Source organism: Phycisphaerae bacterium (assembly GCA_024102815.1).
Lineage (GTDB): Bacteria > Planctomycetota > Phycisphaerae > UBA1845 > UBA1845 > JAGFJJ01.
Genome location: JAGFJJ010000015.1, coordinates 1 through 56,780, shown reverse-complemented (window position 1 = coordinate 56,780; position 56,780 = coordinate 1). Strand labels below are relative to the sequence as shown.

Genomic DNA, 56,780 nt, shown 5'->3' with positions numbered 1-56,780 from the left:
GAGGCCAGCCGGCTCGCGGACGTCGTGCCCGCCAGCGGCGACTCCGCCGGCTCGATCTTCGAGCCGCGCACCAGCCGCTGCGGACCGTCCAGCAGACGCGAGACCGCAATGCCGTTGTCCGCTGCCGACCGCTCCTCCGGGCCGCCCGAGGTGGGCAGGGCATACGTGATCTTGCCCGCCTGCTGGCCCAGACCCACCAGCGACATGCCCGCGGAATCGCGTTTGACGATGCCGTCGGCATCCACACCCGGCGAAGGCCGGTGGAAGGTGAGCTGCTTGGCGGCCACGCCCAGCAGCGGCGAGTCCACCGAGACCGCGTCTTCCAGGAACGGATCACACACGATCGGGCTGGCGATGGCGTCGATCCGCGCCTTGCCCTTGTTGGTCTGCAGGTACTGCCGCAGCATGTGGTTGGGGGCGTCGTAGAGGCTGATCAGCTCCTGGTCCCAGTCGCAGATGCAGCGGTGCGTACCCGAGAACTTGACCTCGTTCATGTTCCAGATGGTGAATGTGGCCTTGGTGCACGTGCACTGCGAAGGCGGACGAACACACACCTCGGCATTGCAACCTGACTCGTCACTGATCCGCCCACCGTCCGGAGGATTGTCCGGCAGGCAGGGCTGATTCGGGTTGCCAGGCTCGAAGCCGTAATCCGGCAACCCGCTGACGTCGGCCTGGTTGCTGAAGCACTCTCCGTCGGCTTCCTGGTCGCCCGCAAGGCAGGCAGCGAGCTCGCTACCGGTCTTGCCCGCCTCGCGACAGGCGAAGTTCCTCCATGCATCGGCGTCGTCAAAGACGAGCGTGCACTCGGCCGTCGCCGACCCACCAACCGGCAGGGACGCGACTTCCTTGCAACGATCGACGTTGTCGAATTCGCATGCGCCGATGGTCAACATCGCGCCGTCAGCCAGTGCGCCGTCCGCGGCGTCAATGATGCCCTGGTCGCAGATCTTGACGTCAACCAGGGGCACCTCGCTCGAACTGGCCGGGTTCCTCGCCAGCACGCGGTACGTCAGCGTGATCGGATAGCTGGAATCCTTGGACTCGATGTCAACAAAGTCCGAGGGACCGTACACGTTGCCGTCGGCGTCCATCGCCTCGGCTTCCTTTTCAACACAATCGATGTCGGCCACTTTCACGTCCACCGTGGCATTGTCCTGATCCATGCAGTCCGGTGGCGTCGTGATCGGCGTATTGCCATCGACGTATCCATCGACCTCGATCGTATTCACGCAGTCCGGTTCGACGTTCACCGTTGAGTAGTTCGCCGGCACGGTAACGTTGAACGTGCAGACGAGCATGTCGCCCAGCATCAACGGCGGGTTCACTTCGGTGCAGGTCCGCGCTCCGCTCACCGGCGGCGCCGGATACGGATCGCTGCCACCGCCCGCCCGCATGATCGTGCACGTCATCGGTGTGGGAGACCAGGTGCTTCGGCACGAGAGCGTATCCCGCAGGCAGAGCTTCTCCACCGGCACCCCCGCGCTCATCACCGTGAAGCGGAAGGTCAACTCCTCGCCGGGCAGCGCCACCTTCGACGGGAAATACCCGCTGTCCGGATCGTCCGCACACTTGACCTCTTTCACTACGGTCAGATCGCAACCGGCGCAGATCTCCGCACATTCCGTGCATGCATCCGTCCGGTTGCAGTCCGCGACCACACCATCGGCGACGATCGAGACCTGGGAGCGGTTTCGATAGCAACTCGCCGACGTCGGCTGCGACGGGCATTCACCCGTGTGTCCCGCGCAAGTCGCAGGCTCATTGGCAGGCGGATTGCGACCGTCGTCCTTGGCCAGGAACTCTACCAAGGCCGCCGGTGTGTTAAACGTCAGCCGGCAGCTCGCGCTGAGTGAACCGCCCGGAACGACATTCCCGCTCTTCCCCGGCGGCGACGGGCAAACGTCGCACGGACCGACGACAAGCCCCGGAATTCCCTGAACATCAGAGCACAGCAGATCGTCTCGGATGGTCACCATCTCCGTGAGTTCGCCGTTGTTCATCGCGGCGTAGTTGAACGTCGCACGGATCGGATAGGAGCCGTCATCAACGACCGGCAGGTTCGATTTGTCGATCGTGCCTCCGGCCGCACTAAGCGTTGTCACCGTCTTGCTGTACGTCACATTCCGCGCCAGCACATCGATCGCGGCGTTATCCTCGTCATCGCAATCCGGCGGCGCCGTCGGGCTCGTCCCGGCATCCAGATACCCTTCAATGAACACTTCGTTCGTGCAATCCGGCGAGGGCGTAGGCGCCGCAAACGACGCATCGCCCGGCACCTGCACGTCAAAGGTGACCGTCAGCGTCTCACCGCTACCCAGGCATCCCAACGAAGAAACATCGTAGCACGTCCGCCCGCCGCTGAACGAGAATCCCGGCAGAGGCACCGAACGGTTGCCCGGATCGATCCGCCCGCTCAAGGTTCCGGCCTTGAGCCACGAGCCGCAGCTCAGCGTGTCGCTGATGCAAACCTGGCAGACCGGCGTGCCGGTGTTCATCGCCCGAATGCGGTATCGCAGGTCCTGACCCGGCAGCGTGTCCTCAATGTCGTTGTACTGATCGACCATGCCGTCCGGGCCAATACACCCGACGTCCTTGGTTACGACCAGATTGCAGCCCGAGCACACCGTCTCGCACGCCCGGTACACATCTTCCTGATTGCAGCCCTCGGGCAGATTCGCGCCCTCGACGCGAAGTTCCGCCCGGTTGGTGTAGCACAGCGGGTCGCCCGTTCCGCCGGTGCACTCCTGCGGATCGCCCTGCAGCGGGCTTCGTCCATCGTCAGCCGCCAGGAATGCTTGCGCGCCGGCGACCGAGGTGAACTGAATCGAGCACATTGTCGAGAACGTGCCGCCGCTGGCCGCCACGTTGGTGGTCACGCCGCTGGCCGGTGTCACGCAGATCGGGCACGAGGTGGCCACGCCCGGGGCCGCGAAGTCCACACCCGCGATGGCTACCACATCCGCACACAAGTTGGCGTCGCGAATCGTGGCCGATTCCACCAATTCGCCGTCGTTGCGAACGCTATAGGTGTACGTCAGCGTGAACGGCACGGTCGTCGGCAGCGTGGATACGTTGGCCATTTTGTCGAAGCTGACGTCACGGCAAAGCAGATTCACCGGCACGCTGTCAGTGGCTTCAATCTCATCGCCATCGATGGTGGGCGGGTCGGTCGCGTCCGGATCTCCGATCGCCGTCACCGTGTTGACCACGTCGTTGACCTGGCCCAAAGCCGAGCACGCCGGGCAATTGTCCGGAACGGCCGCCCTGAACGTGATGACAATCCGATCGCCCACCGTCGGGTTCGCCGGGTCGTCACATACGTTGAAGCCCTTCAGTACGCCAAGAAACGTCGGTGTTCCGTCGAGATTGGTGAGGAAGCCCTGTTCGCCGGGCAGCAGCGGATCGTCGAAGAAATCGGGGTTCAACGGCGGCACGAAAGATCCAGCATTATCAAAATTGACCGCTTGGCCGATCGCGTCACCCGGACGGAAAAGGGTCGCCGCCAACGAGCCCGCAACGGGTTCAACGCCACAAAGCTGCGAACTCAGCACGTCTTCCAGGGTGATGCCCAGATCCGTATTGCCCAGATTCTCGACTTCAATCCGATATTCGAGCGTCGCACCCGGAAGCGCCTCGGCGCTGTCCCGCCACACAGTCTCGCCCTCGCAGCGAACCTGCTTGGTCACGCGAAGTTCGGGAAGACCCAGGTTCACGAGAATGAACATCGTGTCTTCGTTCGAGAGGTCGCCGGAAGCATCGCTGCTGAGCAGAAGTCCGAGTCGGGCCAGACGGAACCGCGTCACCGTCGCAAAGTCCTCCCCGGGGAAGGCGAGGCTGAACTTGCTGTCCACCTTCGGAATCAAAAACTCGAAGTCGTCGTCACTGATTCCATTGAGACCACGGGCCGCGATGGAAGCCGTCGTCGATCCGTTTGCGGGGGCCGCGGACATCGGAAAGTTCGTCGCCACGGGACCCACATCGATGCCGTTGCGAAGGATCTGAAGATTCGTAGGGCCGGCAAAGATCTGCTCATAGAAAATCGAGATCTCCGGCTGCCCGATCTGGAAATCATTGACCGATTCCGCACACGTCAGGAAGAACATATTCAATGCATCGTTGCGCTCGCCGAAACCGGCGACCGGCTCGGACGGCGCCCAACGGCTTTGGGCGCCGGTGCCAATGGTCCCCGGATTTCCGTTTCCATCAGCGTCGAAGGGAACCATGATGATCCCCGGCAGATCGGGCGGCGTCACAAGCTTGATCGAATCGCCTTGGAGAACCACGTCTCCGTCGCCGTTCGCGATGTTGATGCCCAATGCCAGCCAGCTGTCGTCGTCGGCAAACATCGGCGCCGTCCCGATGTTTCCGTCCGAGTCCGGCTTATAGATGAGGTACGCATTGCCCATGTTGACTGGGGAGTGCATGAATCGCCCTTGGGGCGTCGCGGTATCTTGCAACGGCTCATCCTGGAAACCATCCGAGCCGGGCATGGGCCCGCTCTCGAGCTGGTCGACCTGATTGATTGCGAATGCAGGGAGTCCGTTGTTGATGATGTCCGTCACCGAATTGGCGATGTCCGTGAGGTTTCCATCAACGGTGGGCTGGGTCTGTGCGAAACTCGCACCCGATCCGACGGTGAATGCAAGCAATGCCAGGAGTACGACACAAGAACGGCTACGACGAATAACGAACATGACTTTCACCCTCTCAACTTTGGCCAATCGGCGTCAATCACCCCACCCCTGGAAGCGCTCACAGGCTGGAAGTACTGATCCTTCTGTTCCCCTGCTCATTTGCGCGGCACCGGCCGCACAAATATCCTGCCCGATAATCTGGAACGAATATCGGACGGAAAATAGGTTATCAGACATGCGCGGGCAGGTCAACGATTAAAGCGAGAATAGCCAGGAGGCGGGTTGCCAACGAAGGAAGGATGATTCCGGCGGAACGATCTTACTGGGACCGATAATAACACCGGTACGCCCCGTCAACTGCGGCGTACCGGTGCGTTCCTTTACTCGATCTCCAGCAGCGCGATAGGCTGGCGAATTCGACTGGCCTGCTAACGGCCAAGATCCGTCGTTGAAAAGAGATCGTGGAAGGCACTCGCCCAGATTACCGCGCCGTTGGCGCGAACGCCCGTCCCAATCACTCCCCCCACAGTATTCGTGTTTGATATTGAAACCAGGCTGTACGGCGAATAAGGATCAACAACGTCAAACACGTACAACTCAAATGGCCAGAGACTTGCGTACGCGAACGCCATGTGCAGCGTGCTATCGCCCAGGACGATACCGCTCGGCTGCCTTCCCGCAAATGCTCGACCGTCGATGGTCGCGGTGGGACGCACATCTGCGGGGCTGACAACCTGAAACAGATTGACGCCCAGTGCTGTGACGCAGGCCACCAGCCCGGTCTCATTGGCCGTAATGCGATCCACAACAGCGCTGGCCATGACCGTGCTCGAAACGAAGATCGGTCCCGCTTGCGGGAACGCCGGATTGAACCGCGATACATCCACGACGTGAACACCGCCGACTTCGTCCGCAACGAAGGCGACTCCTCCGCCCAGCGCCAGCCAGCGGGCCGTGTGACCATTGGGAATCACCGCCTGTCCCAGCAGACGCGGTGCCGTCGGCAGCGAAACGTCGAGGACCTTGAGCCCCGCCGGTCCGGCCGCCAGGAACGCGAGCTTTCCGATCGCTTTCACGTCGTAGACCTGCTGACCGTCCAGGGCATTCGTGTCATAGGTGAACACGCTGCGAAGGACGGGATTCAACGGATTGGTATATATGTCAAGTCCCGCAGGTCCGCGAGCGACCAGGACGCGCTGCTCCGCCGCAGCCACATTCCATCCGCTCGACGCCGGAAAAACGCCACCCACGATGTAGCGCAGGTTCGAAGGGTCGCTTACGTCAATCGCCGCAAGCTCATCCGTCATGCGAATCACCCACGCGATGTTCCCGTCGACCGCCATCGAACGCGTTTGCCGTGCAACCGTGGGGAGGAAGTCCAGCACCTCGACGCCATCAGCCACGTATACTGTCTTCGTCACCGCGTCCGATTCACTCGCATCCGCGTTGTACACTGTCAGGGAGACCCCGACCGATGTCGGACCGCTATATGTTCGCGCTTCGCTCGAACTCGTGCTGATAAGCTTGCCGTCTTCACGCCACCGATAGTAAGCCGCGCCGGCGCTCGTCGACGCCAGCACCACGCGCTCGCCGTATCCGATTGGGTCATCTTCGGACAAGCCCACCGGCTCCCACGTTTCCTCGCCGGTATGGGGATCCACTTCCGCAAGCCGCAACACCTGAAAGTTGGCCACCAGTCCCTGGGCGGCAGCAGGCGCCACGTCAATCAGCCTGGACGTGCTTCCGACGCGGGTCTTGGTCAGCCCGACCAGAAGTGTCACTTCCCAATATCCGGGTTCATTGAAGGCGAAACTGACGTTCCGACCCTCGTCCGTATGCACCACATCGCACGGACCTTCCGTCGTTGCGCAACGAGCGAATTCCCACCGGTGCATTCCCGACCGGGCCAATCCGACATCCGCTGCAAAGCTCACCTGCTCACCGACGCTCGGGTTACTCGGAATGAAATCGAATTCGATCTTGAACGGGTCACCCCGGCCGCCATCGGCTCGATCGGGCAATCCCAGCGTGGCTCCCAGCAGAACCAGACCCACGGACCCGAACCGCGGCAGCCAGCCGCACGCCGTCGCGTGTCGGCCCGCTTCGGGCCTCTTGGCTGGACGCAGCTCAATGGACGACTCGATTCCCGAACCCAACTGCAGCGTAGTCGAACGCACGGGCGTTCCCCTGTCGCTGGAGGAGGCTCGAAGACATGCGATTTCGCCGGCTCCGAACAGCGCGCAGGCGAACTCGTCCGGCTCGACGCCGGGCGTCTCAGGGGGGAAAGCCACCGATGTGCCATTCCCGGGTACCGGCACGGCCCCAGCCGCGCCAGGAACTGCCCATACCCCGGTGATGATGGCAAGGATGCACCCTATCCACCGGAATTTGCGCAGATTACCCAGAATGTCTATATATGCAGCTTCCAATTCGGGATCGCCTCTCGCAACTTTGACCGGCGTCCGTTGCCGGCTTTCGTTTGCCCAACGTATTTAAGGAGAGCGCAAATGTCCGGAAAAGTCAAGTGGCGGCTTGATTATCGGACACAATCCGCGGCAGGCGTGATTCGGGCGGGGTCCTTCTGCCGCACATCGGGGCGCCATGGCCCGCGGCGCAAAAAGCAGGCCGGGCCGAAGCGGAAATCCGCTTCGACCCGACCTTATCCGTCAACAAAGACCCGTCATCGCAATGGAGTCGTGTAAGGCCCTGCTACCGTTGGCACGTTTCGGAGCCGCACGATACGAACCTCCGCTGTTTCCTCCAAGGCGGTAGTTCGTGGTCCTGCTAGCGTGACAAACGGTCGACACCACCGCGATCAACCTTGACCTCCGACAGGCCATCGGTGCCGCGCTCCTGATTCGGATTTGACGTCACGTCCGCATAAATCGTCGCGCTCTCGACGCCCAAACCAACGAGGTTCGAGCCGGCCTGAGCATAATCGACGCCCGCGTCAAAGCGCAGGTACTTCATCGACACGCCGAGCAGGGCCGTAGCCTTGCTCACGATGCCGTTCTCGGGATCATCGCAGACAACCGCGCTGCGGATACCGTCGATGCGGGCCTTACCCTTGTTCGTCTGCAGGTTCTGCAGGAGGAAGTGGTTCGGAGCATCGTAGAAACGCAGGAGCGTCTGATCCCAGCAGGTGATGCAACGCTCGGTACCCGAGAACTTGAACTCGTTCATGTTCCAGATGGTGAAGAAGGCCTTGGTCGTCGTCGGGCCTTCATTCTCCTGGCGCAGATCGATGTCCATGGGCATGAGCGTCAGGTCCGTGTCGACCTCGACCGTGCGGCCGGCGCCCGAGAAGGCGGTCGAACCGACGGCATAGAAGTCGAGCAGCAGCTCGGCGAACACGGCCTCATACTCCTGGCCGTCGAGCAGAAGCTCGCCGGTTCCCGGAATGAGCCCGCCGTTGGTCTCCGGCACCAGGGCGCCGAACGCATAGGCATTGTACTCCCACGCCGAACCGTTCATGTAGTTGACCAGGAGGGCATCGCCCTTCAGGTGGTTCCAGCGGATTTCCTCGCCCACGTTGTTGACCGCCCAGGCGATCACGAAGCCGCGCAGGACGCGGTTGCCCGAGCCATCCGGATCGGGACGTCCCGGCGGATAGCCAGGATCGAGAATCGTGAACGGGGAGACGCCCTTCGGCAGACCGGTGTAGGCCGACCAGTAGGTCGGCTCATTGCCGGTCAGCTCGATCTTGACGTCGACCCAGTTCCAGCCGAGGTGAGGACGCTCGCACACGCGGCAATTCTCGTTGCCGACGCCGAGGCTCGCCTCGCAGTTGTGATCGTAATAGCAATCATAATCCAGCGCTTCGTCGCCGTTGACGAAGTGCATCTGAACAAACACGTCTTCCGGGAAGTCGTTGGTGATGTCGATGAACGTGTCCTGAATCACGTTACCGGCAGCATCCCAACGGATTTCCACCTTGGGGTAAAGAAGAATCGAACCCTTCTCGGTGGCGCTGACGCGATCCTGCGCCAGGGCCGGCGAGACCGCCACGGCGGCCAGAAGGCCGCAAGCCATCACTGCACAAAAAATCTTCTTCATCTGTTCCCTACTCCTTCGTTCGATTAACGAATCCACTAAAACGCTTCTTTCCTTCCGTCCGTTACTCACCGTTGTCACGGTACAAGAACCACTTCGAACTCGCATTACGACCGGCCTCTCGATAAACCCTCCTTTCTCACGTGCTTCGGGTCCGGCGGGGGTCGTTGCCAAGCCGCAAGTCGGAATTGCCGCTCGACCGCTCATCGGCAACCGGACCAAGAGCCATTTCGCCTCGGTCCGCGCCATTCCCCGCTAACCCGACAACGTCCGAATCCATACGTCGCAGTCAATCCTGGATTCGCGCCGTGCTTGTCCTCTCGTGACGCCGGCACGGCACCAAGTGAACCGCGCTTCACACGTCCGAGATTACCTAAACGTCCTGATAGCCTAAGAAAATATGGGACTCTTTGCAAGGCTAATCCAAAAAATCGGCTCCGAGCGGCAGAGTCCGGTATTATCCGCACCGAGTCCGAGCGCAGTTATAGGACCTCTAACCCGGGAAGGAACCCGATGCCCGATAAGATCGGCGACGGCGCCCTCCTGACGCAGTACTGACACTGAGTTCAGCTCCCAGGAGGTTTCACCGCCGTGACCGTTTCCCCAGGTCAACGGCGTGCATGTCAATCCGGGAAACTCAATCCCGCCCTGCGTTTCCGCCAAATCAAAGGGCTCATGAGAGGCCGAGATCTCGACGCGCCTGGACGAAATCCCGCCGCTCAGCCGTCAGGCAGCAAATTCCCCCGGACGGTGGCTGCTGAGTGCCATGATCATGGCACTACTCGGATGCTCCTGGAAGCAACACGAAAACTCGTCGGAAATTCCCAGCGGCGGGAGGCCGAGTCCGACGCTGATCCCCCGCCGGAATCGTCTGAAAAATCGCCGTTTTCCGCTTGCCGCCAATCGGCGGAACCGCGCCGCGAAATTCGGCGAACAGAATTGTTGCACATTGGGGTGTGGCGTCAAGTGTGGAGGCTCTCCTCGATTCCTCGAGGATGCATCCGTCGCCGTATATGCCATCCGACACGCCGAAGCGACATCTTCTGACAACAGCGCAGGCGGATAGCGGCAGCGTGAGGCGCTCCGCCTGCCAGCCCAGCGAAACTGGCCGTGTTCAGTGCTACTTGCAGGTAGAATCAGGCAACGCCGGCAGCGGATCGGGATCCGTGACGCAGGCACGGGGATCTGTGTACGTTACTTCCGCTTTCCAATCACCGGTCTTGCCGATGCTGCCCCCCACCCGCGCCAACTCGCCAGGATTGAGTTCGATGCAGGTCCGCAACGTGTCTTTGGCCCGAATGAACTCGTTCTTGCGTACTTCGAAACTGTATTGCGAATCAAATTTGTCGACCGATTCGTCGCCGCCGGTGTACCAGATGTCTACGGCGAAATACTGGGCGTACCAACCATGAGCCTCTGTGAAATAGAGCCACATCCGGTTCTTTCCGGTGGAAGTATCCACTTCAACGCGAACGGAAACATCCGGTTCCCCCGGGGCGCGCTCACAGTCCACCTGCCGCTTCCAAAGCTCCTCACCCCTGATACGGGCATCCCTGATCTCCGGGTCGGTTTCTTCCTCCGGAGGGACTTGAGGCTTCAACTCGGGCACCGTCGACTCCGGCTTGGCGCTGGAGACTTTCCATGCCCAATAGCCGGCGATCCCGATGGCGAGAACGACAAGAATGATCAGTCGGGGTTTCATGTCTGTTGATTCCGGTAAGAAATGGAAACTGGGCGACCTTCAGGTTCGGCCCAAGAGATAAAACACGCCCGTTACAAGTACGTCCCGAGAACACGCTCCGTTCTTCCGAAGCGGAATCCAAGTCCGGGCGACGACAGTGTACCGCTTATTGGACGCCCGAAAAGTCCGTCGGTTCCCCAAGTTGCGGAGCTCCGGGTCGAAATCCAGCCAAGCCGCGAACGGGCCGATTGACGCACTGCGATCCGATCCGTAGCATCAACCGCTTCCACCCGAATCGGGCGGAATTGGCCGGCCGAGCTCCCCGGCGGGAGAAGGTGCGGAGAGTCAGAAGGAGCGTCTCGCGAGTTGAAATTCCATGAAGGCTGAACGTCGCCACGAATTAAAAGAGAATGACCTGTCGCACGCGCTCTCGGTGGCACAGGAGTACTTGTCCGAGCACGGGAGGCAGATCGGCCTGGCGGTGGGCGCGGTCGTCGTGATCGTCATTGTCCTGACCGTGGCGATGCGTTCCCGGGCCAACGCCCTGGAAACGGCCTGGAAGCGGAAGGGCGCCCTGACGTTTACCGATCCGACATCGGGTCGAGAGGCGCTATCGACGCTGAAGACGCTGGCAGACGGCTCGAGCGACCCGACCTTCGTGCTCTCCAGCCTTTTGGACATCGGGGCGAATGCCCTGCGGCTGGCGCAGCAGGTCGAGGCGCCTCCGGATGCGGAACTCAATCTTCAGGCTCAAGCCGCGTACGAGAAGATGCTCAGCCGATTTCCATCCAACCCGATCGCCGTCGGCGCGGCGCATGTGGGGCTGGCAACCGTCGCCGAGAACCAATTCGCCATCGACGGAGACATGGACCACAAAGAAGATGCGCGCCAGCATCTCCAGGCGGTGATCGACGCCAAGAATCTCGCGTCAACGCCTTATCAACTGGTGGCGTCGGATCGACTGGCGGCGCTCGATCGCACATTCACGAGGGTTCGCTGGGCCGAACCCAAACCGGCAGAAGAGGAAACGGCATCTGCCCCGACAGCCCCGCCGGCAGATGAGACGATCAAGCCCAAGCAGATCTCTTTTGAGGACCTGCCCGAAGATTTGCGGAAGCACATTCAGGAGCTGCAGGAGCAGGAAAAGCAAGGTGCGGCCCCCGCCGCGAAGCCGGAAACGAATCCGCAACCCGCAGGCTCCCCGAACCAGAACAGTCCGAGCGGCGGATGACGGGAGCTTCTCCTGGTCCCTAAACGGGGCTTCCCGGAACAGGGCGGACGGGGCCAGAATCCATCGGCGGAGGACAAGGGTGCTCCGATGCCGAGGACAGCATTGAATCTCATTCCACGCTTCCCAAGGATGCCCCTTCCGCCGTTTCAGTCCCAGCGGCTCGCAGCCGCGCTGTTGCCGGTACTCATTCTTGTACTTCCCGGCTGCCGGACCGGCCCACATCTCGAAGCAGAGACACCAGTTGTTCGCCTGGCAGCCGGAATCGACCTGGATTCACTTTCGCGAACGGTCCTTCTTTCGAACCACGCGGCAATCGGCGAGACAATCTCCTTCGTCGTTGCGGTGGAGATTGAGCGCGGAGCACTCGTCACGCCGTCGCTTCGAAGCGAGGCGCTTTGTTACGGTGGCGAGCGCATCCCGACTTCCGCGCTGAGCATCTACCGCCTCCAAGGCGTCCGCGCCGGGCCCAATCCGGGGTGGTATCTTCGTGCCTTTGGAGCCCCTCCCGGTGACCGCGAGATCCTTGATGTGCTTGTACCCATCGAGGCTCCAGTAGATGGAATGCCGGAACGCATGTTGCCCGGCCACCAATATGCCTTTTGGATCGACCTCGCCGTCCCCAGGGGAACCCCGGCCGGCAATTACACCGGAAACCTGTCGGTCGTCAGCTCTGGAAAATCCGTTGCGGAACTCGGGCTCGAAGTCGAAGTCTGGCCCTTCGTTCTTCCCGATGCCAATGAAGTGACACTCCTCGGGGGAGTGGATCATCGAGCGCTCGTCGCGACCCACATCCAATGGAAGGGTCGCCCCGTGCAACTTCGCGCGGATCCGGCCGCTGATCACGCCCAGATGCCGAGAATCCGCACACTGCTGGACCGAACCGGCGCACTGCTTCGCAGCCATCGCGTCGAACCCACATTGGACTTTCTGCAGCCGCAGGTTCGCGTCGGTGGCGACGGCCGACCGCGGCTGGATTGGTCCGGATACGATACGTTCGCGCAATCGCTCTGGAGCGCTTCGACGCCGCCGCCTTCAGACGACATCCCCTGGCTCGCACTTCCCAATGATGTCGAGCGATTCTCGCCTTCGGTCACGCGGGAGGCGCAATCGGAGCGCTGGCGCCGAGCCTTCGTGGACGAGTGTCGCGACCACTTTTCGTCGCAAGGATGGCTGGAACAGGCTCATGCGGAGCTCTCCGATTCCGCCGATCACGACCCGCGGAGAACTCGCGAGGTGGAGCAGCTACGGCTCGACGCGTTTCGTGGGGCCGATTGTCCTATGCCCGTGCTGTCACACTTGTTCACCCAGAACCTGGCCTACGCGGGATGGCCCGGCAATGGCGTTTTTGTGCCGGGGGACGGCGTGACCATCTGGAGCCCCCGGGCGCAGTTCTTTGATCCGGCCGCCATGAGCGCGGAACGTGAGGCCGGTCGGCGTACCTGGTTTTGCCTGGATCGACCTCCGTATAGCGGCTCGACCGCGCTCAGCGCACCCGCCGCTTTTCAACGGGTCGTCCCCTGGCAAGGTCTGGCATTGGGGGCGGAGCTCATTGAGCTCGGACAGGTGTTTGCCCCCCCGACGGAGAACACCGCTGATTCTCGGGCCACGCTATCCCCTGGAGGTTTCCCCCTGGTCTACCCGGGCACTCCCTATGGACTCGACGCGCCGATTCCGTCCGTTCGACTGAAATACTTGCGCCGCGGGCAGCAGGATCTGGCCTTGCTTGCGTTGCTTCGCGAAAACGGACTCAGCCACGTCGGTGAAGCGCTGCAAGATGCGTTGGTCGCTTACGCGGGAACGGGGGCCGCGCGAGCTTATTACGCGGATCCCAAGCCTGTCGGATGGGCCATGCGCAACGGGCCCTTTGAGGATGCCCGCCTGGTCGCATGTCGCATGCTTGCCCAGCGGGCTCGGGGTGGGACGCAGCCGGCGTTGGAGCGCGATCTTGCGACCGACGCCGCCTGGCGCAGGCTCATGAGCGAATCTCGTGCGGTGATTCTACATGTCGATGGCGTGCGTTTCCGCAGCCGCGGCGATTGGAGAGAGGGGCTGCTCGAGGCGAATGTCTCCATGTTGCTTACCAATCGAAGTCGGGTGCCGGTATCCGGAATGGCGAAATTCGCAGTGTTTCCCCCGGGGTGGTCGGCGGCGGATGCGGCGCGGCCCGTTACCGATCTGCCGCCGAACCGCTCGGCTCGTGTCCAGTTGACGGCGCTTGTCGATCTTGCCCGCCTGATGGAATGGCGCGGTCGACCGATAACGGTCGAATTTCAAGACGGTAACGGCGAGAAAACGCTCGAAACCGCAACGCCCTCCATGGTCATGCCGCTCTCGGTGTCCAGTCCGATCACGATCGACGGTGACCTGAGCGACTGGCCTCCGGGAGACATCAACGTCATGCGGGGATTCTCCCTTGTCGCATCGGGCGGCGCGTTTGAGGCCATGACCCCGGATCGAGGGGCCCGTTTCGACACGACGGTCTTTCTCATGCGCGATGAGGAGTCTCTTTACGTCGGTGTCAACTGCATGACCAGCGGAACCGAGATGAACCAGGCTGCCGATACCAACCAGATCACCTATGACGACCTGATCCCGGTCGGAGAAGAGCTCGTCGAGATCCTCATCGATCCACTCAACGCCGGGACACGAACACCGGACGACCTGTTCCACTTCGCGATCAAGTCCTCAGGCGCCGTGCTGGTGGAGCGAGGCGTGACCACGAATCCTCCGATAACCGCGCCGTCATCCTGGTCGGCCAAGGTGCGCGGAGCCACGAGGAAGGAACCGCCGCGGTGGACGGCCGAACTGAGAATCCCGCTTTCGGCGTTCGGATCGCCGGCCGTGAGAACAATCTGGGGTATTAATGTGACGCGCATGCACGGAGCCGCGGAGGAATTCAGCTCCTGGGCGCCCGCATCCGGTAACGCGTACGACCCGCTGACGCTGGGTAACATGCTGCTGCCTTGATGGCCGGGCGACAGAATCGGACATGCGATTCTGGAAGCGCGAAGAGTCGATGGTAAGATTGGAAAAGGAGACGGGGTAACGACTCCGTTTTCCCCGTAACCCGAGAATTCACTTATCTCCAGGGATTGCCGGCATGCCTTCCCGCTTCCAGCCGATCACCCCGCAGCGCGCCTTTACGCTTATCGAGCTCCTCGTCGTTATTTCTATCATCTCCCTCCTGATCTCGATACTGCTTCCTTCGCTGAGCCGAGCGCGCGAGCAGGGCAAGAGCGTCCACTGTCTCGCCCGGCTCAAGGAATTCGGCAACGCGATTGCGGCTTACGAAAACGTCAGCGGAGGTGTACTCCCTCCCGCTCGGTGGCGGCCTGACGACGAGGATCGCCTTCCGGGCGGAACGCACCATTCCCAGCCGGACGTCACCTGTCCCGAACCCTGCGAGTACGGCTGGACGGAATTGCTTTTCAGCTTTGTGTACAGCGAGCCCGTGCAGGTTCCCGAGCGTTACCCAGTCCAACGAAACGTCGAGCCTTCGCGATGGCAGCAGTACTTCGTCTGCCGCTCGGTGGGCGACATCGGCCCGAACAGTGGCAGTTACCGCGTGTATCTGCCGTCATGGGGCGCCGGAACATACGCGCTCGATGCCGACGGTGTATATGGTCTGGACACGCGGGCTGATCCGGATCGACCCGCCCATCGTGATCGCATTCGCCCCAAGATGCCTCTGATCGGGGACGCCAACGAGCTTTCGGAGCGGGGGGACGGGATCGGAGAGGACGATTGCAGCTACATCGATGCCGGTGAGGCCAACTACGCAGGTAGTAGCGGAAACGGGCGCGGCAACCGCTTCTCCGACCGGCACTACGGTGGGACAAATTTCCTTTTTCAGGACCTGCACGCCGAGTGGTCGACGCGGATGCGTGGTGATCTTGCCAAGGACTTCGACCTCAACGGCATCGACGACGTCGCCCGTGTGCCGTAAGCCGTATCGTCGAACAGCTTGTTGAGAAGACCTCCAGGGCGATCGTGCCCAGCCTCGTCGACAATCATGCTCGAGGTGGACGATTTCGTCACGGTTCCGGGATACAATCCCGCTGATGTCCCCCGCATCGGACGAACAGCTTCTGCGCGAATTTGTCGCGGGCCGGGCCGCAAGCTTCGAGCTGCTTGTGCGCCGATATGCACAGGAGCTATATCAATTCGTTTATCGCTTTACATCAGACGGCGCAGCTACCGACGACGTCATCCAGGAAACGTTTCTCCAGGTACACCACTCTGCCGCCGGGTTTGACCCGGATCGGCGGTTCAAGCCGTGGCTGTTTACTATTGCTGCAAATAAGGCCCGCGATCATCTTCGCCGCCGGGGTCGCCTCCGTGAATTACCCATCGAGGCACGGGTCAACGAAGGCGGAGAGTCGGCACGCCGCTTCGTCGAGTTGTTCGCGAACAGCGATCTCGAGGCGGACGAGTCGTTGTCCGTGGACGAGCGCCGCCGCGCCGTCCGAAAGGCCGTCGAACAGATGCCGGAACGGCTCCGCGAAGTGTTGATCCTGGCGTATTACGCAAATCTTCCATATCGGGACATCGCCGAGGTGGCAAACATCCCCGTGGGGACGGTCAAGAGCCGTTTGCACGCGGCGGTGCAATCTTTCCGGACCGCCTACGAGAGGCTGGTGCGGGCGGCGAATTCACCCGATCAGCAGGAGGAGCCCTGAACTAGGTAAGCTTGTCGATCGTAGAATCGGAAGAAACCCGGGCGGTCACGTAGTTTGCCCGGGATTGCAACAATCCGGGGCAGAAGGCAAGACACGGAATCGGCGATGGATAGGCGAAACAAGGAGGATCTGCTTCTTGCCTGGCACCTGAAGAGTGCCACCGATGAGGAGCGCCAATGGGTGGAAGCCGAACTTTTGCGCGATCCGGAATTTCGGGCGCGAAGCGATCGCATCCGGGAGATTCTCCGACCTCTCGATCACTGGTCCATTCCTACGCCTCCTGCGGGTCTGCCGGAGCGAATCCTTGCTCGAATCGAATCTTCGCGCGGCCAGACGCAGCATTGGCAGTCCACCCAGACACCAGATGCTCCAGCCACGACGGGCGAACGTGCTCGCATCCTGCGCTTCCCGGCCATGCGGGAATGGGTCGCTGTCGCCGCCTGCATCACCATCCTGGTGGGAATCGTGGTTCCGGCCATTTCTCTCACGCGCGACCGAGCCCGCGAGGCGCTTTGCGCCGCGAATCTCGGTTCGGTATTCCAGGGGCTGGCACTCTATCGCTCTGCGTTTGACGGGGCGTTGCCCTACGCCGGCGGCGGTGCGGCTACGGCATGGCTGCCCGCTGGCCCGCAAGACGCCCCCTACGCCTCCAACAGTCGACATGCGTTCCTGTTGGCCAAGTTGAATTTTGGCCCCACCACGGAGGACTTCGTCTGTCCTTCGCGGGGCAGCGACTTTCCCATGCCACGGTCCGAAGTTGCGGATCGAGGTGACTTCACCTCGGCACGAAATATCAGCTACGCCACCCTGGGTCTTTCCGGCCGGAACCCCATGTTGCGACCGGCCGCGCAGGTCATCTACGCAAGTGACGTGAATCCCCTGTTTGTCGGCGGGCGCTTCAACGCGGGAATCGACCCGCAGTCCAACTCCCCTGCGCATCGCGGGAGGGGGCAGAACGTCCTGGCGCTGGACGGCAGCGTAGAGCATCGATCCACACCGGAATACGGCCCGCGGAACGACAACATCTGGCTGGCCGGCAATCTGCGTCGGTACCGGGGTGTCGAAGCTCCCGCCGACGAAAGTGACTCCTTCCTGATTCAGGGATTCCCCATCACGGACTTGACCGATTCTGACCAGCGGTCCCGGTAGATTGCATCGGGCAGCCTGTCCGGCCGGCGTTGCTCCATAGGCAGGACAATTCAAAGACAGTAGGATGACAGCGGTGACAGGTTCACCCTTGCGCGGTGTTTTCGCCCGGCGTTTGAGGATGCCAGAGAAACCGGAGAATCTCCATGGCCCGATGGATCGCGGGACTTGCCGGCTGTCTATTGCTGCTGAATTCGGGATGCGACGCGTTGATCGGCATTCTCGAGCCGAACAACATTTCGGTCACGCTGGTCAACTCGACATCGTTCGACGTGGATGTCGAGCTCTATTACTCGGATGTGCAGGAGATTCCCGAACTCCTCCTCACCACGGTCGGCACCAAGATGGAACTGACGCTCGCCCCGGGGGATCGAATTTCCTTCTCTCGCGATTGTGACGAGCTCCAGGCATTGATTATCGACCGGGCGGAATTGCAGACGATCGGCGGCGGCGACGACCAAACCGGCGTGCTTCGCGACGGGGACGAATTCGATTGCGGCGATCGGATCACGTTTACGTTTCGCAGCATTCTTCTGACCGACCTGCGTATCGAAACAAATGTCTCCGTTGTGCCATTTTAGGCGACGCTACCATGGCGAAATCGAAGGCGGCGCTGAAAACAGGCCAAACCGTTCGCGACCCATCCCGCACGGGCAAACCAGTGCGTCGCCGAGAAGACGCAGGGCAGGCGCGCAATGTGTCCGTTCACGTTCGGTCGCTTGTCGCGGACGACTGGGCCGAGGTCGAACGGCTGTTTGGTCCGCGCGGGGCTTGCGGCGGATGCTGGTGCATGTATTGGCGGCTGCCGCGCGGCGGCAAGCTCTGGGACGAGAACAAGGGCGAGCCGAATCGGCGGGCCTTCGAGAAACTGGTTCGAGGCGGCGGCGTGTACGGTTGCCTGGCGTTTGTCGGCGAGAAACCGGTCGGCTGGTGCTGCGTCGGCCCTCGGAGGGATTTCCCGCGCCTGGAGCGCAGCCGGGTGCTCGAAACCGACTGGTCCGCGGGGACGTGGTCGGTGGTGTGCTTTTACATTGCGGCTGGATACCGGCATCGCGGTGTCGGCTCGAAATTGCTGCGGGGAGCGATTGCGGTGGCCAAGGCACACGGCGCACGCGAGATCGAGGGCTATCCGGTTCGTCCGAAGCACGGGTCGGGCGCCGAGATTCCCGCGGCGTTCGCGTGGACCGGCGTTGAGGCGATGTTCGAATCCCAAGGCTTCACGCCACTGAAAGGATCCTCCGATTCCCGCGCCGTGTATCGAAAGCGGTTCCGTACGCCCGCCAAGCGTTGACGCCCCGTTCGCCGACCGGTAGTTTCTGGCACACGCGAGAATTGGCCGCGACGCATCGCGCTGCGAATCAGGATCCCACCGAAGTCATGCGATACCCCAGGATAACCAATCGACATCGGGCATGGATGGCTGTGGCAGGTTTTGCACTCGTGTTGCCGCCGCTGGGCTGCAAGGACCGAGAGCCTCCGCCACCGGTCTACCGCGACCTGGCCACAACGGACAGCGAGTTGCTCCTCCCCACGAGCGGGGCCTGGAAGTCGCAGTCTATCCAGAGCGGTCAGGCGGAGTGGGTTCCGTTCCGCGAACCGAATGCTGAAGCCCCGCCGGAGGAAACGCCGGCGGACAGCGACGCGCAAGCTGATCAGGGCGAGGGTGAGAACGCGGCAATCGAGGGGGAAATTCGCGACTTGATTGCCGAATACAATAACGTCTCCAAGGAACGCAATCTCGACGAGCTGCTCGAATACCACGTGGAGGAGCAGCGTCCGGCCATGAGGGCGGTGCTGGAGCTCTCCTACGGCTTCCTCGATAAACTGCACCAGCTTGCCGACATTCTTCGGGAGAAGCTGCCCGACGAAGTATCGCGCATCAATAGCGTATTTGCCGATCTGGATCAGATGGCCGATGAGAGTCTGAAGGTAACCGCGCTGGACGTAAAGGGGCCAGAGGAAGTTGTTGGCAACCTCCCCCCCGGCGGTCTAACTTCCGAGGTACGTTTCGTTCTCGTGGATGGGGATTGGTATGTGGATTATCCGGGGATGCCCACGGAAGATCAGATCCGTGGTATGATGCAGCTCGCCATGGGGCCCTTCGACACCGCATTGCAGGGGTTGTCATCGGGACAAGTCCCCGCCGATCAGGTCCTGAACATGCTCGAGCAGCAGATGCAGATGATGAAGCAGATGCAGGGGTCGGCCGCAGATGAGGCGCCGGCGGATCAGGATGATTCCGGCGGATGACCGGCCCACCTATCGCAGCACGAATTCGGCACGCGACCTTCGATTGAGCGTCAACTCAACCGAGCCTCGGGGTACTCGGCATGTCCGTACGTCTGGCCGTCCACAGCCGAGAGGAAGCCCGTCTCTACCTGGCGGTGACGCCGTGCGCCCGATGCAATCAGGGCCCGCACGAAGTTGTCGAGTTGGAGCCGCCCCCGCCGCTTTCGGAAGGGGATGAGTTCGACCTCTACCTGATCTGTGCCCATTGCGGCGCGGATCGGCGGGAAGTGTTTGTGCTCCGCAGCGGCCCGGGAACGGCCGCTACGGCGGATTCTCCGACCTCGATCAATCCCAGCGACGAACCCTCAAATGTCATTGACGCCCCCGGCTGGCTCACGCTCTATGGCGTGTACATCGATGCTTCGGCGGCGGAGACCATGGCCAGAAGACGGCGCAGCCTGCTGATTCGGGCGGGCGAGTGTCTTGCCGAAGCGCTGAAGTTCTACGGCGACGGCGAGCAACCGCCGGCGGCGGCGGCGTTTGACACCCGCTCCCGGCAGGCCATGGAACGGAACCCTGCCGCGTTTGCTCGGCGACGGCTGATCGAACTCCGGGCAAAGCTGCCGCACGCCATGGGCGATGGGCGGGGTTCGTAGCCCTTGACCTCCCATGCGAAGATCACGAATTGGAATCCGTAACCTTGGCGCTGTGCAGGAACTCCTGAATCTTGGGCTCCCATTTGGCCATCGTAGCCTGATCGCCCACGATGCGGACGAAGTGCGGGCCCTTGGGATGGTCGATGATGGCGACGATCATCCGCTGATTCGGCAGGCCGCCGTGCGGATCGTTCGGGCTGCCTCCCATGCTTGACGCCACGGAACCGTTCAGCTCTACGACCTTCAGCCGGACCATCCCGAGTGTCTCTTCCTGGATCTTGGCGTCCGAGACGGTCGAGGGCTGGCCGTTGGGCTGCCTCACCTGCCGGACCCAGCGGGCGATGTTGGCGTCATCCATGCCCTTCATGTTGGGGAAATGCGTAATGCGAACTTCGGGATCAGATTGGTCGCCCTCGACATGGGGGATTTCGTAGAGCGCCACCGGGCCCATCGGACGGTTCCCGGCGACCGGCTTCGACTTCCAACCGGCGGGAACGGTAAGCGTCAGGCCATCCAGTTTCAGCGTTTCGGGCTTGTCCGCCGACTCTCGGTCTTTGGACTTGTCCTTGTCTGCCGAATTCGCCTCGGACTTGCCATGACCGGCCGGTGCCTGTGCGAATGCGCCGTTGATCAGAACAACCGTCGTCAGAAGAATCGACGCCGCGGAGACCATCTTCTTGCATCCCGTGCTGAATCCCGGGAGTGTCCCGTTTACTTGGATCATGCCGTATCTCCTATCGATCTCGCTTGAGTAGTTGCGCCTGCGACGCAGACCGCGGGCAACGAAAATGGGGTTGGCCCCGATGGAAGCTCGCGATCCTAACGCATTGCGGCGGGACTCGCCAACAGGCCCCGCGCGGGCCCTGTCATGTTAATCCCACGTTACACGGTCGCGGGCTGACGCACGGCTCGCAGATTCGTTGCGACCTCTTCGCAGCGGTCTATACTGTAGAGGGATTCCCTGTAGTGAGATTCCATGGCGCCCAAACGCGACTATTACGAAGTACTCGGCGTACCGAAATCCGCCTCCAAGGAAGCGATCAAGCGGTCCTATCGCGAGCTCGCCAAGAAGTATCATCCCGATCGTAACCCGAACGATCCGTCGGCTGAAGAGAAGTTCAAAGAGGTCCAGCAGGCCTACAGCGTGCTCAGCGACGCGAAGAAACGCGAGGAGTACGACCGCTTCGGCGAAGTCGGTGTGGGCCAGTGGCAGACCAAGCCCGGCGGCCAACGCGTGTACCAGTGGGGCCCCGGGCATGAGGTCCGCCAGGAGGACTTAGAGGATCTGTTTTCCGCAATTGGCGGCACGGGATCGGGTCCGTCGAGCATCTTCGAAGAGCTCTTCGGGACCCGACGGCGCGGAGGCCGCACACGGACCCGCATTCGCCGGCCTGCACCGCGCGGGCCCGACATCGAACAGGGCGTCACGTTGACGTTCGATCAAGCCGTGCACGGCGCCACCCTGACACTACGGCTCCAAAGGCCGGACAACGGTCGCGCGGAGACAATTGACGTACGCGTTCCGGCGGGCGTTGAGGACGGCCAGAAGATACGAGTACGCGGGCACGGAGGATCATCCGGGGGAGAATCCGGCGACCTGATGCTGGTTTGCCATGTTCAGCCGCATCCGTTTTTCGACCGGCGAGGCACAGATATCCACCTGGAAACGCCAATCTCGTTCGCGGAGGCGGCGCTGGGCGCCAAGATCGAAGTTCCCACCATCGACGGGCCGACGACGGTGACCATTCCGCCCGGCACCTCCGGCGGAACGAAGCTGCGACTCAAAGGGAGAGGCGTCCCAAGGAAGACGGGCGAGCGTGGTGATCAGTACCTCTCGATTCGTATCGTCGCACCGTCCTCTTCGGATCCCGAGATCCGGAAGCTCATGCAGAAACTGAAAGAACATGACCGATCCGATCCGAGAGCGGGGAAGGGGTGGAAGTAACGTGGCGGTGGGTCTGGAAGCGGCCGAGCCCGCAGAACAGTGGCGGGCCCGATTCGGCCTGCTCTTCCTGGTTCTCGGCGTCGGCCTGCTCGTCATCGCCTGGGCAAGCTGGGCATACCGCATTTCGGATCGGGACGAGACCGAAATCGTGGCCGGGCAGCCGTCCATTCCGTCGGAGCCCTCGCCGCGCCAAGTCACCACGATTCAGGCGGCCCAATGGCTCCTCATGTGGTCGGCCTTGCTGCTATTGGCCGTCATTGTGGGAACCTACGCGGTCGTCCGGGGGGCCCGGCGTTTTCGGCAATTGGCGGATCACAAACGGGCTCCGCCCACGCCGCTGGAGGACATCTGGTCGCAGCACAGGGCGCCGAGATTGGACGACGAGGACGAGACCTAATCTGCTTGGCGGGGAGTGTTGTCCGATTGAATCCAGCAGGCAAGACAGCCTTGGTAACCGGATCCGGACGCCGCGTCGGCAGGGCCATCGCATTGGAACTGGCGCGATCCGGCTGCGATGTGCTCGTTCATTATCATCGCTCAGCGAGCGAGGCGCAAGGGACAGCGGCTGATGTGCGGGCCTTGGGACGCCGCGCCGAAGCAGTTTGCGCGGACCTTTCCAAGCCCGACGAATGGGATCCGCTCGTCCACCAAGCCGTCGGACTCACCGGCCGGCTCGATGTTCTGGTCAACAACGCCAGCATCTTTCCTACGGATTTCCCTGACACACTTGAATCGATGAACGTCGGCTTCTGGGAGCAGATGCTTCGCGTGAATCTGCTTGCACCCGTCGGACTGGTCCGAGCAGCCGTACCGCACCTCAAGGCCTCCGGTGGCGGTGTTGTCATCAACCTCCTGGACATCAGCACGGCCAAACCCTGGTCGAATCATCTGGCCTATTGCGTATCCAAGGGCGGCTTGGAGACGGCCACCCGGGCCCTGGCGCGGGCGCTGGCTCCGGATGTACGAGTCAATGGGATCGCACCTGGCATTGCCGTTTTTCCAGAAAGCTATGGTGCCGACCTCCGCGAGCGGCTTGCCGCGCGGGTCCCGATCGGCCGGACGGGGACGCCCGAGGACATCTCCCGGGCGGCACGGTTTCTCGTGGAAAGCGGGGACTTTGTCACCGGGCAGGTCCTTCGGATTGACGGGGGGCGATCCGTGGCCTAAGAATTCACGCGGGATGCCCACCCCGGGCCGGGCGGAATCCGCGACTGCTGATCCATCAGACCTTGGCGCCCGAAGTCGCACACCGCGGCGTTAGAAGCCGCGTACGGCTCACCATTCAACCCTGAGAGGTTGGGTATTGAAGGAAGATTCATCCAGCCTGGAAGCCCTTGCCTCCGCCACCAGCGGTGAGCCGGAACCCGCGAAGCCGGCGGACGCTCCCGACGGCAACGGGGCGGTGGGCGAGGCTACGGCGGCTGGTTTGCGGCCCGATTCGCGGATTGACCGCTACTTTCGGGCGATGACCAAGCACAAGGCGTCGGACCTTCACCTCAAAGCGGAGACCCCCGCCAAATTCCGTATCCAAGGCGTGATACGAAACGTCGACGCCAAGTCCCTCGCCAGCGCGGATATCGAATCATTGGTCTTTGAGATCATGGACGAGGCGCAAGTCGAGCTGTTCAGAAAGAAAGGCTCCCTGGATTTTGCCTACCAGCTTACCGGTGGCGATCGCTTCCGGATTAACATCTTCCGGCAGCGGGGGAAGACGTCACTGGCCGCCCGCCGGGTCCCCAAGGACATCCTCAGCGTGAAGGAGTTGAACCTCCCGGAGTCGCTGCTCGAGCTGGCCCAGCTTCACCAGGGGCTGATTTTGTTCGCCGGAATCACGGGCAGCGGCAAAAGCACGAGCATCGCGGCCATCATCGAGCAGATCAACCGGACCCGGGCCTGCCACATCATGACCATCGAGGATCCCATCGAGTTCCTCTACAACGACAAGAAGGCATTCGTGAACCAACGCGAGGTCGGGCTGGACGTTCCGGATTTCCATGACGCCCTCAAAGACATGATGCGGGAGGACCCCGACGTCATTCTGATCGGCGAAATGCGGGACGAGGAAACCGTGGGAGCGGCTTTGGCCGCGGCGGAAACCGGCCACCTGGTCATGGGAACGATTCACTCCTCCAGTACCGGTGCGACCATCAGCCGCATTCTGGACCTGTTTCCCGAGGAGTCCCGTTCCCAGGTCCGCACATCGCTGGTGTTCAACCTCCAGGCGATCGTGTGCCTGAAGCTGCTGCCCGGCTTGCGTGCGGACATCCCGCGCGTACCCTGCTGTGAAATCATGCTGATGAACGGTACGATCCGCAAGCTGATCGCGGAGGAGCGGGAGAACGAAATTGGCGCCGTGATCCGCAACTCGTACCATGAAGGTATGATCGACTTTACGGAGTCGTTGCGTCGCCTGACGGAGGCCGAGTTGATTTCGGCCAAGACGGCGTACACCGCCGCTCCCAACCCGGACGAACTGAAGATGCGCTTCAAGGGCATCTCGGTGATCGGGGGAGGCATTATCGGCTAGGCGCGGCCGATGGCGCGCTTTCCTGCCAGCGCCACGAAGATATAAAGGCCCTGACCACGCCATGCACATGAATCACCTTGCGACACTGGCTGCCGTCGATACGACCATCTACGTCAACCCCATCAAGATCGCCATCGTCATGATCCTGGTGGTTCTCTGGGGCATGGCGGTGCAGTGGGTGGATCGTGACACCGACGTGGTCAAGACGCGTCGCGAACACTGGAACCTGATTGTCATCTCCGGCGGTTTCGTGGGGTTCATCGTGCTCCTCGTACCGCCCTGGCGAGGATGGCTGTTTCTTGGTGGGCTGTTCTCCTGGCTGCTGATCGCCGGGGGGGCGCTCATGGCGTATGTCATCCACCGCAACGGCCGTGTAGTGCCGGCGGCGCGCGTGCTGACTGCGGCGCACGTCAAGCGGCTCATGGGCGGTGAGCGGAAGAAGGCGGCGGCCAGCACGAAGGGCATGCGCATCCAGATTTCCGACAGCAGCGGGAAATTCGTGGGAATGCCGGAAGACGCCGAGACCGGTGCCGTCTTCGACAAGGTGCAGGACCTTCTTTACGAAGTGCTCTGGCGCCGGGCGTCGATGGTCGATCTCATCCCCGGCAAGGAAAAATATCGGCTGGTCTACAAGGTGGACGGGGTCGTCTCCGAAAAGCCGGACGGCATACCGTCGGGCGACGCGGAGCAGATCATTCGTTACCTGAAGCAAATTGCGGGACTGAACGCCGAGGAGATCCGCAGGCCGCAGAGCGGCACGATCGAGGCTGCGCTGTTGAGCCACGAAGGGGACGTGGGCAAGACGGAGGTGAAGACGTCGGGCACCACCGTCGGAGAGCGAATGCAGCTGCGCGTCCAGTCGCACGAGAAGCTTCTTCGCCTTCACGAACTGGGTCTGGCGGCTGCTCGGCTGGAGTCCATTCGGAAGGACATACTGGCCAAGCCGACGGGTTTGTTCATCGTCGCTGCGCCGCCGGAACATGGCATGACCATGACGCAGTACGCCGTGCTCCGCAGCCACGACGCCTACATGCACAATATCCACACGCTCGAACGACGTCCCCTGCTCGAATTGGACAATATCACGCAACAGAGATTCGACGGGGCGAATACCGACGTGAACTACGCCCGCATGCTCCAGACGATCCTCCGTCGCGAACCGGACATCATCCTGGTGGGCGAATGCGAGGACCGGGAGACGGCCATGCTCGCCGCGCGGGCCGCCGCGGAAGATCGCAAGGTCTACATGGGCCTGTCCGCCAAGGACACGGGCGACGCCTTGGAGAAGCTCATCAAGTTCGTGGAGAACCCGGGTCTGGTGGCCAAGGCACTGAAGGGTGTAATCGCCGAGCGTCTGGTTCGTACGCTCTGCACGGAATGCCGGGAAGCATTCCAGCCCGACGAGGCGACGCTGAAGAAGCTCAACCTGCCCGCGGAGAAAATCGAGCGCTTCTACCGCCCTCCCACGGAGCCCAAGGTCGATCGAAAGGGCGTCGAGATCGTCTGCCAGAACTGCCAGGGGACGGGCTATCGCGGGCGGACCGGCATTTTCGAGTTGATGATCGTTGACGACGCCGTGGCAGGTCTCATCGCCCAGGGTGCACCGATCAATAAGATCAAGGCCCAGTGCCGCAAGAACAAGATGTACTACCTGCAGGAGGAAGGCCTGCTCAAGGTCATCGACGGCACAACGAGCATGAACGAAATCCTCCGCGTCCTGCGGAGCGCGGACAAGTAGAGCGGGTTCAGTCATGATTTTTTCAGCCATCATTGTCGTCCTGATCTTCGCCGTAACGCTGTTCCAGGCGAATCAGGGAATGTTCAGCGCGCTGCTGATGGCCGTATTCGCCATTTGCTCCGCGGCGCTCTCGCTGGGCACGTACGAGTGGGTCGCCCAGCATTGGGTGGCGCCCTATCTGCTGCCAGACTACGCCTACGCGATCTCGGCTGCGCTGCTCTTCGGAGTCCCGCTGAGCATCCTCCACACGGTTGCGGCGCAGCTCATCCGCCGCTCGCCGCTGCTGCTTGGCATGATCGATCGAATTGGTGGAGGTATCTGCGGGTTGGTCACCGGACTCATCGTGACAGGCATGCTCGCGTTCTGCCTCCAGAACCTGCCCTTTGACGGGTCGATCATCGGTTTCGAGCGCATTCCACTCCCCAGCAAGGAGAAAGCCGAGGGAGGGCCTGAACCGAAGCCTCCAGCAGTCACCGCCCAATCGGAAATCTGGTTAACGCCTGATCGATTTGCGGTCGGCGTCGGCGCGTTGATGTCCGCAGGTGTCTTCAGCGGCGATCGCTTGCTGGCGGTCGATGAGCCCGACCTCGTTACTGCGAGCGGGTGGGTCAATGCCGCGCATCGCGAGGTGTCCCGCTACGCCCCACCAGGGTCGATTTCCATTGTGCGCAACGAGCCCGTCTCGTTCGTCTACGACTACACGCCACCGCAGCGGGTAGGCCGCACGGAGGAACCCGCCAAGTTCGAAGCGAAGCCCCCGGAACCGGGTCACGAGTTCCACGCGATCCGCGTCCGCCTGTCGAATGAAGCCCGGGACCAGCGCAGGTCGCACGTTTTTACGCTTCGTCAGTTCCGCCTTGTCGGAACCGATACGAGTACGGACACGCCTGTGCAGTACTTCCCGATCGGCATTCAGCAGGAAGATGCGTCGCAGACAATGAATCGGCACATTCGCACGCGCCAGACGCGCTGGGGCATGTGGACGGTGGTCAACGATCCCATGGAACCCCGTAACGATGTTCCGAACGAGGTCGAGGTCCTATTCGAGGTTCCTGCAGGGTTCCGACCGACGTTTCTCGAATACAAGCGCGGGGCGCGGGCTCCGGTGTCTTTCTCCAAGGCTTCAAGCGGTCCCAAACCCGGAGTAGAAACGGCTCCTGAAGCGCCGACCGGTTCAGCCGCACCATCGGAGGGTGCCAGCTCCGCGGGCGACACCGGCACTCCGGAAGGTGATTCGCGTCGCCGCCGGCGCACAACGGATGCGAGCGAAAGCAGTACGACCGGTGGACGGGTGCGCGGCGCAACCGCGATCGAAGCCGCCGCGTTTTTCTCAGAGGATCTGCCGTTCCCCATCAAGTCCTACCGATCGGTCAAGGACCTTGATGTTTCCCGAGGAAAGCTGGTCCAGGGAGTCGTCTTCGGCGACGTAGCAGCGCAGGAATCGGGCAACGATCGGGAGATCAGCCGGTTCAACGTGCCGAGTGATAAGCGCCTGCTGCAATTGCCCACGGAGCGGCTGCGCGCCCGCAGCGGATTGGGGCGGGCTCTCGAATCAGTCACGTCCACCGTCCAGAACTTCACCGTCGAGGACGATCGAGGCAATCGTTACGAAATGGTCGGCAAGTATGCCATCGCCGATGTCAACGGAAAGCGGTACTTTGAGATTCAGTACTTCCCGGAAGTCCGAGGGTCGATTGGCGGTATCGGCCCGTTCCAGGAGATTCAGGACAGTCACCTGACCGGCGACTATCAGCTCGTATTGCTGTTCCTCGTCGATCCCGGCGTCAAGATCACGGCCTTCAGCACGGGAGGCTCGGCTTCGCGGCGAGAGGACCTCTCCGGCGAGAACATTGTCGCGCCCGAATAGTCCGGCCGGCCCTCTATACGAAGATTCGCCTGTTGTAGACCACCCATTCCAACAGGATGAGCAGCAGCAAACCGAGCAGCAAATACCGCCAAGCCGGGCGGTTGACGACGACCTCTGACGCGCTCGCTGACAGTCGCCCCGCTCCGATGGTCACGCTTGGCGCCGGGCTGATGTCACTCTCGATCTCGTTGAACAGATTAACTGCGAACTGATCGGCCCCGGGCAAACCCGGCTCCATCTGATAGATGCCGGCGCTGCGCGTCCGCGCATAATAGACCATTCCGTAGCTGCCCGCCGGAATCGGATCAATCGTCCTGTCCGGCCGGAGGATTCGCACCTCGTCCGTTCGAGGCGGCACGGGAAGACTCGCGGGCTGGCCTGGGCGCAGGCTGCGGTCGGCGGTGGCGACTAGCGCCCCGGAAAGCTGGCTGACGGCATTATACATGAAGACGACAAAGTCGGTCGTCGCCCCCCAGTAGGTGTTGTACACCGGCCGGCCCGTCTCATCTTCGGCGATCAGGCTGAACGCACTGATCAGGAACTGGCTGCCCTCGCGCGTGAAGTAGCTCAATACGGGGGTGGAGGGCCCCTCGATCAGATTCAGGGTCTCCGGCGGAAGCTTTAGGCGCGTCCACTCTCCCACCTCCAGCGAATCGACCGCTACGTGGCGCAGCATGGGATGCGTTTCATCCCAATTGAAAATATACTCATCGGTGACCTTGCCCTCAGCCCGTACGCCCTCAATAATCGGGATCCCGCCCCAGAAGAAGTAATTGCCGCGGGGCAAGCGCGCCGTGGAGTGTCGATCCATCACGACGAGATCAAAGCGGCTGCGATCACCATCGGCCAGCGTTTCCCCCGGCGCCGACTCGTATTCGTCCGGCGTCATCTCCGCAAAGCGGATATTGAGCACGCGCAAGGCGCGGGCGAGCATTTCGTTGCCGTCGTCGACCAACAGCACGGACGCGCGGCGCGGAGGATCGACCACCGCCCAGGCACGATCATCTACGGCCAGACCGTCATCCACGCGGAGCTGGACCTCAACGACGCCGCCCCCTTCGTACTCAAGATCGTCGAAAGCGACGACGGCGACACTGCGGTCCATTCCCTCGTCGGCGGTGGATTCTCCTACTCCCACCGACCCGTCCACCGTGCGGGCGGACTCCAACTGCAAGGACTTCACGTCCACGTTCTGACCGTCGATGTACAAGTCGGCGTCCACGGTAACCGACTTCGGGCCGAAGTTCTTCACGGAAGCGGCAACTTCGAGAATCTGCGGAGACTCATAGTTCCGCCGGGCGTTCATCGACATGATTCCCACGTTGTCCTGGCGCTCGGCGACGTTCGTCACACGCAACTTGGACAAGTCGAATTGCTGGAGCGTCACGTCGCCGGCGTCCTCGACGCGCCCGTCGGTGAAAAGGAACACCGTCGCGGGTGACTCCATCCGCTCCGGCGGAATGTCCGTCCCCGACTCCGTTCCTCCGATGATGATGTTCTGGGCATAGGCCTCCGCCAGGCTGATCGCCTCGCTCAGCCGCGTGCCGCTGTCGGTCTGCTCGATGGAGTCGATATGTCGCTTGAGTGCTGCGCGGTCGTTGTCGAACGGCGCCACAACGATGGCGCGATCGCAGAAGGCAATCACCATCGCCCGGCCGTTGCGACCGAGATTGTCGATGCAGCGCTTCGCCTGCTCCTTGGCGCGGTCCAGCCGCGTTCGTCCGTCCGATTCCATCACGTTCATCGACGCCGACTGGTCGACCAGGAGAATAAGCGTTTCGTCATGACGCTCGGCCGTCTGAAACATTGGCTGCCCCAGCGCCAGCGCCGCCAGGGCCAGCGCCAGCAACTGGAGAAAAAGCAGCAGACTCGCCCGCAGCCGCTGAAACGGCGCGTTGACGTGCAGGTCCTCGATCGCCTTCTTCCAGAGCAGCGTTGTAGGCACCAGCCGCGCCTGCCGACGCAGCTTGAGAAAGTACAGCGCAACCAACGGGGGCACCGTAAGACCGGCGGCGATGGCGATGGCCCAGGGGTTCAGAAAACTCACCGGATCAGCCCTCGCGTACGGAAGTACGAAAGCACGACCTGATCGAACGGCACCTTCGTCTCCGAGAACATGTATGTGATACCCCGCGCAGCACAATACTCGCGCAGCTCGCCACAGTACGCCTCGAGATTTCGCTTGTAGCGATTTAGCAGCGCCCGGGTGACGGTCACCTCGGCCTCGTCACCGTCCTCCACGTCGGTCAGCTTGAGATCGCCCACCAGCGGCGGATCGACCTCCTCCGGGCTGAGCACCTGCAAAGCGTAGATGTCGTATTTGCGAGCCAGCAGGAAGCGGAGACCTTCCTCGTATCCGCCCTTCTCGAAGAAATCGCTGACCAGCAGGACGATCCCCGGCCGAGGGTTTCGTATCGCGAATTGCCGACCCGCCGCAGCCAGTTGACTCGATCCCTCGTACTCGACGCGTTGGAGAAAATCGGCAACCTTGGCGATCATTCGCCGCCCGCGAATACCGCCCAATTCGTACATGAGACCCTCGGAGTACCCGTACAGGCTGACCCGGTCGAAGTTCACCAACCCGATATAGGCGACGGCCGCCGCAACTCGGCGGGCGTACAACCCCTTGTGTGGATCGCCCCAGTCCATGCTCCGCGACATGTCGAAGAGGATGCTGACGTGCAAATCCTCTTCCTCCAGAAACAGCTTGATGAACAGTCTTTCGAGGCGGGCGTAAATGTTCCAGTCGAGAAAACGCAGGTCGTCGCCGACGACATAGTTGCGGTGGTCGGCGAACTCCACGGACTGCCCGCGACGCTTGGTCAGCCGCTCCCCGCGCATCTTTCCCGCGAGAATCTTCCGGCTGACCAGGGCGAGCTGATCCAGCCGGGTGAGAAACTCAGGCGAAAGAAGCTCATGCTGTACCGTGCCGGGCATTGTCTTATCTTAGACGCTCACCAGACCCCACGCATTAGCGCGCCATCACGATTTCGCCGCCGCCAGCGCCCGCCCGGCGACAAATCCCGTCGACCACGCCCACTGGAAGTTGTACCCCCCGATTCGCCCGTCCACGTCGAGGATTTCCCCAACGAGATACAGACCCTGACATTTCCGCGATTCCATCATCGCCGGGCTGACCTCACTCAACGAGACACCGCCCGCCGTGACCTCCGCGTGTCCGTAGCCGCGAGTCCCCTGCATCGGCATGGGCCATTCCACCAGCCCGTGGACCAGGCGCCGCCGGTGTTCACGCGAAAGATGGGCCATCGGCGTGGTCCCGTCGAGCCCCAGCTGTCCCAGCAACGAATCGACGAATCGACCTGGCAGTATCGGCGCCAGCGCGTTCCGCAAATGGACGCGCGGCTGATCCCGCACGGTCGCGAGTAACATGCGCTCAGCCGACTCGAACGTATCGTCCGGCAGGTTGTTCACCGTCAGCCGCACGGCCGCGCTCTCCTCGACCGCGCGGTGCCAGATTCGGGACACGTTCATCGCGGCCGGTCCACTCACCCCAAAGTGGGTCCAAAGCATCGCCCCGCGGATGCGGACCGGCCTGCGCTCCCCAATGTGCGCCGTAATCTCCACCTCCTGCGATACGCCGGAAAGTCCGCCGTGGAAATCGCCCTCCAGGATAAGCGGTGCCAGCGCCGGCGTTGTCGGAACGATCGTGTGTCCAAGCCGCCGGGCGAGCTCCAGCCCCCACCCATCACTACCGGTCCTGGGCAATGAGAGTCCGCCCGTGCCAAGCACCACGCACGGCGTGCGAAATGTCTCATCAACAGTCGCAACGACGAACCCGTCCGGTTCACGTTGGACGTCGACCACACGCCGCTCGCACAGAACTTGCCCGCCCAACCGCTCGACTTCACCAAGCAACGCAGCCAGCACCGTTCTTGCAGAGTTGGAATCGGGGAACAGCTTGCCGTGCTCTTCCTCGTGGAGAGGGACGCCGAGTTCGGAGAAGAAGGCAGCCGCTCGCTCCGCAGGAAATTCCGCGAGGACCCGCCCGATGAACTTGGCGCTCCCGCCGAAAAAGTCACCCGGACCGACAACGCGGTTTGTGACGTTGCACCGCCCCCCGCCGCTGACCAGGATCTTCGCCCCCGGTTTTCGGGCACCCTCCAGCAAGACAATCCGCAGCGCAGAATTGGCCCGGGCGGCGAAGATCGCCGTCGCCAACCCGGCCGCCCCCGCACCGATGATGATGACGTTAGCCGGAGGAATCACATCGTGCCGCTCACTTTTGAAACCACTCAATGCCGGAAATGCCGCGTGCCGGTGAAGATCATGCTCGCGCCGCGTTCGTTGCACAGAGCGATGGTCTCATCGTCGCGTTTCGAGCCGCCGGGTTGAATCAGCGCCGTGACGCCCGCGTCGAGCAGAATTCGGGGGCCGTCGGCGAAGGGGAAGAATGCGTCGGACGCCGCCACGGAGCCGGCGAGGCGTCCGCTGTGGCTGTTCTCGTGGGCAAGCCACGTGGCGATGCGGCAGCTCATCACCCGCGACATCTGCCCCGCCCCGTTGCCCAGGAGCATTCCGTCACGACACAGGCCGACGGCGTTGCTGCGCGTTTGCTTGCAGACCAGCCAGGCGAGTCGGAGGTCGCGCCGCTCGGAGTCTGACGGCGGCCGCTTTGTAACGACTTTCCAGTCCACCTCATTCAGCCCGAGTTCGTCGCGCTCTTGCACGAGCATTCCGCCCGCGATGCACCGCAGGTCGAAAGAGCTGTGGGTGGATGTCGCATTCATGCCGCCCACGGACAGCAATCGGACCCTCTGTCCCCATGGCTTGGCTGAACGGATTTCCGCGACGGCTGCATCGTCAAAGCGCGGCGCGATCCATACTTCGACGAAGAATCCCCCGGCGCCCGCAGACTTGCCCCACCGTGCATAGGTGTCCATCACGCCAGCCGCGAAGGCCTCGTCAACATCGAAGCTACACGCCAGAACGCCGCCCATCGCTGCGTTGGGATCGCCAAGGTATGCCCGCTCATACGCATCGATCGCCCCCTCGGCCACGCCCGCGCCGCAGGCGTTGTTGTGCTTGATGAAGCAGCAAACCGCGCTCCCGCCAATGTTCTCCGCCTGGTTGAGGTCCCGGCAGAGTGACAGCGCCGCGTGTGCGTCGAGGTAGTTGTTGAACGACATGCCCTCGACCGCTGGGAGACCGGCGGCTTGTGCCGATTCAGTCCCAGCTTGGCGATACAAACCGCCGCGCTGGTGGGGATTCTCCGCGTAGCGAAGTTCAAGCGATTCACGGCGGAGATGCAGCGCGAGGCGGCTCGGCATGGGCTCCACGGACTGCTGCCGCTCCAGCCAGTGCATAACCGCGGCATCATAGCGCGACGTTTCCGCGAATGTCGCCGCCGCCGTATCGGGCGACGCCTCTGCCACGCCGCCGCCCCGGCGCAGCGCGTCGAGAAAGTGTGCGTAATCTTCCGGCCGACGCAGGATGGCCACGTGGCGATGATTCTTCGCTGCTGCCCGCAGAAGGCAAGGCCCACCGATATCAATCATCTCGATCGCCTCGGCGAATGTACAACCATCCCTTCCGACGGTCTTCTCAAAGGGGTACAGGTTGACCACAACCAGATCGATGGGCTTGATGCCCGCCGCGGCGAGTTGCTGCATGTGGGCGGGATTGTCCCGGTCGGCCAGAATCGCCCCATGAATCGCAGGGTGCAGCGTTTTTACCCGCCCGTCGAGCATCTCGGGCGATCCCGTGACGTCTTCGACGAGGGTCACGGGAATTGCATTCGTTCGGAGCAAGTCGGCCGTGCCTCCGGTGGAGACGAGCTCGACGCCGAATTCGCCGACCAGCACGCGGGCCAGATCTACGAGCCCCGTCTTGTCGTGCGCGCTAACCAGCGCCCGCTGAATGCGTTGACCGGCCATGTCCGCTCCCGGCGCCGCGGGCGCCTTCCGCGACGCAGATTAGCGATCTCGCCGACTTCGGAATGGATCCTCTGTTGGCGCTGCTTGCTCCGGTTTCTCCACGTCGGCTATCACAGGAGCCTCCACTGCGCCGACGGACGGCCGGTTGAGTTGTTGCCGGGCCTGGCGCGTGTCCGCCGGACGCAAGTAAGGTACGTCGCTGGATCGTGCACAGAGCAGCCGACCGTCTGCCGCCGCCATGTAGACAAAATCGTCAGCCACGTTACTCACTACCGTGTTTACGCCGCGAAGACTCGAAGAACCTTCCCGCTTGCCATCCTTTCGCCCAAGCGCGTCGAGCCGTGGACCCTCGCAAAACACGAATATGCGATCCCCCGAGCGGCCCACGACTGTCTGACTATCCTTGCGGCGCCAAAGCTCATGCCCGTTATCCACGTCCACGGCAGCCAATCCCTCGTCTCCCAACGATTGGAACACGACGCCGCCCGACGGCATGGGCGCGTCCAGAAGTGCTACGTTCGTGCGGTACCGCCAGATGGGCGCCCCGTTGTCCCGATCCAGCTTGTACAGGGACCGGTCCAGACTGGCGACATAAACTCCTTCGGCGTCGACGGCGGGATTGGCCACGACACTGTCTTCCGCCCGAAAGGCCCAGTTCAAGGACTTGTCCAACAACTGCATGGAAAAAACAAGTCCCCTCTTGGTCGCAACGATGAGAGAACCATCTCCGTAGAGGGCGGGTTTCGCCCGGACCGGGCCCGAGTCGAGTTCCCATCGGGGGACGAAGCCTCGCTTGCCCCCGCTCAGGATAAACGCATGCAGAAAACCGTCGGCGCCGCCCCCGACAAGCAGGCGTTCGACGCCGACGACAGACGTACTCGGCGCAAACGAGGGGCGTTCTGCGAGTATGGTCTGTCCGTTGTACCGGTCACGAACTTGGATGGACGTTGCCGTAACGAAAACTACCGGACCGGATCCTTGCGGGTTGAGAACGTGCACGGGCGGAAAGAGATACACATTGGGTTCCGCGACCTGCTCGACCCAGCGTACGATTCCAACGGCCGGATCCAGGGCAAACACCACCCCGTTGTCCGTGGCGACGTACAGGGCGTCATCGAGTCGCCAAGCAGAACGTACCGAGTCGCCGTCGGTAACGGGGAGTTGCAGATCCCAGTAGCGCTTGAGCCCAACGTCACGAAGCGCGTCGTCGGTGACCAGCGGCTGCGCCAGAACTCTCCCCACACAGGCCAGACTCACCAGCATGACGGCGAGCAACGTCCCACGCGCAACTCGTGCTGCTCGGTTAACGCTCATGTTCATTTTCATCACCCAAAGGAAGGTCACCCGCGATCCGGCCGTGCCGGCTCTCCCATTCGCGCATGTCAGCGATCAACTTCAAATGACTCTCGATCGTTCGCCGCATATCCTGCGAGGAGGGCACCGTATCAAACACATGCGCGCGTCCCTCGGCCCTCGCCCGCAGATCATATTCGAAATCGTCCCAGCTTCCCTCGTACAGCGTGTCCCGGATGCGCAAGAGCATGCGGTGCTCAAGTGTCAATGCCAACGACGCCTCTTCTCCGGACACGCTCAAGCTCACTCCGCCTAGTTCCCCTGCATGATCTCCCGGAAGTACAGACGCATGTGCTCCCACGACCGCGCATCGGCCTTGGCGTTGTATTGTGCACCCGGAATCGAGCCGTCCGCCGCTGGATTGGTAAAGCTGTGCATGGCGCCGCCGTAGTAGATCATCTGCCAGTCGACGCCTGCCTCGCGCAGGCCCTTCTGCGTCTCCAATACCTTCTCCTGCGATACGAAGGGATCATCCGCGCCGTGCAGGATCAGAAATTTCGCCTTGATCTGGTCGTAATCGCTCGACTTCGGCGCCGTGAGCCCTCCATGAAAGCTGACCACGCCGCGCACGGGAGCACCGCTGTATGCCAGTTCCAGAACCGTTGTTCCGCCGAAGCAGTATCCTATGGCCGCCATGCGATCCACATCGACGAACGGCAAATTGGCCAGCACGTCCAGCCCCGCCCGGGCCCGTGAACGGATCAGGGGGCTGCCGTACAGCTCTCCAGACCATTTCGCAGCCTGGTCACGCTGATCGGTAACCTTGCCTGCGCCGTACATGTCCGCGGCAAATGCGGCATAGCCGAGTTCGGCGAGCATCCGCGCTCGTCGCTTCGCATAGTCGTTCAGGCCCCACCACTCGTGGATAATGAGCACCCCGGGCAGCTTTCCCTTCGAGGGAAGCTCGCTGTCGTACGCGAGGTATCCCTTCAGCTTGACGCCCTCATGCTCGTACTCGATGTCCCTGGTCAAGATCTCGGCCGACACGTTTCCGCCAGCCACGATTCCCGCCAACGCCGGCAAGATCCACCAGCCGCTTCGCTTCCGCATCTCGCACCTCGGCTTTCCAAATCGCGCTTGCCGATACCGAAAGGCAGAAGATACCGGACTTGCGGTGCCATGACGAGCCCCGCGTTCCCAGTCCTTCAATCCGGGAAATTCGCTCCGACCCCATGGGTGCCAATCTTGGCATGATGCTTCGGGAATGATAACCTATCGATTGTGCCTTGGTTGTGACCCGAACGGCGTCCCGGCAGATCAGGAGGTTCGCCCGAATCACCCTGGCCACGTCGAGCAGCAGGAAACGGCCAATTCGTCGCAGACGGGTCAGGCACATCGCGTCGAGGGAGCGACACGAAGGGGGATTCCAATGAACGATACACCTGTTGAGCGCACCCCACGCCCGATGGAGAGCGGACGCGCTGCCCAACCAACCTCCGAAAATCATCTCGGAACCGGCGTGACGGGATCCGACGCCGGACAGGGCGTCGAATCGCCAGAGCAGCTTCGAAGAAAGCTCACCGAGGCACACTCCGCCTTTGCCATCGCCTTGATTCTCCTCGTGGCGGTCATCACCGGGGCGGCCATCGGTTACGCTGCGGTCGTCCGGCATTTTCAGGAGCGCATCGCGGAACAGCATGCTGCGGCCCAAGAGGCTGCAACCGAGGCGGACACACGATGGCAGTCGGCCCAGGCGGAGATCGAAGGACTGCGGATCGCCGCGGGCCGGATGGAGTCGGATTTCAAGAGCACCCAGCAGACACTCGAAGCGCTTCGGGATCGACTCGGGGAAATCGAAGACCGCTTTGCAGCCTACCGAGCCGAATCACAGTCGCAGATTCAATCACTGCGCGAGGAAAAGGCCGCGCTGGATGGGAGCGTGGCCGAACTCACAGGCAAGAACAAGTCGCTTGATGAGCGACTGAATGCCATGGGAATCAGCAACACGGCACTGAACGCCCAAGTAGCAAAACTGACGAGCGAAAACGCCTCTCTGCAGGGCGAACTGTTGACAGCAGACGAATCGATCAGCACGCTTCGCCAGGATCTTCAGACCGAAGTCGCGCTCAAGCAATCCATCAAGACCCGATTGGAGCAGGAGGTAGCCTCTCTCAACTTCCAGGTTCATCGTTTGCGCGGCAACCTGCTCATGGCGCACCAGCGCAACGATCGAGAGCAACGCGCCCTGCGGCGGCGCCTGGCCGCGGCCGAGGACCAGCGCAAGCATCTGCATCTGGAGCTTGAACAGGTGGACGCGGCCCTGAAGGAGCTTTACGGCAAGGCTGCAGGTATTTCCCAGTCACTCGCCGTGCTGCTTGAGGAATCGAGCAAGAGCGACGCCAACACTCCTGCGGTGGAGCTCACGCAAACCCACCCTGACAAGGACCACCACACGGAACCCGGCGGATCGTAATCGGCTTCAGCGGCCCACCGGCACCGTACAAGCCCAATCCGTGGAAATTCCGCCGTCACGAATTCCGGAATCCAGCTCGCTTCGTAACGACGTGCGGTCCGCTCTACGGATAGGTCGTCCAGCGGTCGACACCGCTGCCGGCATCATCCGACGGCGGCAGCACACCGACTCTCTCCAGCTCACGGATGACGGCTGCAGCGTAGCGCTCCGCGCCTTGGGGATTGGGGTGGGCGACCGAAGCATACAGGCAGGCTACAAGGTCCCCCAGAGCACCGGGATCAAAACAGGCCTCGGCCCGCAGATTCTGGAGCGGGTCTTCGGGAAACAGCAACAGGTCGAGTTCGATGTCGCCGAAAATATCCGTCTTTCCGGTCAGCCCCCAGAGGAGGGAATTGGGTGAGAAGACGGCATTTTCCTCGCCGAACTCGGGATCGGCGAAGGCAACCCGCGGCATGGCCAGCATCGCGTTGACACGATCAATCGCCGTTTGTATGCCCAAATTCGCATTCTCCGCAAAAACGGTCGAATTGTGCACGAGCTTCGCCAGGATCTCCTCCTTGCCGTCGACCGGCTGCCCTTGTGAGTCCGCCCACTGCTGGATGCCGAACAGATCGCTTTGCGGACCGACGATCTGGTAGTAGCCCGTCGCGACAATCTCGGCTTGCGGCACGCGCTGCGTAACTTCAGACAACAGCGTGCCAAATGCTCCATCGCAGTACTTGGCCGTCTGCGCCACAAGTTCGTCTTCGGCAATCTCCGTGTCCAGAATCGCGTCACCCACATCAACGATGCAACCGTCCATCAAGACTAGGTCCACGCGTTCCGGCTGCTCAATGAGTTCAACCTGAAGAGTGATCGATGTTTCGACCTTGGGAACTTCTCCAACACAATTGTACTCGCATACGCCGTCGGCTGCCGTTGGCAGAATCGGCGCCCCGGACTGCGCGTAGCGCTGAATAATGGCGCGCCGGCCGGTGCGTCGCTCGATCGTGGCGGCAACACGGGAGGAGATCTTGTCAGATTCGTGCAGACCGTTTCCCCACTGGATGGAATCACCGATCACGGCCATGTAATAGAAATCGCGTGCGAGCTGAACTTCCGCCGCGCCGAGGGCCGTTCCTCCCGCCGTCTCACTGGTGAAGAATTCCAGGCGAGAGAACGCGGTCAGAACATCCGTCGGCAGCAGGACGCCCACACGCTGCGAGCCCGGAGCGTCCCCCGGCGCCGACTCCCCCACCCAGAAAACGCCGATTTCGTTCTGCAAGCGCTCTCGAACGGCGTCATTGAAGGGCCGCGCCGTCTCCGCGAGTCCCTTCTCCGTCGTGCTCTGTGGCGGCTGCACACGCCGCAATACGCCGATGACACCCGTGTCTCGATCGACCAGCCGGACCCTCAGCGCATCACTGTCGACCATCGCCAGCAGAACGAAGAACCCCACGCCATCCAGTTTTCGCGCGGAATCGCCCGAAATCGCGAATTGATTGGCGGCCTTGTAGACCTTGTCGTGTCCGTAAATGGGCGGCTCGAGCAGATCCGTCCCCATAAGGAACACCCGGGAGTACGCCTTGGCGGCGTCATCCGCGGGCGTGCCGAGACCGCATCCACTTCCGGCGGCCGCAAGGGCAGCGACGCAAATCCCGAGGCTCACCGTCTTCATGGACTCCCCAAACGGCGTCATTCGCAAATACTCCACAGATTCACCATTGGTCAGGACAGCAAATCGGCCAAGGCTCCCACGAATTGTGACCGGGCAAGAACGTCATCCGCCCCGGCCTCAAGTGCCGCATCTCGTAACGAAGTCTGCACGTGGGCATAAAACGCCACCACCCGCGCCCCCGGCCAATGTGCCTTAGTGTAACGAATTGCGGACACCGATTCGATACCCTCCGCGTTCATATCGACCAAGACCAGATCCGGCACCGCGCCCGGTGCGGCCTGTTCCAATGCCGCTTGGTCTCGAATCTGGCGGAACTCCCATCCGGCGTCCAGGACCGCGCCCCGAATCCGAGTCGCGAAAATCAGGTCGGTGACCACGGTCAGGCAGCTTTTCACAGTTCCCTCCCCAACGATTGATCATCGCCCCCGCACTTCAGCCAGGAGGCTCGATAAATGGACCGCCCCTCCCGGCGATACTTGATCTCGAAGTTCGTTCTCAGCGATTCCGGCACATCGTCGGAACGTACGACCGGCCCGTCTCCGATCTGACGCATCCCGTCCTGTCGTCGCAGGACGTCCACGATCCACGCGAAATACTCCTCGTGATCCGTCTGTACGTGCAATCGTCCCTCGGGAACCAGCACGCGCCACACCGCGTCAACGAACTCCGGCTGAAACAGCCGCCGCTTGTGATGACGCTTCTTGGGCCAGGGATCGGGGTGGTACACGTGCATCACGCTCACGCTCGTGTCCACCAACTGCCGGCGCACGAGCACTGCGGCGTCCGTCCGCATGATCCGTACATTCGTTACATTCCAGCGAGCCATGCGGTCGGCCGCAAATTTGTAATATTTGTTGGCCCATTCCACACCGAGAAAGAGCACATCGGGGCGCGACCGCGCCTGCTCCAAGAGAAAGCCGCCCTTTCCGCAGCCAATCTCTATTTCCACACTCGAGAGGGACGTATCCCACATGCGCGCATCGAGGATTTCTCCCTCCGCAGGCGGAGCCACCATCACGTCTTGTGTAACCAGCGTCATGTTCCGGCCGTACCTCGCCCTTCGCTCCTCCGAGCCATCAAGCTCCGCATTCCTGCTTCACGGCGATTGACTCGCGTTAATTTAACAAGCCACGTTCTCATGGGGAAACTGTCGGGGCGAAGGTGTCGCTGGAGCAATTGCCATCGGGTGGTTGATCGTCCCACCGCAGGGTATACTCTGCCTGACTCGGATCAGGAGGAGAACGCCCCGCGGCACTACCCCGCCGCGTCGCGAATCGAAACCGCAACCCCATGCTTCACCGACTACGGGACAATCTCGCTCGGGTTCGGGAGCGTATCAACGCCGCTTGCCTCCGTGTCGGACGCGATCCGGCCGAGATTCGCCTTATCGCCGTTACCAAGTATGTCAGCATCGAAGCCATCCACGGGATGCTGGAGCTTGGCGTTCGAGATATCGGCGAAAGCCGCGCCCAGGAATTGGTCCGGCGCGCCCAGGCCATCCACGAAGCCTTCGGAGGCAATACCGGCAAGGACGAACCGCGTCAGCCCCGGTGGCACATGATCGGCAGCCTTCAGCGCAATAAAGTCAAGTCTCTCCTCCCATTCGTGGATCTTATTCACTCCGTGGATAGCCTGCGTCTTGCAGAGGAAATCGATGCCCACGCCACGAAACTCGGCCGGCCAATTCCAATCCTGCTCCAAATCAACGCCTCGGGCGAGTCCAGCAAGCACGGTGTCGCGGTGGGAGCTGCATCGCACCTCGCAGAGCAGCTTACGACGCTCAAGCACCTCGAGCTCCGCGGTCTGATGACCATGGCCCCCTTGACCGACAACCAGTCCGCGGTTCGCCGGACCTTCGAGCGAACCCGGGAGCTCTTCGAGGAGATCGTGGCGGAGCGGATGGGTGGCCCGGCCTTCCGCGAGCTTTCCATGGGCATGAGCAGCGACTTCGAGGCAGCCATTCTCGAAGGATCGACCTGCGTGCGAATCGGCTCAGCCTTGTTTGAGGGGCTGGAAAATGAGGCCGTTCACCCCCCTGACGGGGTCGAGGAACAAGCCGCCCACGACGGATGATGCGCGCGTACAATCAACACGGGCGCGTCCGCAGAGCCGAATGTCCGAACCCAACGGAGTCCCGGCCATGATCAGACGAACTCAAGACGATCATTCGCATGATTACTCCGCCAGTCCTGGAGCAAGTTGCATCCCCTGTCCGGTGCGAATCCGGTTTCACGCCGTTGTCGCACTCAGCCTGCCGCTCATCTGGTTGGCTGGGACGGCTTCTGCGCAAGACCGGCGGGCTCCAGGCAGGCCGGCCGTTCCCGCTTCGCTCGATGAATTCGATTCGTCCTCGGTGCCCCCCGCCAAGGAGGCGGACGATTCCGAAGGCCTTGGCCAGCTCTACCGCGATTTCGGATTTCCCGGCGCCATCCGTGCCTGGGAGCGATCTATGTATCTGTCTCCCGATGGCCGCGCAGATGACGGGCGGGGCTATTACGGGCGGTACCCGCACCGTCCGTACCGCTATGGGGGATATCACTACCTCTACGATTATTCGTACGAGGGCGATCCCTATGGTCGTTATTCCTATCGTCGCTGGGACGAATCGGGCCAGGGCAATTATGAACTCCCTCTCGATCGCGCCGTTGATCTCGGCGTGGGTCCGCGGGAGATTGAACGAAACGTCCGGCGACAGGCGATGTTTGCCCTGAACAATTATCGCGACGCCATGAACGCCGGACACGATTCCATGGCTCGCGGCGACTTCGTCAGCGCCGCGCGTGCGTTCATGCTTGCCGCAGAACTGAACCAGGGCGATCCCTCCTCCCGACTCTGCGCCGCCCACGCACAGGTCGGCTTGGGGCGATTCAGCGAAGCTGCATCGATGGTGCACCGCGCGTTCGAGCTCCAGCCCAAACTCGCGTTCATTACTGTGGATATTCCCAGCGCCTTTCCTGATCCGGCGACATTTTCGCGGAGTCTGAACCGCCTTGAGGCGGCGGCCCGTCGACAAGACGTGAGTGCGCTGTGGTTCGCCGTCGGGTACTTCCGCTATAACAGCGGAAACGCCGTGGGCGCCGCCGAGGCCCTGGACCGCGCCGCGCAACTCGACCCGCAGGACCTTGTCGCCAAGCGTTTCGCTGAAGCGGCTGGGGCGAGCGCCCCGGTGGGGAATAGATCGCGGAGATAGATACTGTCCGATTTCCAAGCGGGCACGGTGACGCAATTCGAATTCCGGGTGCAACTGTATGAACGAGTCCGTCGACCCGCCGACCCTCGGCCGACTCACCCTCATTTGCGGTTGCATGTTCTCTGGAAAGACAACCGAGCTGTTCCGCCGATTGGCGAACCCATCCTCCCCTTACATTATTTTCAAGCATGCGCTGGACAACCGCTACCTTGTCGATTCCGTCGTAAGCCACGGTGGCAAAGCCCTGCCGGCCTCCTGCGTCCGAAGTGCCGCCGAGATTCCCGATCGTGTTCCCCCCGGCGTAGAGTTGGTCGCGATCGACGAAGGGCACTTCTTCAGCTTGGGACTCGTGGAAGTCGCAACTGGCTTGCGCAAGCGCGGCATTAGCATGCTCGTCACCGCGCTGGATCGTGACAGTTGGGGGGTTGGATTCCCGGTGGTCCGGTCGTTACTCGACGTGGCCGACGAAGTGAATCGACTCACCGCCACCTGCGCCCGCTGCGGGCGGCAGGCGGATCGCACCCAGCGCACGACCCCGATCATCCAGGGGCGATTGATCGGCGGTCCCGAATCCTACGAGGCCAGGTGCGGCGATTGCTGGCATCCCCCCAAGGAAGCTCCGCCCGAGAATCAGATGCCTTTCGGAACGAACCCCGTACCGGCCGCGGGGCCCGACGGTCGCTGAGGCTCATCCCAACTGATGCGACGCGCGTCGTAGACCGGACCGTCGGTGCAGCAAAGCGAGTACTTCCAGGAAACGGAACCCTCGGACCGCAACGCGACGACACAGGACTGGCAGGTACCGATCCCACAGGCCATCGATCGCTCCATGCAGACTTGACATTCGATTCCCTCAGTCACGCTCCAAGCCGCTACGGCGCGCATCATCGCCTCGGGACCGCACGTGTACACGACCAGATCGTCCGGCGACACCGCATTCCTCGTACTGTGAAATGCGCGAAGCGCATCCAGAACGGAACCGCGCAGCCCCAGCGTGCCGTCGTCCGAACTGATTACAGCCGGGATGCCATGCGCCGAAAAATCCAAAATGCACAGTGTCGCCGACAGCGCGGCCGCATCCGGACTGACTTCGCCGCTCAATCCAAGCGGCAGCAACTCGCGCGTTCGCGCACCGCAAAACGCCACGGCGCGCTTCCCGGAGCGGGCAAGCGCTTCCGCCAGCCAGAGAATCGGTGGCAGCCCCACTCCGCCCGCCACCAGCCACGCGTGATTCTTCGTCGCATGGATCGGGAAACGGTTCCCGAGCGGGCCGAGCAGGCTCACCGAGTCGCCCTCTCCGAGCGATGCCATCCAACGCGTACCGGATCCCACAACGCGATAAATCAGGTCAATTTCCGTTCGCGGCGGACGAGATTCTCCGATTGATCGAAGCCCGCCAATGCTGAACGCCCGACGAAGAAGCGGACGCTGCGTATCTTCGAACCACATCCGAGATGGCCCGCCGTCGCTCCAAGCGAACGTCCGATAGTCGCCGGATCCGTCCTCAGGTGGAACGATATGAACGAACTGACCCGGCTCTGCAGGGACCGTGCCCGCAATAGCGAGCATCAGCCGGTAGTGGTCCCGGCACAATGGAACATTCGAGACGACATGCGCATCGCGAATTGGCGTCGAACGGATCTCGTACGAATCGGGAGCGGCGCTCATGGATACTTGGACCTGCTTGAGGCAACGAGCGCATCGAACTTGCACGTGAAGAAAATCAACAGCCAAGCAAAGCTCACTGCGCAAAAAAACTTCCGGGATTGGAAGATCATTCCAACCCCGGAAGTCCGCCACGGCTTGGTTAGAAGCCGCAAATCGAGAGTCGCCGGTTCAGCGACGAAATCGCGTTCCATACGACCGCTGTATGTACCTTCATCGGACCGGACTGTCAACGGAAATGCATTGCGCAGAATCTGCTGGTACGAGTCGCTAACCTATTGTGTACGATATAATTACGGATCTTCGCCTTATTTCAGGAGAACGTGAATCTGGCGATCGGCCATTCGTCCGAAAACGACACAACCTCTGCCTGAAGTCCTCTCGCCGCGCCCTTTCCCGCAACATACCGGCCGGACTCGTCAGCCAGTCACGACGCACTTTCCCGCACACCAAGTGTCGCCTCTGCCTGGATAAGCCGTAACATATTTGTAATGAGAAGGTTACGATCGCACCCTTCTCCTCGGCCTTGAGCACGTTGAGAATATGGTCCGTCGAAGGGGTGGAATCGGCCAAGTTCACGGCCGGAGGAGAAGTGAAGGAACCTTGGGGGATTGGGTTTCGCGTCCCGCGGCGAATCAGCCCGCATACGCGACACGAAGCCCGGCGTCCTCAAAGTGGAATCAGTGACTCCCTTTACCGGGGGGCGTCGGGCGCGGTCGAAAGGCCGCGCCCGACGAGGGAGTCTCAGCGTCAAGCACACCGTCGATTCGTTACCCAGTGAAGCGCCCCACCGCTGCCGATCGGAGAACCGACTGCCGCCATGCGAACGCGCCGGCGGACTGACCGGGTGTACCGGCTCACCCCCTTCCCCGGTCAGTCTCGCCCTTTTTCGGAGAGTTTGTCACAACTCGCTTGGATCGCACCTTGGCCCTCGCGACAGCACGTCCAGGCAGCCTAGAATGAACACGCGACGATCCGCGCGAGGAAATCATGGCACAGGAACGTCCGGGACGCATCGCGGAGTGGAGCGAGATCGCGCGTCAGCGCGCGCCGGTTTTGCGCCAGCACTTTCGCGCCTGGATTGCCGCATGCCAGGAAAACCCGCATATGATCTGGGAGGCGGCGCCGGTTCGCTATGCGACGTACGCGCTGGGCGCGGTCGTGCTTCTCTGGTCCGCGTCCTGGCTGACGACGGCGATCAACCCCCTGCCCCAGGAGGCGAGCGAGCGCGCCGTCACGGCCGACTTTCACCTCCTCTGCACGAACCCGCAATGCGGCTATCACTTCGTCATTCAGCGCAAGTTCGGGTTTAACGACTTCCCCGTAACCTGCCCGAAGTGCGAGCAGAAGACCGGGCATCGCGCGCGGCCTTGCTATTCCCCCGCCTGTGGCGGACGATGGGTCGTGCCGCACACGGACGGCCGGGTGGAGCGCTGCCCGCGATGCGGGCAGACATTCCCGTAGCTCCCCAGCGGCGTTCGGCATGAAGAATGCCACTAGCGAGTGTCGTCCAGGCACCCGATCGACGTAGCTGCCCGTACGAAGAGAGACTGACCTTGAATGAAACGCTGATTCTCTGCGGAACGGCCGCATCCCTGGGGTTCATGCACACGCTTTTCGGTCCGGACCACTACCTGCCGTTTGTGGCCATGTCTCGCGTGGGACGATGGTCACTCCGCAAGACGATCCTGATCACTGTGCTTTGCGGCTTCGGCCACGTGCTCAGTTCTGTAGCTCTCGGCTTGGGTGGCATCGCACTCGGCGTGGCGGTCTTCAGGCTCGAGAGCATTGAGGGCTTCCGCGGCGATCTGGCGGGCTGGCTGTTGGTCGCATTCGGACTTGCATACACGTTGTGGGGCATCAAGCGCGGCTTGCGGAATCGGCCGCACACACACCTCCACGTCCACGACGACGGCACCGTTCACGCCCACGAACACGTCCACGAGCAAGATCACCTGCACATCCACAACCCAGCGAAGCCGGCAGACGGTTCCTCCACTGCCACGTCTCTGACCCCGTGGATTCTGTTCACGATATTCCTTTTCGGCCCGTGCGAACCGCTGATCCCCATGCTCATGTACCCGGCCGCCGGTGGACATTGGACCGACGTCCTGCTGGTCACCACCGTCTTTGGTGCGATCACGATTGCAACCATGACCAGCATTGTGGTTCTGGCGTGCGCCGGAGTCGGCGCCCTTCACTTTCGGTACATGGAGCGGTTCAGCCATGCTGCAGCTGGTTTCGTGATCCTGCTTTGCGGTGCGGCGATCAAATTCGGCCTGTAGCAACTCGACCTTTGAACTGCCCGCACAGCCCGGTTGGGTGGAAGGAAATCCCCTCCCGGTCCTGCGCGCGGGCGAGTCCCCTCGTCGCTCTCCGTCGGGCCTGGGTTCCCGCAAGCAGGCCGTGCGTGAGAGGATTCCTGCAGCAGCGAGAGTGACATGGGACTCGATTCCGCGACTTAGACGTAACGGTCGAAAATCGTCGGCGACGAGGCGGTGTCACCGCCCGCTTATTGCTGCGCATTCCGCCTGCGATTAGAACCTCAGAAAGAGGCTCCCGTGTCCGGACGGACGGACACGTCGACCCAACGCAATCCGGAGGGGGTTGCTGCGATGTTCGTTTCGACGCGCAGGGCCAACACTGGAAAAGTCAAGGAACCCCATCATGTCCAAGAGTCGGCTTCTTGTTCTGGCTTCGGCCGGTTTGCTTCCGGCTGTTTTGCTCCTCCCGCTTGGCGGTTGCGCGGGAACGGGGCATCACTTCGATTACCCCAAGGCCCACAAGGGAAACGTCGTTGACGTCTATCACGGCGTCGAAGTCGCCGATCCCTACCGCTGGCTGGAAAACCCGGACTCACCCGAGTCGCAGGCCTGGATCAAGGCGGAAAACCAAGTGACATTCGATTTCCTGAATTCCATCGACGCCCGCAGCGCCATTCGGGAGCGCATCACGGAACTCTGGGACTACGAAAAACGCGGTATGCCCAAAGAGGAAGGCGGCCGCTTCTTCTACTCGAAGAACGACGGACTCCAGAACCAGAGCGTGCTCTACGTGGCGGATTCTCTTAACGCCGCGCCACGCGTATTGCTCGATCCCAACAAGCTGTCGGATGACGGAACGGTGGCGCTCTCGGGAACGGCCGTCAACGACAATGGGCAGCTTCTGGCCTACGGCGTCTCCTCCGGCGGTTCGGACTGGGAGGAATGGCACGTCCGCGACGTAAACTCCGCGCGGGACCTCAGTGACGTCATCAAGTGGGTCAAGTTCTCTGGCGCATCTTGGACCAAGGACGGCAAGGGGTTTTTCTACAGCCGCTACGACGCTCCCGATCCGAGCAAAGAGCTCCAGGAAGCCAACTATTACCAGAAGCTTTATTACCACGTTCTGGGAACGCCCCAGTCGGATGACATTCTGGTGTATCATCGCCCGGACCAGAAGGAGTGGGGCTTCGGAGGGGGTGTCACCGACGACGGCCGATACCTGGTTATCAACGTCTGGAAGGGCACCGATCGACGCAATCTGGTCTTCTACAAAGATCTCCAGTTCAGCGCCGGCTCGACGTTGGACAACATTCGCAACGCGCCGGTCGTTGAGCTGATCAACGAGTTTGAGGCGGCGTATTCGCCCATCGCAAACCGCGGGACGACTTTCTGGATCCGGACCGACAAAGACGCCCCGCGCTCGCGCATCATCAGCATCGATCTCTCCAATCCCTCTCCGGCAAACTGGAAGGAGATCGTCCCTCAGAATGAGGATGTGCTCGAGGGGGCCAACATTGTCGGGGGCAAGCTTTTCGCGACATACATGAAGGATGCGCACAACGTCATTCGCGTCTTTACACCGGAAGGCCGCTCGCTTGGCGAAGTCGAACTTCCGGGTCTCGGCTCCGCCGGCGGATTCGGCGGCAAGTGGGACGAAAAAGAAACGTTCTACGCTTTTTCGAGCTTCTCCGATCCCGGCACGATCTTCCGCTACGACGTGAACAGCGGCGACAGCTCCATCTGGTTCCGCCCCAGGGTCGATTTCGATCCCGATCGATACGTCACGCGTCAGATTTTTTACCAGAGCAAGGATGGCACGCGCGTGCCCATGTTCATCACACACAAGAAGGGCCTGGAGCTCAACGGCAACAACCCCACCATCCTCTACGGCTACGGCGGATTCGACATCTCGCTTACCCCGTTCTTCCGGGTCAATAACCTGGTCTGGATGGAGATGGGCGGCGTCTTCGCGGTTCCCAACCTCCGCGGGGGCGGCGAATACGGCAAGGAGTGGCACGAAGCGGGCATGAAGCTCAAGAAGCAAAACGTCTTCGACGACTTCATCGCCGCCGCCGAGTGGCTCATCGACAACGGCTATACACGTCCTGCAAAACTGGCCATCTCGGGCGCCAGCAACGGGGGGCTGCTCGTCGGCGCGGCCATGACCCAGCGTCCCGATCTCTTCGGCGCCGCGTTACCGGCCGTGGGCGTGATGGACATGCTCCGCTTCGAGCAATTCACCATCGGATGGGCCTGGACTTCGGACTACGGTTCCGTGAAGAACGAGGACGAGTTCAAGGCACTCTATGCCTACTCGCCACTGCAGAACATCAAGAGGGGCACGCGGTACCCGGCCACGTTGATCACCACGGCCGATCACGACGATCGTGTCGTCCCGGCACACAGCTTCAAGTTCGCGGCAACGCTCCAGGAAGCTCACCGCGGCGACAACCCCGTACTCATCCGCATCGAGACGCGGGCAGGACACGGCGCGGGCAAGCCGACGTCGAAACGGATCGAGGAAGCTGCCGATCAGCTTGCTTTCCTCACGGCCGTCCTGCGGATGGACGTCGATCCGGCGGCCCTGGGCTGGAATCAGCCGCGCGTGGCAAACGCCGCCCGGTAAATCACCAGCCTGCGCAGAATCGCCTCGCCCCCGCAGCCGACATGTCGCGCCGCGGGGGCGAGTTGTTTCGTGACATTGAAGGAGGGCAGGGGAAGTCGCCCCGCCCCGTACAGATATGCGCTCACCAAGCGCGCTTGTAGCCCGAGACCAGCGGCCGTACACTCCGCGCCAACCGGGGCGACCATTGACCCGGCGCGTTCTTACGTGTGTACAACTCCAAGTGGAAGGGAGAATATCGGCGTGCGAAAGGAATCGTTGACGTTTCTGAAGTCTCTCCAGGAAACTCCTTCGCCCTCCGGTTTCGAGCAGCCCGTTCAGCGCGTCGTGCAGAAGCGCATGAAGCCCTTCGCCGATTCCATCGAGACGGACGTTCACGGCAATGTCAAGGTCGCTCTGAATCCTGACGGCTATCCCCGCGTAATGCTGGCCGGCCACTGCGATCAGATCGGCCTGATGGTTCGCCACATCGACGAGAACGGATTCATCTTCTTCGGCGCGATCGGTGGGATTGACCCTAGCGTGCTGCCCGGCACTCGGGTCGTCATTCACAGCAAGCACGGACCGATCGAGGGGGTCATCGGTCGCCGCCCCATTCACGTACTCAAGCCCGAGGAGCGCGGAGGCAAAGTCGAGCTCCGTGAGCTTTGGATCGATATCGGCGCCAAGAACCGTAAGGAGACCGAACAGGTCATCAGCATCGGCGACGCCGCCACGTTCCAGCTGCAGATGGTGCATCTCGCCAACGACTTCGTGACGTGCCCTGCGTTCGACAACAAGTGCGGAACGTTCGTCGTCATGGAGGCACTGCGGCTCTGCGCGGAGCGAAAGATCAAGTGCGCCTTGTACGCGGTCAGTACCGTGCAGGAGGAAGTCGGCCTGCGCGGAGCGCGCACGGCATGCTTCGGCATCGACCCGCAGGTGGGCATCGCGGTAGACGTCACCCATGCCACCGATTACCCCGATATCGACAAGCGCGTGAATGGCGACATTCGCCTGGGGGCGGGACCGACCATCTCCCGCGGACCAAATATCAATCCCCCGCTCGAGAATCTGATTGTCGATACCGCCAAGCGCAAGCGTATTGCCTTCCAATGGGAGGCTGCGCCCGGCAGCACGGGAACGGACGCCAACGCCCTCCAGCTCAGCCGCGCCGGCGTGGCGACGGCCTTGATCAGCGTTCCCAATCGCTACATGCACACCCAGGTGGAGATCGTCAGTCTTTCCGATCTGGATGCATGCGCCCGGCTGCTGGCCGAGACCATCTGTCGCATCGACCGGCGGACCGACTTCATCCCTCGTTAGGCGGAGCACAGCGCGATGGCCCCAGAAAAGCCGACGGCCGAACCTCCTCCCGCAGGAGGAAGCGCCGCGGAACTGCTCCGCCTTGTTCATGCGGAAACGCTCCAGTACGTCCAGGATCGCTTCGCCGAACTGGGGCGCATGACGGTTACCATTTGCACGGTTGGCGGCGACCCCCTTACGCGCACGACGTGGGGCAGCCGATATTCGTGGCTGATCGGCACGTCCTTTCCGGGTAGGCTGGAATTTGCCCGTGCGCTTCGTCTGTCCGCCGGATCGGTCGGCGAATCGGATCTGGTGCGATGCCTCGACGGCATGACCCTTTACGCGACGCCGATTCAGGACGATGACAAAGCGCTGGCGACGATCGTCGTCGGCACGCGGGCCCATCCCGTACCGGGGCGTGAGACGTGCGTTCACCTGGCAGAAAAATACGGGCTCGACGCCGAGGTTCTCCACCGCGACGCAAAGATGATCAATCCGCTGCGTGGCGGCTCCCCCGAGGCCATCCGCCGCTTCGCCGACACGCTGGCGTCGATCATCGCGACACTCTATCGCCAGGCGCGTCGCATCGAGCGACAACTTGCGGATCTCAATGCACTACACTCACTTTCACAGCTTCTCGTCGGGACGCCGCGATTGCAGGAAATTCTCGACGTCACCGTCCGGCAGGTGGTCGAAGTCCTGCCCGTCAAGGCCTGCGGAATCCGCCTGCTGAACGAGGAAACCGGCGAACTCGTCATCCGCGCGACCTGCAATCTCTCCGAAGAATACCTCCGCAAGGGGCCGGTCACCTTGCAGGATAACGCCATCGATAAGGCCGCCTTTTCCGGCGAGGCGGTTTACATTGCCGACGCGCCCAACGACCCGCGAATCCGCTACCCCGAAAACGCGCGGCGGGAGGGCATTGTCAGCGGACTCTGCGCTCCCATGACCTACCGCGGAAAAACTGTGGGCGTCATCCGCGTCTACACCGGCCATCGCTATGAATTCAGTGACGAGGAAGTGACGCTGCTCCGCTCGATGGGCACGCAGGCTGCCGCCGCCATCATCAACGGCCAGCTTCACGAGGAACGCGCCCGCACCGAAATCGTCCGCCGCCAGATGCACAACGCCGCTCAGATCCAGCGCCGCATGCTCCCCGCGAAGCTCCCGCAGCACCCCCGGCTGGAGTTCGGCTGTTCGTATGTTCCCACGCTCGAGGTCAGCGGCGACTTCTACGACCTCATCGAGCTGCCCGGTGGAAAGTGGGGACTCTGCGTCGCCGACGTGGTCGGCAAAGGAATCCCCGCGGCCCTGCTCATGGCTTCGGTCCGGTCGACGCTCCGCGCCTACGCCCTCACGGCCGGCAGCATTTACGAAGCCCTCACCCTCATGAACCGCCAGGTGGTTCGCGACACGCTGGTCAGCGAATTTACCACCATGATCTACGGCGTGTTCTCAACCGATGGAATGGAATTCACCTACTGCAACGCGGGCCACCCGCCGGCCTTGCTTTTCCGGGGAGACAAGCAGATCGAACTCGCCGCCGGGGGCGGTATCATCGGCATCAACGCCCGCGAGGCGTTCGTCTCCGAAATCGTCCCGCTCGAACTCGGGGACCTGCTGATCTTCTACACCGACGGCGTGACCGACGCTCTCAACTTCGACGGACGTCCCTACGGCCGCGAACGCTTCATCGCGTCCGTTCACCGCCATCGACAGCGCAGTCCGGAAGAACTCGCCGGCCAGCTCCTCTGGGACGTCCGCCGCTATGCGGGCATGGCCGAGCAGACGGACGATATCACGATTGTCGTGGTGAGAGTGAAGTGAGCTTCGCGAATCTGCGTCAACTTCCTTGGAATTATCAAGTCTAATCGGGGCGGCGGGATTCGAACCCGCGGCCTCTTGGTCCCAAACCAAGCGCGCTACCTCCGGAAAACGCGGTTTTCGATGCCGAGAACGCCGATTTCGAGGCCGATCCGCAAGGCTGTTGCACGCCCCGTTGCATTAGCGTTCCCGATGATCCGGCCCTCCACGCCCTGATTGAAGCCTGGGCGGAGCTGCCCGAGGCGGTTCGGACGACAATCTCAGTCATCGTCGGCGCTTCGGGTGCAAGTCCGGCGCCCCAGGAATGAGCCGGCCGGCTTCTCGGACGATGAATTGACCGGCTGTCAACCGTTTTTGCTTCCGGTCATAATTGTGTGTACACTATTTACATGAAGAGAGGGAGGCCACGGAAAGCGCCGAAGGAACGGCTCCAGCATCGGCTCGATTTGCGCGTTAGCGAGGACGAGAAGACCGCTTTTCGATTGGCAGCGGAGGCGGCAGACCAAGACCTCTCCGCATGGATTCGAATTGTGCTCCATCAAGCGGCAGAGAGCCAAGTCACGAAGGCTCGGAAGCGAGGGTCGAAGGAATGACCAGCGAAGTCAAACCGACAGCGATAGCCCTGGTCGTGTGCGACACGATCTACCAGGAGCCAGGCGGCAAGATCGCGCTCGTCGGCCTGTTCAGCAGCATCTCGGCCCACAAGTTCCCGGTGAAGCACCCCCGGATGGGCGTATTTGCTGCCGTTACTGGAGTTAGACCGAAGTCCACCGCGCGGCTCGAAATCGTCAAGGCGGAGACCGATCAGGTCATCGTCTGGGCCGAGGGCCCGTTTCCCGATGAAGTCGATCCGCTGACAACCGTCGATATGCACTTCATCTTCAACAACGTGGTTTTCCCGGACCCCGGTCGCTACTACGTCCGATTCTGGGGAAACAAGCACTTGGTACTGATGAGGCCCTTTGAAGTGCTGCAAGTGCAGGAGCCCACGAGATCATGATCTCGGAAAATACCATCAACATGAGTCCGACGCCGACGGTGTCCGAAGACGAACTCAGCACGCAGAGTTCCTATGCGGTCCCCAGCGCGGTTGTCACGTGCCCTGCGGACGCAACCACCGTGGATCAAATGAACATCATCGAGGCATCCGGTGTGCTTGCGTTCTGGGACGATCCTGAAGAGGACCGCTACGATGGGACCGAGGGACATACCTCTTGATGCCGGGCAGATTCTGCTCGTTCACTACCCATTCACGGATGCGACGGCAGCGAAAGTGCGTCCGGCCCTTGTCGTGTCGCACGCTGACTTCAACCGCGGGGAGGATTTTGTAGCCGTTCCGATCAGCTCCCGCGTTTGGGAGAACGACCCTTTCGGTTTTCCGATTCGCAACACGGACCCTTTCTTCCCGCAGACGAAGCTCAAGTTTGCGTCGACCGTGAAGTGGTCGAAGCCCATGACGCTGAGCCGAGTCGTAATCCAGAGCCTGTTGGGAACGCTTCCGCCCGGCCAGCTCGGCGCCGTGCTGCGCAAGATACAGTCGCTTTTCTCGGTCGGGTCCGATCCGCAAACGAAGCTATAGCCAGAGAGATCCCATGAATCCCAGGGAGTTTTGCGAGGGTGACGAGCTGGACCTGTACGAAGGCACGGTGAAAGTCGCCCGCGTGACCTACTTGGGTCCCTGCGGGCAAATGTCGGAGATGAGCCGACCGAGCCCGGACGGGTCTCCAAGCGGCTTCGGCACGTCACCGCAGCCGGCGGCGCTGGTGCAGATGCCCGACGGAAGGAAAGAGCAGGTGCTTCTGCGGCACCTTCGCCGCGCGGTTGAATGACTTGCGGCCCAGTCGCCGCGTTGTAATCTGAATACTGCTGGTGCCCCGGCCAGGGCCGCGTGATCGGCGCGGCAGCTCGACTCAGCATCCCGAGCTGCTGCCCGATCAGCCAGCCAGAAAGGATGCTGACCATGTCGACGAACACACGCCCACGCGCACCGAAGAACCGCCGCCCAATCAAGCCAACCGAGACCGCCACGAAGGCCCTTGACAAGGCCCGCGGTGCGACGACTGAGGAAGCAGCCGACCCGCCGAAAAGTGCGAGTCTCGCCATTGAGGAGAAGTTCGAGGCCCTCGACGCCCTGCGCGACGCGGCCAAGGCGCTTCGATTTGAAGAGCTTGAGCGAGCAAAGGAAACCCTGCGAGCCCACCTTCGCGTTCTCGCTCGGTGGTGTGATTCCGCTGCCGTGTGCAACAGTACCGCGCTTCATGCGACACTGGAGCAACTCCACGAGCTGGCGCAGCAAATCCTCAACGCCAAGCCCGATCAGAGCCGCAGCTTTTGCGATCGAGCTGCCACGCGGCTTGAGGACCTCGCCAACGCGATCGGGCTGCACGAGCCGGAAAACTGGCCGGCCACGCTCGTGGACCGTTCCGGCGCATGGGGCCCGCCCGAGGTCGCGCCATCGCGTGAGCAGGTTTGGGAATTCCTGGAATTCGTGGAGCGCCACGGAATCATCGACGCGGACGGCGGCGCCACGATCCCTGCCGGCGGATTCGAACTCGGCTTGATTGTGCCCCACGTATTGAGGCGCGATACGCGCCGTGCACACAGGGAGCAGTTAATTGCCTCCTGGACACGGGTGAACAAGGACACGCTGATTCGAGAAGCGCCGTGGGCCTACCTTTGCGGGCAGATTCTCGATCGAATCCGAGCCGAGAACCGGCAGGACGGGACCGCGAAGATTATGGCGGCGGAGCTGCGCCAACTTCGCCAAGCAGTTGGCTTGCCGTCACGCAATCCGCCGTCTATTTCAGAGGACAGGGCCAGCCTGACCGCAGCCTCCCGTGAGATCGTGCTCACGGACGCCCAGCACGAGATTCTGGACGAGCTTTCTCGACGGCCGACGGCGACGAAGCTGATCGATCTTACGGCTGCCCTCGGCCACGATCGCGGGGCTCTCTCCGGGAATTGCCAGGAGCTGATTAGGCTCGGGCTGCTCGTGCGTATGGGTATCCGCAAGGGCGTCGCGATCACGCAAGCGGGACGTGAGCTGCATTGTAAGATCACGCCCACAAAATCCCCATTGCATCCACATTAAATCCCCCCAAGCGTTTTGAGGCTCGGCCACAATGCCGGGCATGGATACCGAACCCCGACAACGAAAACTAGTCCCCCTGCTGACGATGGCCCGACGGCTGGGCGTTACGCAGAAGTGGCTTCGAGTCGAAGCCGATGCTGGGAGGCTCCCTGCACTCAAGGCTGGGGCTCGCCTGCTCTTTGTGCCTGAGGCTGTCGAGGCCGAGCTCTTGAAGCGTGCAACGGCGACGGCCCCAACGAAGGGGGGCTCTGATGGCAAGTGACACGAACGTGGCACCGCCGACACTCCCGCCCCCGCTCATGGGCGACCCGCTGCTTGGCATTGAACAGATCGCCCAATGGGTAGGTGTCGCTCAGAGGACTATCCGCCGTGAAATCGCGCGTAGCAATTTCCCCCCCCCGGATGCGCGGATCGGACGGTTGCTTCGCTGGAAGATGACTACGCTCGCGCTCTGGCTCGAAAACCAAGCACCGGGGGGCCGGAATGGCAAGTGACCGGGCAAAGACCACCGGCCCGCCAGAATTGCCGGCGTGGATTCGCGACAGCGACGCTTTCCGGCGGATGACCGCACATCAGCGCAACACACTGCGGACAATCGCACGGCGCTGTAGATGGACGCCCTTCTGCGGTGGAACCCTTGGCGTGGCGCTGTTGGGCGGTGACTTTCCGGAGGAGGCTGGTTTGTCAATCGCTGGCATGTACCGCCACGCCGCCCTGCTGGAGGGTGCGAACTTCATCGTGTGCATCGGAAGGCTCGGCCGCCAGGGGGTTAAATGTTACGCCATACCCGGATCGCCCAGTGCCCTGAAGAGCATCGAGTCGATCAGATTCAAAAGCATTGCGGCCGCAAGGGCACACCTTGAATACTACTCAAAAAAACGCGGTGACGACCACTCAAAAACACGTGGTGACGAGTACTCAAAAAAACAAGCGCCACTCCAGGATGAGAATCGCGCCTACTCAAAAGCGAATGGCGCCTGCTCAAAAGCACACGAATCTTTTTGGTCGCGGTAGGACCCCGGGTTGCCCCGGGGCCCCCGCACAGATCCGTACAGGCGGAATTACCGCATACGGCTCCTACTTCGGGTGCTTGGCGTAGAATCGCTCGTTGGGATACGGGTGCAATATCC

The 56,780-nt window shown here is 62.0% G+C and carries 48 protein-coding genes; 31 read left to right on the top strand and 17 right to left on the bottom strand.

Annotation, left to right across the window (positions count from 1 at the left end; all coding sequences use genetic code 11):
- From J5J06_05355 to J5J06_05340, 4 genes are all read right to left on the bottom strand, one after another.
- The coding region (locus tag J5J06_05355; GenBank protein ID MCO6436495.1) for a hypothetical protein at positions 1-4,697 on the bottom strand (4,697 nt) is incomplete at its 3' end.
- A 368-nt stretch (positions 4,698-5,065) separates the two neighbouring features.
- The gene (locus tag J5J06_05350) at positions 5,066-6,928 is read right to left on the bottom strand and encodes a hypothetical protein (GenBank protein MCO6436494.1); all 1,863 of its coding nucleotides are present in this window, start codon (positions 6,926-6,928) and stop codon (positions 5,066-5,068) included.
- 493 nt (positions 6,929-7,421) lie between these two features.
- Positions 7,422-8,693 carry a hypothetical protein gene (locus tag J5J06_05345; protein ID MCO6436493.1) on the bottom strand — a complete coding sequence of 424 codons (1,272 nt, stop codon included), beginning with the start codon at positions 8,691-8,693 and terminating at the stop codon, positions 7,422-7,424.
- 1,117 nt (positions 8,694-9,810) lie between these two features.
- Positions 9,811-10,392: a hypothetical protein gene (locus J5J06_05340; GenBank protein MCO6436492.1), complete on the bottom strand. Its 582-nt coding sequence runs from the start codon at positions 10,390-10,392 to the stop codon at positions 9,811-9,813.
- Positions 10,393-10,747: 355 nt separating this feature from the next.
- Here J5J06_05340 and J5J06_05335 point away from each other — a divergent pair, with 355 nt between their 5' ends.
- From J5J06_05335 to J5J06_05295, 9 genes are all read left to right on the top strand, one after another.
- Positions 10,748-11,602: a hypothetical protein gene (locus J5J06_05335; GenBank protein ID MCO6436491.1), complete on the top strand. Its 855-nt coding sequence runs from the start codon at positions 10,748-10,750 to the stop codon at positions 11,600-11,602.
- Between the two features lie 87 nt (positions 11,603-11,689).
- Positions 11,690-14,569 (top strand): DUF4091 domain-containing protein, encoded by a 2,880-nt coding sequence (locus tag J5J06_05330; protein ID MCO6436490.1) that lies wholly within the window; start codon positions 11,690-11,692, stop codon positions 14,567-14,569.
- A gap of 133 nt (positions 14,570-14,702) precedes the next feature.
- The gene (locus J5J06_05325) at positions 14,703-15,548 is read left to right on the top strand and encodes a prepilin-type N-terminal cleavage/methylation domain-containing protein (protein MCO6436489.1); all 846 of its coding nucleotides are present in this window, start codon (positions 14,703-14,705) and stop codon (positions 15,546-15,548) included.
- A 115-nt stretch (positions 15,549-15,663) separates the two neighbouring features.
- Positions 15,664-16,281 (top strand): RNA polymerase sigma factor, encoded by a 618-nt coding sequence (locus J5J06_05320; GenBank protein MCO6436488.1) that lies wholly within the window; start codon positions 15,664-15,666, stop codon positions 16,279-16,281.
- Positions 16,282-16,386: 105 nt separating this feature from the next.
- On the top strand, positions 16,387-17,430 hold the full coding sequence (locus J5J06_05315; GenBank protein MCO6436487.1) for a hypothetical protein: 1,044 nt from the start codon (positions 16,387-16,389) through the stop codon (positions 17,428-17,430).
- A 143-nt stretch (positions 17,431-17,573) separates the two neighbouring features.
- Positions 17,574-18,008 carry a hypothetical protein gene (locus J5J06_05310; GenBank protein ID MCO6436486.1) on the top strand — a complete coding sequence of 145 codons (435 nt, stop codon included), beginning with the start codon at positions 17,574-17,576 and terminating at the stop codon, positions 18,006-18,008.
- Positions 18,009-18,019: 11 nt separating this feature from the next.
- The gene (locus J5J06_05305) at positions 18,020-18,718 is read left to right on the top strand and encodes a GNAT family N-acetyltransferase (protein MCO6436485.1); all 699 of its coding nucleotides are present in this window, start codon (positions 18,020-18,022) and stop codon (positions 18,716-18,718) included.
- Positions 18,719-18,849: 131 nt separating this feature from the next.
- Positions 18,850-19,677, top strand: a complete 828-nt coding sequence (locus J5J06_05300) for a hypothetical protein (protein MCO6436484.1) — start codon at positions 18,850-18,852, stop codon at positions 19,675-19,677.
- A gap of 80 nt (positions 19,678-19,757) precedes the next feature.
- Positions 19,758-20,312 (top strand): hypothetical protein, encoded by a 555-nt coding sequence (locus J5J06_05295; protein MCO6436483.1) that lies wholly within the window; start codon positions 19,758-19,760, stop codon positions 20,310-20,312.
- 22 nt (positions 20,313-20,334) lie between these two features.
- Here J5J06_05295 and J5J06_05290 read toward each other — a convergent pair whose 3' ends face one another.
- Complete coding sequence (locus J5J06_05290; GenBank protein MCO6436482.1) at positions 20,335-21,036, bottom strand: hypothetical protein; 702 nt, start codon at positions 21,034-21,036, stop codon at positions 20,335-20,337.
- 252 nt (positions 21,037-21,288) lie between these two features.
- On the opposite strand from J5J06_05290, the gene J5J06_05285 reads away from it, so the two are divergent.
- From J5J06_05285 to J5J06_05260, 6 genes are all read left to right on the top strand, one after another.
- On the top strand, positions 21,289-22,257 hold the full coding sequence (locus J5J06_05285; GenBank protein MCO6436481.1) for a J domain-containing protein: 969 nt from the start codon (positions 21,289-21,291) through the stop codon (positions 22,255-22,257).
- Positions 22,217-22,654 carry a hypothetical protein gene (locus J5J06_05280; GenBank protein MCO6436480.1) on the top strand — a complete coding sequence of 146 codons (438 nt, stop codon included), beginning with the start codon at positions 22,217-22,219 and terminating at the stop codon, positions 22,652-22,654. The genes J5J06_05285 and J5J06_05280 overlap by 41 nt, the downstream gene beginning before the upstream one ends.
- Before the next feature lie 26 nt (positions 22,655-22,680).
- Positions 22,681-23,424 (top strand): SDR family oxidoreductase, encoded by a 744-nt coding sequence (locus J5J06_05275; GenBank protein ID MCO6436479.1) that lies wholly within the window; start codon positions 22,681-22,683, stop codon positions 23,422-23,424.
- Between the two features lie 298 nt (positions 23,425-23,722).
- The gene (locus J5J06_05270; GenBank protein MCO6436478.1) at positions 23,723-24,784 is read left to right on the top strand and encodes a PilT/PilU family type 4a pilus ATPase; all 1,062 of its coding nucleotides are present in this window, start codon (positions 23,723-23,725) and stop codon (positions 24,782-24,784) included.
- A 61-nt stretch (positions 24,785-24,845) separates the two neighbouring features.
- Complete coding sequence (tadA, locus tag J5J06_05265; protein MCO6436477.1) at positions 24,846-26,522, top strand: Flp pilus assembly complex ATPase component TadA; 1,677 nt, start codon at positions 24,846-24,848, stop codon at positions 26,520-26,522.
- 13 nt (positions 26,523-26,535) lie between these two features.
- Positions 26,536-28,389, top strand: a complete 1,854-nt coding sequence (locus J5J06_05260; protein MCO6436476.1) for a CvpA family protein — start codon at positions 26,536-26,538, stop codon at positions 28,387-28,389.
- Between the two features lie 13 nt (positions 28,390-28,402).
- Here J5J06_05260 and J5J06_05255 read toward each other — a convergent pair whose 3' ends face one another.
- From J5J06_05255 to J5J06_05225, 7 genes are read right to left on the bottom strand one after another with little or no spacing between them, the layout of a single operon-like run.
- Positions 28,403-30,436, bottom strand: coding sequence for a BatA and WFA domain-containing protein (locus J5J06_05255; protein ID MCO6436475.1), 2,034 nt, complete (start codon positions 30,434-30,436; stop codon positions 28,403-28,405).
- Positions 30,433-31,326, bottom strand: a complete 894-nt coding sequence (locus tag J5J06_05250) for a DUF58 domain-containing protein (GenBank protein MCO6436474.1) — start codon at positions 31,324-31,326, stop codon at positions 30,433-30,435. Before J5J06_05250 ends, J5J06_05255 begins: the two co-directional genes overlap by 4 nt.
- A 45-nt stretch (positions 31,327-31,371) precedes the next feature.
- The gene (locus J5J06_05245) at positions 31,372-32,616 is read right to left on the bottom strand and encodes an NAD(P)/FAD-dependent oxidoreductase (protein MCO6436473.1); all 1,245 of its coding nucleotides are present in this window, start codon (positions 32,614-32,616) and stop codon (positions 31,372-31,374) included.
- A 26-nt stretch (positions 32,617-32,642) separates the two neighbouring features.
- Positions 32,643-34,283: a bifunctional phosphoribosylaminoimidazolecarboxamide formyltransferase/IMP cyclohydrolase gene (purH, locus tag J5J06_05240; protein MCO6436472.1), complete on the bottom strand. Its 1,641-nt coding sequence runs from the start codon at positions 34,281-34,283 to the stop codon at positions 32,643-32,645.
- Positions 34,284-34,322: 39 nt separating this feature from the next.
- Positions 34,323-35,597, bottom strand: a complete 1,275-nt coding sequence (locus tag J5J06_05235; protein MCO6436471.1) for a PQQ-binding-like beta-propeller repeat protein — start codon at positions 35,595-35,597, stop codon at positions 34,323-34,325.
- Positions 35,587-35,883, bottom strand: coding sequence for a hypothetical protein (locus J5J06_05230; protein MCO6436470.1), 297 nt, complete (start codon positions 35,881-35,883; stop codon positions 35,587-35,589). Before J5J06_05230 ends, J5J06_05235 begins: the two co-directional genes overlap by 11 nt.
- Before the next feature lie 5 nt (positions 35,884-35,888).
- Entirely contained in the window at positions 35,889-36,686 is a 798-nt protein-coding gene (locus tag J5J06_05225) for a dienelactone hydrolase family protein (GenBank protein MCO6436469.1), read from the bottom strand.
- A gap of 409 nt (positions 36,687-37,095) precedes the next feature.
- Between J5J06_05225 and J5J06_05220 the strand changes: the two genes are divergently transcribed.
- Positions 37,096-38,049, top strand: coding sequence for a hypothetical protein (locus tag J5J06_05220; protein MCO6436468.1), 954 nt, complete (start codon positions 37,096-37,098; stop codon positions 38,047-38,049).
- Between the two features lie 103 nt (positions 38,050-38,152).
- Here the strand turns inward: J5J06_05220 and J5J06_05215 are convergent, their stop codons facing one another.
- From J5J06_05215 to trmB, 3 genes are read right to left on the bottom strand one after another with little or no spacing between them, the layout of a single operon-like run.
- The gene (locus J5J06_05215; GenBank protein MCO6436467.1) at positions 38,153-39,727 is read right to left on the bottom strand and encodes a hypothetical protein; all 1,575 of its coding nucleotides are present in this window, start codon (positions 39,725-39,727) and stop codon (positions 38,153-38,155) included.
- A gap of 29 nt (positions 39,728-39,756) precedes the next feature.
- Entirely contained in the window at positions 39,757-40,101 is a 345-nt protein-coding gene (locus J5J06_05210) for a response regulator (protein ID MCO6436466.1), read from the bottom strand.
- Positions 40,098-40,745: a tRNA (guanosine(46)-N7)-methyltransferase TrmB gene (trmB, locus tag J5J06_05205; protein ID MCO6436465.1), complete on the bottom strand. Its 648-nt coding sequence runs from the start codon at positions 40,743-40,745 to the stop codon at positions 40,098-40,100. The genes J5J06_05210 and trmB overlap by 4 nt, the downstream gene beginning before the upstream one ends.
- A 251-nt stretch (positions 40,746-40,996) precedes the next feature.
- On the opposite strand from trmB, the gene J5J06_05200 reads away from it, so the two are divergent.
- The 3 genes from J5J06_05200 to J5J06_05190 all read left to right on the top strand — a co-directional run bounded on the left by J5J06_05200 (position 40,997) and on the right by J5J06_05190 (position 43,581).
- The gene (locus tag J5J06_05200; protein ID MCO6436464.1) at positions 40,997-41,779 is read left to right on the top strand and encodes a YggS family pyridoxal phosphate-dependent enzyme; all 783 of its coding nucleotides are present in this window, start codon (positions 40,997-40,999) and stop codon (positions 41,777-41,779) included.
- Between the two features lie 67 nt (positions 41,780-41,846).
- Positions 41,847-42,896, top strand: a complete 1,050-nt coding sequence (locus J5J06_05195; GenBank protein ID MCO6436463.1) for a hypothetical protein — start codon at positions 41,847-41,849, stop codon at positions 42,894-42,896.
- A gap of 58 nt (positions 42,897-42,954) precedes the next feature.
- Positions 42,955-43,581, top strand: coding sequence for a thymidine kinase (locus tag J5J06_05190; protein ID MCO6436462.1), 627 nt, complete (start codon positions 42,955-42,957; stop codon positions 43,579-43,581).
- Here J5J06_05190 and J5J06_05185 read toward each other — a convergent pair.
- Entirely contained in the window at positions 43,527-44,564 is a 1,038-nt protein-coding gene (locus J5J06_05185; protein ID MCO6436461.1) for a dihydroorotate dehydrogenase electron transfer subunit, read from the bottom strand. The two genes, J5J06_05190 and J5J06_05185, sit on opposite strands and share 55 nt — an antisense overlap.
- A gap of 987 nt (positions 44,565-45,551) precedes the next feature.
- Here J5J06_05185 and J5J06_05180 point away from each other — a divergent pair.
- The 3 genes from J5J06_05180 to J5J06_05170 all read left to right on the top strand — a co-directional run bounded on the left by J5J06_05180 (position 45,552) and on the right by J5J06_05170 (position 49,451).
- Positions 45,552-46,025 (top strand): hypothetical protein, encoded by a 474-nt coding sequence (locus J5J06_05180; protein MCO6436460.1) that lies wholly within the window; start codon positions 45,552-45,554, stop codon positions 46,023-46,025.
- 140 nt (positions 46,026-46,165) lie between these two features.
- A complete protein-coding gene (locus tag J5J06_05175) occupies positions 46,166-46,846 on the top strand; it encodes a hypothetical protein (GenBank protein MCO6436459.1) in 681 nt (226 codons plus the stop codon).
- Between the two features lie 382 nt (positions 46,847-47,228).
- Positions 47,229-49,451: a S9 family peptidase gene (locus J5J06_05170; protein ID MCO6436458.1), complete on the top strand. Its 2,223-nt coding sequence runs from the start codon at positions 47,229-47,231 to the stop codon at positions 49,449-49,451.
- On the opposite strand, the gene J5J06_05165 is transcribed toward J5J06_05170, so the two are convergent.
- Positions 49,421-49,576: a hypothetical protein gene (locus J5J06_05165; protein MCO6436457.1), complete on the bottom strand. Its 156-nt coding sequence runs from the start codon at positions 49,574-49,576 to the stop codon at positions 49,421-49,423. The genes J5J06_05170 and J5J06_05165 overlap by 31 nt on opposite strands.
- 115 nt (positions 49,577-49,691) lie before the next feature.
- Here J5J06_05165 and J5J06_05160 point away from each other — a divergent pair, with 115 nt between their 5' ends.
- The 9 genes from J5J06_05160 (at position 49,692) to J5J06_05120 (ending at position 56,664) form a co-directional block, all read left to right on the top strand.
- Complete coding sequence (locus tag J5J06_05160) at positions 49,692-50,753, top strand: M42 family metallopeptidase (protein ID MCO6436456.1); 1,062 nt, start codon at positions 49,692-49,694, stop codon at positions 50,751-50,753.
- Between the two features lie 15 nt (positions 50,754-50,768).
- Entirely contained in the window at positions 50,769-52,562 is a 1,794-nt protein-coding gene (locus J5J06_05155; GenBank protein ID MCO6436455.1) for a SpoIIE family protein phosphatase, read from the top strand.
- Positions 52,563-53,148: 586 nt separating this feature from the next.
- Positions 53,149-53,559: a hypothetical protein gene (locus J5J06_05150; GenBank protein MCO6436454.1), complete on the top strand. Its 411-nt coding sequence runs from the start codon at positions 53,149-53,151 to the stop codon at positions 53,557-53,559.
- Complete coding sequence (locus J5J06_05145) at positions 53,556-53,777, top strand: hypothetical protein (protein ID MCO6436453.1); 222 nt, start codon at positions 53,556-53,558, stop codon at positions 53,775-53,777. The genes J5J06_05150 and J5J06_05145 overlap by 4 nt, the downstream gene beginning before the upstream one ends.
- Positions 53,752-54,138, top strand: a complete 387-nt coding sequence (locus J5J06_05140; protein MCO6436452.1) for a type II toxin-antitoxin system PemK/MazF family toxin — start codon at positions 53,752-53,754, stop codon at positions 54,136-54,138. Before J5J06_05145 ends, J5J06_05140 begins: the two co-directional genes overlap by 26 nt.
- Positions 54,139-54,151: 13 nt before the next feature.
- Entirely contained in the window at positions 54,152-54,388 is a 237-nt protein-coding gene (locus J5J06_05135; protein MCO6436451.1) for a hypothetical protein, read from the top strand.
- Between the two features lie 131 nt (positions 54,389-54,519).
- Positions 54,520-55,650 carry a MarR family transcriptional regulator gene (locus tag J5J06_05130; protein ID MCO6436450.1) on the top strand — a complete coding sequence of 377 codons (1,131 nt, stop codon included), beginning with the start codon at positions 54,520-54,522 and terminating at the stop codon, positions 55,648-55,650.
- Positions 55,651-55,901: 251 nt separating this feature from the next.
- Positions 55,902-56,144, top strand: coding sequence for a helix-turn-helix domain-containing protein (locus tag J5J06_05125; GenBank protein ID MCO6436449.1), 243 nt, complete (start codon positions 55,902-55,904; stop codon positions 56,142-56,144).
- Positions 56,134-56,664 (top strand): hypothetical protein, encoded by a 531-nt coding sequence (locus J5J06_05120; GenBank protein MCO6436448.1) that lies wholly within the window; start codon positions 56,134-56,136, stop codon positions 56,662-56,664. The genes J5J06_05125 and J5J06_05120 overlap by 11 nt, the downstream gene beginning before the upstream one ends.
- Positions 56,665-56,780: the final 116 nt, after the last annotated feature.

Bases quoted from the DNA above. Each gene is read 5' to 3' on its own strand.
- purH (MCO6436472.1), bottom strand. From the start codon at position 34,283: ATGGCCGGTCAACGCATTCAGCGGGCGCTGGTTAGCGCGCACGACAAG.
- J5J06_05325 (MCO6436489.1), top strand. From the start codon at position 14,703: ATGCCTTCCCGCTTCCAGCCGATCACCCCGCAGCGCGCCTTTACGCTT.
- J5J06_05335 (MCO6436491.1), top strand. From the start codon at position 10,748: ATGAAGGCTGAACGTCGCCACGAATTAAAAGAGAATGACCTGTCGCAC.
- J5J06_05170 (MCO6436458.1), top strand. From the start codon at position 47,229: ATGTCCAAGAGTCGGCTTCTTGTTCTGGCTTCGGCCGGTTTGCTTCCG.
- J5J06_05225 (MCO6436469.1), bottom strand. From the start codon at position 36,686: ATGCGGAAGCGAAGCGGCTGGTGGATCTTGCCGGCGTTGGCGGGAATC.
- J5J06_05135 (MCO6436451.1), top strand. From the start codon at position 54,152: ATGAATCCCAGGGAGTTTTGCGAGGGTGACGAGCTGGACCTGTACGAA.
- J5J06_05145 (MCO6436453.1), top strand. From the start codon at position 53,556: ATGATCTCGGAAAATACCATCAACATGAGTCCGACGCCGACGGTGTCC.
- J5J06_05150 (MCO6436454.1), top strand. From the start codon at position 53,149: ATGACCAGCGAAGTCAAACCGACAGCGATAGCCCTGGTCGTGTGCGAC.
- J5J06_05190 (MCO6436462.1), top strand. From the start codon at position 42,955: ATGAACGAGTCCGTCGACCCGCCGACCCTCGGCCGACTCACCCTCATT.
- J5J06_05140 (MCO6436452.1), top strand. From the start codon at position 53,752: ATGGGACCGAGGGACATACCTCTTGATGCCGGGCAGATTCTGCTCGTT.
- J5J06_05280 (MCO6436480.1), top strand. From the start codon at position 22,217: ATGACCGATCCGATCCGAGAGCGGGGAAGGGGTGGAAGTAACGTGGCG.
- J5J06_05130 (MCO6436450.1), top strand. From the start codon at position 54,520: ATGTCGACGAACACACGCCCACGCGCACCGAAGAACCGCCGCCCAATC.
- J5J06_05270 (MCO6436478.1), top strand. From the start codon at position 23,723: ATGACCAAGCACAAGGCGTCGGACCTTCACCTCAAAGCGGAGACCCCC.
- J5J06_05330 (MCO6436490.1), top strand. From the start codon at position 11,690: ATGCCGAGGACAGCATTGAATCTCATTCCACGCTTCCCAAGGATGCCC.
- J5J06_05125 (MCO6436449.1), top strand. From the start codon at position 55,902: ATGGCAAGTGACACGAACGTGGCACCGCCGACACTCCCGCCCCCGCTC.
- J5J06_05340 (MCO6436492.1), bottom strand. From the start codon at position 10,392: ATGAAACCCCGACTGATCATTCTTGTCGTTCTCGCCATCGGGATCGCC.
- J5J06_05155 (MCO6436455.1), top strand. From the start codon at position 50,769: ATGGCCCCAGAAAAGCCGACGGCCGAACCTCCTCCCGCAGGAGGAAGC.
- tadA (MCO6436477.1), top strand. From the start codon at position 24,846: ATGCACATGAATCACCTTGCGACACTGGCTGCCGTCGATACGACCATC.
- J5J06_05175 (MCO6436459.1), top strand. From the start codon at position 46,166: ATGCACACGCTTTTCGGTCCGGACCACTACCTGCCGTTTGTGGCCATG.
- J5J06_05260 (MCO6436476.1), top strand. From the start codon at position 26,536: ATGATTTTTTCAGCCATCATTGTCGTCCTGATCTTCGCCGTAACGCTG.
- J5J06_05215 (MCO6436467.1), bottom strand. From the start codon at position 39,727: ATGACGCCGTTTGGGGAGTCCATGAAGACGGTGAGCCTCGGGATTTGC.
- trmB (MCO6436465.1), bottom strand. From the start codon at position 40,745: ATGACGCTGGTTACACAAGACGTGATGGTGGCTCCGCCTGCGGAGGGA.
- J5J06_05195 (MCO6436463.1), top strand. From the start codon at position 41,847: ATGATCAGACGAACTCAAGACGATCATTCGCATGATTACTCCGCCAGT.
- J5J06_05290 (MCO6436482.1), bottom strand. From the start codon at position 21,036: ATGATCCAAGTAAACGGGACACTCCCGGGATTCAGCACGGGATGCAAG.
- J5J06_05200 (MCO6436464.1), top strand. From the start codon at position 40,997: ATGCTTCACCGACTACGGGACAATCTCGCTCGGGTTCGGGAGCGTATC.
- J5J06_05285 (MCO6436481.1), top strand. From the start codon at position 21,289: ATGGCGCCCAAACGCGACTATTACGAAGTACTCGGCGTACCGAAATCC.
- J5J06_05120 (MCO6436448.1), top strand. From the start codon at position 56,134: ATGGCAAGTGACCGGGCAAAGACCACCGGCCCGCCAGAATTGCCGGCG.
- J5J06_05320 (MCO6436488.1), top strand. From the start codon at position 15,664: ATGTCCCCCGCATCGGACGAACAGCTTCTGCGCGAATTTGTCGCGGGC.
- J5J06_05250 (MCO6436474.1), bottom strand. From the start codon at position 31,326: ATGCCCGGCACGGTACAGCATGAGCTTCTTTCGCCTGAGTTTCTCACC.
- J5J06_05295 (MCO6436483.1), top strand. From the start codon at position 19,758: ATGTCCGTACGTCTGGCCGTCCACAGCCGAGAGGAAGCCCGTCTCTAC.
- J5J06_05235 (MCO6436471.1), bottom strand. From the start codon at position 35,597: ATGAGCGTTAACCGAGCAGCACGAGTTGCGCGTGGGACGTTGCTCGCC.
- J5J06_05185 (MCO6436461.1), bottom strand. From the start codon at position 44,564: ATGAGCGCCGCTCCCGATTCGTACGAGATCCGTTCGACGCCAATTCGC.
- J5J06_05180 (MCO6436460.1), top strand. From the start codon at position 45,552: ATGGCACAGGAACGTCCGGGACGCATCGCGGAGTGGAGCGAGATCGCG.
- J5J06_05310 (MCO6436486.1), top strand. From the start codon at position 17,574: ATGGCCCGATGGATCGCGGGACTTGCCGGCTGTCTATTGCTGCTGAAT.
- J5J06_05315 (MCO6436487.1), top strand. From the start codon at position 16,387: ATGGATAGGCGAAACAAGGAGGATCTGCTTCTTGCCTGGCACCTGAAG.
- J5J06_05305 (MCO6436485.1), top strand. From the start codon at position 18,020: ATGGCGAAATCGAAGGCGGCGCTGAAAACAGGCCAAACCGTTCGCGAC.
- J5J06_05345 (MCO6436493.1), bottom strand. From the start codon at position 8,693: ATGAAGAAGATTTTTTGTGCAGTGATGGCTTGCGGCCTTCTGGCCGCC.